Source organism: Paraburkholderia sp. BL25I1N1 (genome assembly GCF_003002025.1).
In the GTDB taxonomy this organism is placed as follows: Bacteria; Pseudomonadota; Gammaproteobacteria; order Burkholderiales; family Burkholderiaceae; genus Paraburkholderia.
The window spans coordinates 1-42,152 of the sequence record NZ_PVZB01000043.1; the positions used below are offsets into that span (position 1 = coordinate 1).

Below are 42,152 nucleotides of genomic sequence, written 5' to 3' on the forward strand. Positions count from 1 at the left end.
ACGTCGAGGTTCTTCTTCTCGTTCCAGCCGCCGATGTTGTACGTCTCACCCGGCGTGCCGCGCGCGAGTACTTCGCGGATCGCGCTGCAATGGTCACCGACATACAGCCAGTCGCGCACGTTCTGACCGTCGCCATACACCGGCAGCGGCTTGCCGCCGAGCGCGTTGGCGATCATCAGCGGAATCAGTTTTTCGGGAAACTGGTAGGGACCGTAGTTGTTCGAGCAGTTCGTAGTGAGCACCGGCAGGCCATACGTATGATGGTAGGCGCGCACCAGATGATCGGAACCTGCCTTCGTAGCCGAGTAGGGACTGTTCGGCGCGTACGGCGTGGTCTCGGAGAATTGCGGATCGGTCGCGGAGAGCGAGCCGAATACTTCATCGGTCGAGACGTGCAGGAAGCGGAACGCGGCCTTGTCGGCCTCGCCGAGCGCAGTCCAGTACTGACGGGCCGCTTCCAGCAGCGTAAAGGTACCCACCACGTTCGTTTGCACGAAATCAGCCGGGCCATGAATCGAACGGTCCACGTGGCTCTCGGCGGCAAAGTGCAATACGGCACGTGGCTTGTGCTCGGTGAAGAGCGCGTCGAGCGCGGCGCGATCGCAGATATCCGCGCGCACGAAAATGTGCTTCGGATTGTTTTGTTGCGACTTGAGCGTACCCAGATTGCCGGCGTACGTCAGCTTGTCCACGTTCAGTACCGCTTCGTCCGACGCATTGAGCCAGTCGAGCACGAAATTGGCGCCGATAAAACCGGCGCCGCCCGTTACCAGAATCATGAAATTCCCTTCCAGATGATGGTGGCAGGTCAAAGTAAATGGACCAACCTGCTACCACGCGTTGTGGTGTCGTAATCTTGTCGACGCCCGCCGCCGCCCGCGCTCTGCGGACGGACGCTCAAACGCCAATCTTATGAAGCCCCGATTATAAAGCCGCCCAAGGCAAAAACTAGAACCCTAACAACTTGAAACAGCTTGACAAGTTTGGTTTCCATCAGCTAATTCGGCCGTCACTTTCATGTCGCATGTCGCTGTGAGCGGTCGCAAGCATGATGGAACGCCGCGCGGATGAAACGGCTAGCGGTCTGATTCAGCGTCATGCACTCGGAAAAACGGTAGCAAACGCCGCATACGTCTGATCAAATCAGCCTGCAATGCGGCGCATTGTGATTGTTTATACGCGAACGAAAAGTCGCGCGTCACCATGCCCCAAATAGATGGCGGATCGCCGCGTAAATGCGGCCGATTATGCCGCCAGCATCCAGCGCAGCGTATCCATGAACGGAATCGCCTCGACTTTCGGCACGAGCGTGCGCAGTTTGGCGGGCGAACCGGCCAGCATCTTCACATCGGTTTGCCGCACGAAGGCGGGATTGATCTGAATCTCGAGTTCATGCCCGGTCAGATCACTCGCCGCAGAAAGGATTTCGCGCAATGTAAAGGGCGTGCCGGTGCAGACATTCACCGTTTCCGAGGCGGCCTCGGAGTCGAGCAAGGCTTCATAAGCGCTTGCCACGTAGCGCACGTCGGAGAAATCGCGCGCTACGTCGATATTGCCGAGTTCGATCGACGGTTCGCGGCGCGCAAAGTGCTCGACGATCTTGGGCACGAGGAAGTTGGATGCCTGGCCGCGGCCGGTATAGTTGAACGGCCGCACGATCAGAATCGGCAGGCGGTCGAACCAGGTCCGCACCATCGTTTCCATCGCTGCCTTGCTGGCCGCGTAGTGATTGACCGGCGTGACCGGAAAGCTCTCGTCGATCGCTGCGCTCGTCACGTTGCCGTACACGTTCGCGCTGCTCGCGATCAGCAGCTTGCGCGGCGTATGACCGACGGCGGCGCACGCCTCCAACAGGTTCAGCGTGCCGATCACGTTGACGCGGTAAAAGTCGAGCGGATCGTTATGGCCTACGAAGCTGATCGCAGCGAGGTGGACGATGTAGTCGGGCCGCGCGATTTCGATCACGCGCCGGCAGGCGTCCGGCGACGTGATGTCGAGCCGCAGGCGCGTCGGCGTTTCCGCCTCATCGCGCCCCGCGACCGTTTCGATCACGGTGTGGCCGCGTCCGAGCAGGTTGTCGACCAGATAGCGGCCAGTGAAGCCGCTCGCCCCGGTGACGAGCGTACGAATAGGTTGCTCTGCATGAAAAGACGACATGCTTTCTCCGTTCATGAAAGTCATCCTGTTGTGTCGCAATATCTTGGGCGCCCTGCGCCGGGCCGCTTGCCAGCGGCGCCTTGGCCCGATACCAAGCCTTCAAACGGGCTATTATGTCACGCTAATATGTTGCATTGCCCAACGCGGCACGCCGCGTGCGTAACAGCGTGTATCAAACCGCACTCATTTCCTCGATGACACCCGCCACTACGTCTCCCGCGCTTTCCGATCCGCCCCTACTCCCGCTCGCCTTCGGCGATCTGCAAGGCTGCCGCACGCCGTTCCAGCAACTGCTGGCCAAGGCCGCGCCGCCAGCCGGCACGCCGCTGTGGTTCGCGGGCGACCTGATCAACCGCGGCACCGAGTCGCTGGCCACGTTGCGCGACGTCATCGCGCTCGGCGAGCAGGCAGTGCCGGTGCTGGGCAATCACGATCTGCATCTGCTGTCGGTGTCGGCGGGGATTCGCAAGTCGAAGAAAGGCGACACGATCGACGAGATTCTCGCCGCGCCGGATTCCGCCGACCTGCTCGAGTGGATCCGCCACCGTCCCATCGCGCACTTCGACAACGGCATGCTGATGGTCCACGCGGGCGTGCTGCCGCAGTGGGACGTGAATCTGACGCTCGAACTCGCCGACGAATTGCAGCGCGCCCTGCGTGCGCCGAACTGGAAGGAGACGCTCGCCGGTTTGTACGGCAACGAGCCGAACCGCTGGAAACCGGGACTGAAAGGCATCGAGCGGCTGCGTTTGACGTGCAGCGCGTTGACGCGCATCCGCTTCTGCACCGCCGAAGGCACCATGGATTTCAGCAGCAGCGGCGGCCTGAATGCGGCGCCGCCGGGTTGCATGCCGTGGTTCGATGTCCCAGCGCGCAAGACCGCCGATGTGACCGTGGTGTTCGGTCATTGGGCCGCGCTCGGGCTGATTCTGCGTGACAACCTGATAGGCCTCGATTCAGGCTGCGTGTGGGGCGAACAACTGTCCGCCGTGCGTCTCGCGCAACAGCCCGCGGAGCGTACGCTGACACAGGTCGAGTGCGAGAACTGCCGCGCTGCGGCCGGCGGCAATTAAGCCGCCACGGCGACCCGGTCACATGTCGGGATCGACCATAGGTCGAAATTCAGGCCGAACGCCCTGACCGGTCGACCTGATCGACCGGTTCTTCAACCGGTTCTTCAATCAGCTTTGCCGCTGCGGCAGACGTAGCGGGCCGCTCCGCCATCACCGCGCCCGTCATCGCGGCGCCGCTTTGCATCTCCCGCAATGCGGCGGCGATCACGCCTTCCGCTTCCGCCGCCAATGTGCGCCGGTCGGCGCCCGGCGCGAGCGGTGCGCAGACATAGATATGCGCGGTGAGCGGTCCGCCGCCCAGCAGCAGATTCAGCGAATCGGCGAGCGACAGATCGTCGATATAGGCGGGCGCCGTGGATTGCCGGCCCTGCGCGTCCTCATACATTATGCACAGCGGCTGCACCGGCGCCGACGCCGACACGGCCGCCTGAAACATGTTCGCGTGAAACGGCAGCAGCCCAAGCCCATTGGAGGTGGTGCCTTCGGGAAACACGCACATCAGTTCGCCCGCGCTTAGGCGGTCGGACAGTTCATGCATGATCCGCCTGGCGTCGCTGCGCTTTTCGCGCTGAATGAACACCGTGTCCAGTTGCTGCGCGAGCCAGCCGACCACCGGCCATTGCCGGATCTCGGCCTTCGAGACAAACGGCGTGGGCCGCCACGCGTTGATCACGTAGATGTCGATCCACGAAATGTGGTTGGCGACCACCAGCGCGCCGCGATCGAGCCGCGCGCTGTCGTTATGCACGACGAGCCGCATACCGCACAGGCGCAGCATCTTCAGCGACCATTCGCGATTGAGCGTGTGACGCACCTCGGCGCTGGCTTTGGGAAAGCGCGTCGCCACGATCCACATGCCGTGCAGCAGATGAACGACGAGACGGGCCTTGCGTAACGCGAGCTTCATGGTCGGAGCGTTCCTGATTGGGCCAGCGAGCCGGCCTATGAGCGGGACAATGAACGTGGCAGCATCGCGGCTATCAACGCTGTTCGAATGCGACATGCCCGGACACGATGGTCGCACGCACGCGCGCCGGCAGTTCGTAACCGAGGAACGGCGTGTTATGCCCTTGGCTCTTCAGCGCACGCGGCTCGACGCGCCAATGCGCGTTGCGGTCGAACACGCAGAGATCGGCCACGCCGCCCACGGCGATACGGCCGGCCGCGTCCAGTTTGAGCACGTTGGCCGGCGCCGTGGTGATGCGGTTCAGCGCCTTCGCGAGCGGCACGCGTGCTTCGTCGGCCCACTTCACCGTCAGCGACAGGAACAGCTCCAGCCCGGTCGCACCGGGGGTAGCCTCGGCGAACGGCAGCAGCTTTTCGTCGTCGTCGACCGGCGTGTGGTCGGAGCAGATCGCGTCGATCGTGCCGTCGACCAGGCCCGCGCGAATCGCTTCACGATCGCGCTGTTGACGCAGCGGCGGATCGAGGCGGAACTGCGCGTCGAAATAGCCGATGTCGAGGTCGATCAGATGCACGTGATTCACGGTGACGTCGCACGACACCGGCAAGCCTTCAGCCTTCGCCGCGCGCATCAACGCAATGCCCGCCGCCGCCGACACGTGCGACAGATGCACCCTCGCGCCGGTCACGCGCACCAGTTCGAAGATGGTGTGCAGCGCGATGGTTTCCGCCGACACCGGCACGCCCGAGAGCCCCAGCCGCGACGCCAGCGCGCCGCTCGCGGCCACGCCGCCTTTGCCGAGATAGGCGTCCACGGGACGCAGCCACACGGTATAGCCGTAGGTGTTCGCGTATTGCAGCGCGCGCATCAGCACCTGCGTATCGACCACCGGCACGTCGGCCTGCGAAAAGCCGATGCAGCCCGCTTCGGTCAACTCGACCATCTCCGTGATGACCTGCCCCTTGAGGCCGACCGTCAGCGCGCCGAGCGGATAGACATGCGCCTGGTCCAGATTGCGCGCGCGGAACTTGAGCATCTCGACGAGGCCCGGTTCATCGAGCGTCGGATCGGTGTCCGGCGGGCAGACGAGGCTCGTCACGCCGCCCGCGAGCGCGGCGGCCATTTCGGATTCGAGCGTCGCCTTGTGTTCGTAGCCCGGCTCGCGCAACCGCGCCGATAGGTCGACCAGACCGGGCGCGACGCAGAGACCTTGGGCGTCGATCGTCTTCTCCGGGTGGAAATCCGCGGGCGCGTGGCCGATGGCGGCGATCTTGCCCGCAGCGATAAAAATGTCCTGCTGCTGTTCGGTGCCCGCTACCGGATCGATCAGCGTGCCGCCTTGAATATGAATCTTCATGCGCTGCCTTATATTCAGCTGAGTTCAGCTAATTCCGCGTTACGTGTCGCGGGTTCGTACTGTGCGTGAGTGACGCGGCTCCGCATCTGCGGAATCAATCGTGATTGCCCGCGACAATTCCCATCACCGCCATGCGCACCGCGATACCGAAAGTCACCTGATTCAGAATCACCGATTGCGGACCGTCGGCCACTTGCGAATCGATTTCGACGCCGCGATTCATCGGGCCGGGGTGCATCACGATCGCGTCGGGCGCGGCGAGCGCGAGACGCTCGGGCGTCAAGCCCCAGCTCTTGAAATACTCCTGCGCCGACGGCAGCAACGCGCCGCTCATCCGTTCGTTCTGCAGACGCAGCATGATGATCACGTCGACGTCCTTCAGGCCTTCGTCGAGGTTGTGAAACACGCGTACGCCCATTTGTTCAAGGCCGCCCGGCAACAGCGTGCGCGGACCGATCGCGCGCACTTCCGGCACGCCGAGCGTGGTCAGCGCGTGAATGTCCGAGCGCGCGACGCGCGAATGCAGAATGTCGCCGACAATCGCCACGCGCAACTTCGTGAAGTCCTTCTTGTAGTGGCGGATGGTGTACATGTCGAGCAGCCCCTGCGTGGGGTGCGCATGACGGCCGTCGCCGGCATTGATCACGTGCACGTGCGGCGCGCAATGCTGGGCGATCAGGTACGGCGCGCCGCTCGATGCATGGCGCACGACGAACATATCGGCATGCATCGCCGAGAGGTTGTTGATCGTGTCGAGCAGCGACTCGCCCTTGCTGGTCGACGACGCGTTGATATTCAAATTCAGCACGTCAGCCGACAGACGCGTCGCGGCGATCTCGAAGGTGGTGCGGGTGCGCGTCGAGTTCTCGAAGAACAGGTTGAACACCGACTTGCCGCGCAACAGCGGCACCTTCTTCACTTCGCGATCGGTCACGCTGACGAACTGATCGGCGGTGTCGAGAATGTGATTGACGATCGCCTTCGGCAAGCCCTCGATCGACAACAGATGTTTGAGCTCGCCGTTTTTCGTGAGCTGTGGGTTGCCCTTGAGGAAGCCGTAACGGAAGCGCTCGGTGGCGCTGTCGGCGGAATCCTTGGGGGCCTGGGTGGCGGTGGTCATGATGTACCTGCTTCAAATACGGACTTCAACGTGATCGGTGTCGATGCGGACCGCGTGTGACGATGCCGGGCCGGCTTTCGCGCGTTTAGCTGCGGCGAACGGCTCGATAAATCTCTCTTGCGTGGCCTGTGATGGCTCGATGCCATGCGCCGATTGCGACGGAACCGCTGCGCGCCTCGCACATCGCGCCCTGTTCAATCGACGCGTGCTTCAGTGTGAAAAGTGAAACGCTGCGCGGATGCGCCGCCTGCTTCGTCGCGCTCCGTGCGGGCCAGCACGAGCGTGGCGTCGGCGGGAATGTCCACCACGCCGCCGACAAAGCGTGCCGCAACCGGCAATTCACGTCCACCGCGATCGGCCAGCACCGCCAGTTCGACTGATGCCGGGCGGCCGTAGTCGTACAGTTCGTTGAGCGCCGCGCGAATCGTGCGGCCGGTGTAGAGAACGTCGTCGACCAGCACGATACGGCGGCCGTCGACCGAAAACGGCAGCGAGGTCGGGCTTGCCTGCGAGTGCAGCCCTTTTTTTGCGTAATCGTCGCGATGCAGCGCGACGTTCACCACGCCGAAACTCGGCAGGTTCAGGTCGCGCGCCAGCCGTTCGGCAAGCCACGCGCCGCCGCTGTAGATGCCGGCCAGCACGGCGCCCTCGGCGCCGTCTTTTCCGGCGCCGAGCTGGTCGCCATACACCGCGCGAATCTGCTCGAGCAACGCGCGATAAAGCGCTTCGGCGTCAATGGAACTCATGATCGTCGGAAAGTCCGTCTAGATATTGCTGGAGGATGATGCTGGCGGCTTCGGCGTCGAGCATGTCGGCGCGGCCGTTGCCTGCGCGGATTTCCGCCTTCGCCTCGACCGACGAATAGCGTTCGTCGACCCACGTGACGGGCAGATTGAAGCGGCCATTCAGCTGATTGCCGAAGCGCTTCGCGAGTTGCGTCATTTCGTGCGGCGTGCCGTCCGGATGCAATGGCAAACCGACCACGAGCGCGTTCGGTTTCCATTCGGCGATCAGCTTGCCGACTGCCTCGAACCGATATTCGCGGCTGCGGTTCTGCACGATCACGAGCGGCCGCGCGCGACGCGTCAGCGAATTGCCGACCGCCACGCCGATGCGTTTTTCACCGTAGTCGAACGCAAGCAGCGTCGCCTCACGTCCGGCCGGCAGACTCATGCGTGACCCGCCTCGCCAGACAGCATCGACAGGTTGATGCCGAGAAGAGCCAACGCGGCTTCGAGACGTTCTTCGGCAGGTACGTCGAAGATGATTTTCGGGTCGGCTTCGACCGTCAGCCAACCGTTTTTCGAAATCTCTTCTTCGAGCTGACCCGCGCCCCAGCCGGCATGGCCGAGCGTGAGGAGGAAACGCTCGGGACCCGTGCCGCTCGCCACGGCTTCGAGCACGTCTTTCGACGTGGTCATCTCGAGACCGCCCGGCACCGACATGGACGACGTGTACGCGTTACCGTCTTTCGGATCGTGCAGCACGAAGCCGCGCTCGGTTTGCACCGGGCCGCCGAAATAAACGGGCACATGGAGAAGGGGTTCGATCTCGAGCTTGAGATCGATGCGACTGAAGAGCGCTTGCAGGTCGATATCGGTCGGCCGGTTGATCACGAGGCCGAGCGCACCGCGCTCGCTGTGATCGCAAAGGTAGACCACCGTTCCCGAAAACGTCGGATCCGCCATGTTCGGCATGGCGATCAGGAACTGGTTGGTCAGATTGATGCGATCGGTACTCTTGGACATAGTTCGGATTTTAGCAAAGACGATGCAGGATGGCGGGGCTTTGAGCGTGGGACCGCGATGTGTGCCATGAAGCGTGCCGCGAGCCATCGACGGCGGATCAAGTTGCACTCTATCACGCACGCGGGCGCTCGCCACCGTGCAGGTTCCCGCTGTGTCGCGGCACGCGTGTTGCGTGGCGTGCGGCCACGTCGCTTCACCGCGGCCAGTGACGACCCGGTGACAGACGGACCGGCGCGCCCCACGACCCGGTGCGCCGATGACTCACGCGCCGCCCTGCTCGATGGAGCGCGTCAAGGCGGCCAGCGCGGTGCCGCCGCCGGGTGGCGCAACGCCCGCGGCAACTTTGTGCAGCGTGGCGCGCAAGGCTTCGGCGGCCTGCTCGAGTGTGCTCGCCGCCGGGGCGCCGACGATCACGTGCGCGCGTACCGCGGGCGTCGAGACGCCGGCATGCGCGCGACGGCGCCACGCGAGCCCCAGCGCATCGGCTAGCAGCGCCACGTGGCCGAGGCCCAGCGCGCACGCGGCGGAGCCGAGCCGGTAGGCGGCGTCGCCCGCCTGCAGCGCTTCGCTCGGATCGGCTTTCTCCGGCTGGTCCGCTGCACGGGCATGCTCGGTCAGCGCGGAGATCGATGCGTCCGCCGTTTGCAGAAAATCTTCGTAGGCGTTCACATTCACCGCCAGCACGCCCAATTCGCGCGTCAAGGCGCTACGGCTGGCGCTGATCGCCTGGGCCTGCACGGCGCCCGCTTCCCAAAGCATTTCGGACGCCTGGGTGCCCGCGACGTGCCAGTCGACCGTCAAGCCGTAGTCGTGCAGCACTTCCACCTGGTCGGCGTCTTCCGCGGCGGCGCCGAACAACGCGTAGTCGCGCCACAGCAGCGCAAGCGTTGCGCGCACGAGTGAGCGCGGCGCAAGCTCGATGCCGCGCGCGTGATCGGCGAGCGCAAGGTTGCAACGCGCGTAAAAACGCCGCGCGTCGGTTTCGCCCGTGGCGCGGCCGCTGACCCGCAACGCCTTGGCGCAAGCCTTGGCGAGTCGCCAGAAATCGTAGGGGTCCGGGCCGGCGAGTTCGCCGAAGACGGCGTCCAGTTCGTCGAGCGCCGCGTTGGTGACGGCCAGCGCCGTCGCACTGCCGGTGTTGGCCTGCGAGCGCAGCACCGGCAGCAGCGCGCGTTCGTAACGCGCGCGCAGATGCGCCAGTTGATCGGCGGGCTGCGTGTGCAGCGAGACCGGCGGCACCGGCCGCGCGGTCAACGCGAGATCTTCGAAGGCGATGGTGGAACCCGGTGTGTGCTCCGACAGATGCGTGCCGAGCGCCCGGTAATGATCGAACAGGACCGGCGAGCAGGACAGCTCGCGCAAGTTGTGACGCTCGAGCGCGGCGCGGAAGTCGCGCAACGCCGCGCCGAACACGGGGCGCGCGCTCAACGCGTCGACCGGGTCGCCCTCGACCAGCGGCGAAACCCGCACCAATGCGTCAGCGAAACGCTGAGCGCTCAGCCAGCCGGCCCCGCGCAGTGCGTGCGACGCACGCAGCAGCGCCGACGTGCTCTCGCTATGCTGTTCGAACGCCAGCAGCGCCTCGGCCAGCGCAAGCTCGGCGGGGCGCACGGCGCCGCCGCGCGGATTCGGCAAGGCATCGAAGGAAACGGGTGCAGCGGATTGAGGAGTCATGGGCAGGCGACACGAAGCTGACGGGCCGTCGCCTCTCCGCACGCAGACTGATCGGCTAACGCGCGAACCGGCGACAGGACAATGACAGACTAACGTTGCGACACGGCGCGGCCGAGGACGTTCCGCGTCGACGCGTTGGGGCAAACTTCAGAACGTACCGTGTGCGTTCGATCCGGCGCGGCACGCCGGCCGCGAAACATCACGCCAGCGCCGCGCCGCGGGCATGCGGCACGGCCCGCAGCCGGCCTGCCGGCTGCTCCCGGACTTCAGATCTGGACCATCTCGAAGTCTTCCTTACGCGCGCCGCACTCCGGGCAGGTCCAGTTAATGGGGACGTCTTCCCAGCGCGTGCCCGGCGCAATGCCTTCGTCCGGCAAACCGGCTTCTTCGTCGTAAATCCAGCCGCAAATCAGGCACATCCAGCTTTGATATTCCATTCTTGTGTCGCGTCGTAGAGTCCGGGGAAACGGGAGCCATGATGGTACCGTGTTGCCGCCCCAATGCCTAGCAATCAGACACGCGCGATCGTAGGGTGCGACGGCCTTTGGTTACGCAGTTGCGTCGCCCCGCGCAGTGGTTGCGACGTCGTGCCGCGCGCCGGCCCCACGCTTGCCGGCTGCGACGCATCGCGAGATGCGAAAAAACGCCCTCGGGACGGTTTAGGCCGCATAATTGAGTCGATTGCGCACTCTCTGCGCCTAAATTTAGCTCCTTTCCGCAAATCTTCATGCCCAGCGACACGCCTCCGATCGTTCTCACCTTCGGCCTTTCCGATCCCACCGGCGGCTCCGGCCTGCAAGCCGACCTGATGACTCTTGCCAGCATGGGTTGCCATGGCGTCTCTGTGCTCACGGGCTACACCGTGCGCGACTCGGCGAGCTGCGACGAAGTCACCGGGCTCGACCCCGAAGTGGTCGCGACCCAAGCGCGGATGCTGCTGGAAGACATGCCGATCGCCGCGTTCAAGGTCGGCGCCTGCACCCGCGCGGAAGTGGTGAGCGCGATTGCCGAAGTCGTCGCCGATTACGACGACATTCCACTGATTCTCGCCCCCGATTTCACGCTCGACGACGAGCACGTGCTGTCCGCCGACGAACTGCGCGAAGCGATCGCCGACCTGCTCGCGCCGCAAACCACGTTGCTGGTCGCCGATTCGGCAACACTGCTCGCGCTCGCCCAACCGGACGGCGACGCCGAAGCGCCCAGTCTCGACGCCGCCATCTCGCATCTGCTGTCGCAAGGCTGCGAATACATTCTGTCGACGGAAACCGGCACGCACCGGCACGTCAATACGCTCTTCAGCGAAGACGGCCAGTTGCGTCAGGACATGTGGGACCGTGGCAGCCATCGGATCATGGGCTTGACGGATACGTTGGGCGCGGCGATCGCCGCGTTGCTCGCCAACGGCCAGGATCCCGCCGAGGCGGTGCGCGAGGCGCAGGAGTATTTGTACCAGGCCGTGCGCAATGCGTTCCGGCCGGGCATGGGCGCGTATATGCCGGACCGGTTCTTCTGGGCGCGCAGTGCCGACGACGAAACGCCGCCGGCAGCCGGCAAGGACGCGGCGCCGGGCGAAGCGCGGCACTGATAGCCGGCGCGGAGCGTCGGCAGCCCTCTGATCCGGGCGCTTCTGCCCGCGGCGAGCGCCCATAAAAAAACCCGCATTTCTGCGGGTTTTTTCGTTTGGGAAGCACGCCTTGCGGCGCGCTTCCCCATGTGCTTCCAACTGAGCCTCCAGACGAGGCCCAATCGAAATTACATGTCCATGCCCATGCCGCCCATGCCGCCGGGCATACCGCCGCCCATCGGAGCATCTTCCTTCGGCAGTTCGCAAACAGCTGCGTCGGTCGTCAACAGCAGGCCGGCGACCGAAGCTGCGTTTTGCAGCGCCGTGCGCGTCACCTTCGTCGGGTCGACAACACCAGCGTCGACCAGGTCGACGTACTCGCCGGTTGCCGCGTTGTAGCCATAGTTGCCTTGGCCAGCAGCAACAGCTGCCACCACGACGCTGGCTTCTTCGCCACCGTTCGTGACGATCTGGCGCAGCGGCTCTTCCATCGCGCGCAGCACGATCTTGATACCTGCGTCCTGATCGGCGTTAGCGCCCTTCAGGCCGGCGATTGCCGTACGTGCACGGATCAGCGCGACGCCGCCGCCAGCCACGATGCCTTCTTCCACAGCTGCGCGCGTTGCGTGCAGTGCGTCTTCGACACGTGCCTTCTTTTCCTTCATTTCGACTTCGGTCGCAGCGCCGACCTTGATCACCGCAACACCGCCTGCCAGCTTGGCAACGCGCTCTTGCAGCTTTTCACGGTCGTAGTCCGACGTTGCTTCTTCGATTTGCGTGCGAACCTGCTTCACACGTGCTTCGATGGTGGCTGCTTCGCCAGCGCCGTCGATGATCGTGGTGTTTTCCTTGCCCACTTCGATACGCTTCGCTTGACCCAGTTCAGCCAGCGTTGCCTTTTCGAGCGTCAGGCCGGTTTCTTCAGCGATGACTTGACCGCCGGTCAGGATCGCGATGTCTTCCAGCATGGCCTTACGACGATCGCCGAAGCCCGGAGCCTTGACAGCAACGGTCTTCAGGATGCCGCGGATGTTGTTCACCACCAGCGTAGCCAGCGCTTCGCCTTCGACGTCTTCCGCGATGATCAGCAGCGGACGGCCAGCCTTGGCGACCTGTTCCAGTACCGGCAGCAGATCACGGATGTTCGACACCTTCTTGTCGTGCAGCAGCACGAACGGGTTTTCGAGCACGGCGACTTGCTTGTCCGGGTTGTTGATGAAGTACGGCGACAGGTAGCCGCGGTCGAATTGCATACCTTCGACCACGTCCAGCTCGTCTTGCAGCGACTTGCCGTCTTCAACCGTGATGACGCCTTCCTTGCCGACCTTGTCCATTGCTTCAGCGATACGATCGCCGATCGACGAGTCGCTGTTTGCCGAAATTGCGCCGACTTGTGCGATTTCCTTGTTGGTCGTGCACGGCTTGCTGATCTTGCGCAGCTCTTCGATCGCGGCCGTCACAGCCTTGTCGATACCGCGCTTCAGGTCCATCGGGTTCATGCCCGATGCAACGTACTTCATGCCTTCGCGGACGATCGACTGAGCCAGGACCGTTGCGGTCGTGGTGCCGTCACCTGCGTTGTCGCTGGTCTTGGAAGCCACTTCCTTGACCATTTGCGCGCCCATGTTCTGGAGCTTGTCTTTCAGTTCGATCTCTTTCGCGACCGACACACCGTCCTTCGTGACCGTCGGGCCGCCGAAGCTGCGTTCCAGGACAACGTTGCGACCCTTCGGGCCCAGCGTGACCTTCACAGCGTTCGCGAGGATATTCACGCCTTCAACCATCTTGGCACGGGCGGAATCACCGAATACGACGTCTTTAGCTGCCATCTTCTAACTCCTTGAATTCTTTAAGATACGACCGGGAAAAGCAGCGACTTGTCGCTTACTTCTGCACCACGGCCATGATGTCTTCTTCGCGCATCACGAGCAGTTCGTTGCCGTCGACCTTAACGGTCTGGCCTGCGTACTTGCCGAACAGAACGCGGTCACCCACCTTCACGTCGAGCGCGATTGCCGCGCCCTTGTCGTCACGCTTGCCCGGGCCGACTGCCAGAATTTCGCCTTGATCCGGCTTTTCTGCTGCGGCTTCGGGGATCACGATGCCCGACGCGGTCTTGGTTTCTTGATCCAGACGTTTGACGATCACGCGATCATGCAAAGGACGAAGGTTCATACATACTCCTCTCTTGATTGAGACTGAAGAACGCTGAGAAAACCCGACTGGCGGAGCCAACCGGCGATGTTGTTAGCACTCTCGTGCAGCGAGTGCTAATTATATGGACGGGTGGTGACAAATTCAAGAAGGGATGGTGCGGTTGTCGAGATTCGTGTCGAGATTCGCTTAACCTTGAACTTTGTTCGCTTATGTTTGGACTCGCGACTTGCGCGCGAACACCGCCACGGCTCGCACTTTCCATAAGAAACAATGAGTTAGAACCGGGGCCGCCGTGGTGTACGGGTTGTGCACGCTGCTAGGAAACCCAGTCGTTCCTGACGAAGTCGCCTCGCAAAACGCGGTGATGAACATTCGATCAAGGGTAAACCCCATAAACGATCGCGCTCTTCGGCCATGGTCGGGAATTCGAAAAACATCATGCAGCCCGCGACCGCAACCCTATCGCCCTCGTCGTGCGGATGCTCTGGATTCAGATTCTCGATCGTTAATTCATCACTTGGCGATGCGATAACGACGGCGTAAGGAGTCGCTGTACAAGCCCCCTCAGTACCTCTTCCATAGCGGCTTCAAACGATTCACCAGCATCACGCTTCCTCGTTGAGCTGGGCAAACTCACTATTGCCACAAGTTCAGACAGCTGGGATAGGTTGTGGCCGCGCCTTTCATCCATGTGCGTCACCAGTTCGTCATCGCTCGATGGCAAAATTTCTGGGTCGGAAATTGAGAGGTCGGTCGAGAGCAAAACGCGTGGCGGATCCGGAGACCGTCAATGACTGATCGCTTGAAGAGTCAATCCGTGAGTCGGCTTCGTATATCGCGGCCGTCGACAGACAGCGCTCTTGGCTTTTCCCAGAGCGGACATTGAATCACGTGTCGCCAGCCAAATTGTTGACGAAGAATTTCTGGCTAAACATACTCTCCCGCGTTTTCAACGGAGAGCCCCAGTGACGAGTGTTCACATCGACATACTACCGCGGGAAATTTCAACGGCACGCCTGAAACTTGTGCCGGCATGTGAGCAGTTCACGCATGAGTTGCGGGAATACTCCATTGAAAATCGCGCTCACCTACAGCCTTGGGAACCGCTTCGAGACGAAAGCTTCTTCGACACTGAATCCGTTTGCCAACGGCTGTCGACAATGGCGCATAACAACAGCTCGGGAGTCGCAGTGCATCTCCTTCTCATTTCGTCGGGAACCGGCGAAATAGTCGGTGATTGCAACTTCACGAACATCGTGCGCGGGCCCTTTCAGGCATGTCATCTTGGATTTTCGCTTGCAAAGCGGTTTGAAGGACAAGGTCTCATGCGCGAAGCATTGACGTCTGCCATTACTTATATCTTTGACGAAATTGGGTTGCACAGAATAATGGCGAATTTTAGGCCCGAAAATTTTCGTAGCGAACGACTATTAAAACGGCTAGGGTTCGAGCGTGAAGGCTTGGCTCGGTCCTATCTAAGGATCAATGGGGTATGGGCCGACCACGTGCTCACATCGCGAATCAATCAAGGTCCAGAACGTTAAACAGTCTTGCAGCCTTCTCCGACCTTTCGATTTCCGCAGGCTTAGAGCACACGGTGCCGTCAGGCGCCGCCGGTCGTCGGCTCACGCGTTCGGAACATCCACCAAGGTCCGAATCCGCTTTCCCATCTCGAACGCGCGAATTTCGTAGCCAAGTTCCTGGTACAGATTGACTGCCTGTTCGTTAAATTCCCAAACGGCTAGTCTGATGTCCGTGGCACCTTGGTTCCGCGCCCACTCTTCTGCGAGTTTAATAAGAGAACTGCCGACCCCGCGTCCTCTGATTTGTTCTGAGACTGCGACGGAGCCGATGCGACCAGCGATGGTCGGCTGCAATAACGGGCTTATCGGCTTCACCACCTGAATCGTAATGAAGCCGACGGCTTTGCTGCCAAGCTCAGCAAGGAACGTTGCTCGATCTTCTCCTTGCAGGCTGGAGAGCCAGTGCGGTTTGTCCCGGCCAAATTCTGTGGTGGCATCTGCGTAGATGTCGGGGCGTGCCAAGTGGTGGCCCGCATTCAAGATTTGACCCAATTCGCAGATTGTCAAAACATCTTCGATGGTCGCGCGTCGATAGCTTATCGGGAGGGTCATCGTCAGCTCTTAGAGGAGAAATAAAAAAGGCGCCTTAGGCGCCTTGGTCGTTGCACATGGAGTTTGACCGATGAGGTCGAATTCGATGCTCAGGACGTAACGAACCGCGGCGCAAAAGTTTGCGACCGTGACAATGACGAGACCGAATCGATACGTTACGGAGTTCCATGTGGCCGATATTGGCATATTAAATTCAATTTGTGAACTGACCGATGTGGTTCGGCGGCCGGGCCGACTTCCAGGGGGCGGCGAAACGAGCGCCGCACGCTATTGCGAATTGTCGATGATCGACACACGGTAGCCGACCGACTTTTCCTGGCCGAACTCTCCCCGATCCCGACGCGTGCGAGAACTCTCAAACCGCATATCGCGCGGAGCACCGCAACCAACCCAATCCCGCCAGTCGAATCACGAAAGGAACGGCAGTTAGCAGGCTCGAAAGAGACGCCCGACGCTTCCCATTTCCGCGATGGTGTCTATTCAAAGCCATGGATAGTTCATTTCGTTGGTACAGCTTATGAACGGATGGCGGCCTGCAGTCACTCAGATTAATCATCAGACAAAAATCCACCCGCTTACTGTCGCCTGCGAGCCTAACAAGATGCTTCCTTCATTAAAAAAAACAATAGCGCGAGAACGTTTGCGAGTCGCTCCCTGGGGAACCCCGCCCTTCAGGATCTTTGCCTTATAGCCGTAGTACCTGATGCGGGTGACTGATCCATCCGTTGAACAAGAACACCCCGCACTCCGGCATCTTCCAGGGCGTTAGCGCGGCAGCGATCCGCCATCGTCCTTGTTTACTACGCTTTCAGTGGAATCGAGACATGAACTTTAATCAGCTGTCAGTGAAAGCCAGACTCACGTGGGCGTTCGGCGTACTAGCCGCGCTTGTTCTTGTGGTCTCAGGCATTTCGTTAAAGGCATTGAGCGATTCCAATGACCAGTTCTCAGGTTACATATCGGGCGTCAACGCCCGCGGAGACATGGTCGTGGGCGTTCGAACCGCGGTTGATCAACGCGCTATCGCCGCTCGCAATCTGGTGCTGGTGACGAAACCGGAGGATCTGGCGATTGAAAAAGCTGCGGTGACGCAGGCCCACGAAACCGTCGCCAGCCGCCTTCGAAAGCTTAACGAGATGGTCGCCAATGCCAACGACGTGACCGCTCAGGCGCGCGAGCTTGTGGCAGAGATCAATCGTGTCGAATCGCTTTACGGACCGGTTGCGTCGGCTATCGTCGACCTTGCTTTGAACGGCAAGCATGACGCAGCCATCACGAAGATGAATGACGAATGCCGGCCACTGCTCGCTGCATTGGTCAAGGCGACGCAGGCTTACGCGGACTACGCCAATAGCGTTGAGTCGCAGTTGGTGCAGGAAGCGGCCGGGCACTACGTCAGCCAAAGGAATGTGCTGATCGCCATTTGCCTGGCGGCGGCCTTGGCCGGGGCGCTGGCCGGTGTGCTGATTACCCGCAGTTTGACACGTGCTCTCGGCGCGGAGCCGGCCGCACTGGGTGAAGTCACCCAGCGCGTGGCTGGTGGGGATCTGAGCCCCGTGCCGGGGGCGAACAATGCGCCTGCCGGGAGCGTACTGGCTTCGATGGGCGAGATGCAGGCAAGCCTCGTGCGCCTGATCGGCCAGGTTCGCGCCTCTGCGGACAGCATTGCCACCGGTTCGAGCCAGATCGCATCTGGCAACGTCGATCTTTCTTCCCGCACGGAACAGCAGGCGGCTTCACTGCAGGAAACCGCTGCGAGCATGGAAGAGCTGACATCAACAGTGAAGCAGAATGCCGAAAACGCGCAGCAGGCGAGTTCACTCTCGGCCAATGCGTCCGAAGTGGCGGGACGGGGGAATGAGGTTGTCAGTCAGGTGGTCGATACGATGGGCGAGATCAGCACGAGTTCCACCAAGATCGCGGATATCACGGGAATCATTGAAGGGATTGCTTTCCAGACCAACATCCTCGCGCTGAATGCGGCAGTGGAAGCAGCCCGTGCGGGCGAGCAGGGACGCGGGTTCGCGGTGGTCGCAAGCGAAGTGCGCAGCCTCGCCCAGCGCTCGTCCAGCGCGGCAAAGGAAATCAAGGACCTGATTAACGCCTCCGTGCAGAAGATCCAGAATGGCTCGTCGCTTGCGAATGAGGCGGGGAAGACGATGTCCGAGGTCACGCAGGCCGTGGCGCGTGTGACTGACATCATGGGCGAAATCGCCGCTGCGTCGACCGAACAAAGCCGGGGCATTGAGCAGGTCAGCCAAGCGATCACGCAGATGGACGAGGTCACGCAGCAGAACGCCGCGCTGGTGGAGGAAGCGGCAGCCGCATCGAAATCACTCGAGGATCAGGGGCGGCAGTTGAACCAGGCGATTGCGTTCTTCCGTCTGGATTCCCAGGCCGCTGCGCATGCAACGGACGGATCCGCCAACCCGTCAACCCTTCCGGCAACCCGCGCAGCGCGGCCGGCGACGAGGAAGGCTGCAACGCCCGTCCGGCCGGCCGCAGTGCCTCGTCTGGCAGGCGCCAGCGCAACGGCTGTCAACAGCGAAGGCTGGGACTCGTTCTGAGTTGCTTGAACGACATAATCAACGGAGCCCACCATGGAAACGATGGAAAGGGCTCACGCCGCTATCCCCGCGAGATTCGCCGCCGCGCATGCGGCCGCGGCGAATCCCGATCAGGCGGAGGCTGCATCGCACCTGGCCGGAGGATTCCTGATTTTCCGCTTGGTGCGGAAGAGTACAGCGTAGACATTCTGCAGGTCCAGGAGATCCGCTCGTATGAAGCGCCTAACCCCTCTTCACCGCCGAGCTTTTTCGGCGACGGGAAGCGACGACAAAGAAGCGAACGCTCCTTAGAACGTGTGTCGAATGCCGACGGCAAATGTGTTGCCGATGGGATGATCGCTCAGCTTGTCAATGGAGTAAATCGCGTAAATGTCCGTCCGCTTGGACAACAGATGATCGTAACCGAGAGCGGCGGTGTTTCGAAGGGTGTTGGTCGTATGCGTGGGCCCTGACCGTTGTGTGCGTGCCCACTCCGCAAGCAGGAAGTCAGCGGGCGAGAACGGGATCGACAAACCGGCTTCGTAAGTGTGGCTGCCTGTAGGCGTACTCACGTCACTCGTCATCGCCCACGCTCCGTAGAGCGTCACGACCTTGAAATCGTACGCTGCGCCCGCGAGATAGGCATACTGCGCTCCAACCGGCCCTGCTGCGGTGTACCGCACGCGCTGGCCGGACAGCACTGCCGTGAGACCGTGACCTTGATAATTCAAGTGAACGCCGAGGTTACCAATGCCAGGCGAACCCGCAACGCCACCCAGCCCGTAGATTACCGTTGCGCCGAAACCTTTAAAGTCCGGGGTCGTGTACTTGGCAGTGTTATTCCACGCCGTATCTCCGATGATCGTGCCGCCATAATTGGCCACGAATGTCTGGACAACGAGTGGAGAAAAGACGACAGATGATCCGAATGGATTGACGAGGGACTCTGCCGTATAGGTCGGGTTTCTGTGCCGTCCCAAGGTTAATTGGCCGAAGTCGCCTTTAAATCCCACGTACGCATTGCGTGACCAGAATGGGTCCGTCGCATTGCGACCCTGCGCGCCGTTTTGGGGCTGGAAGAAGCTCTCGAGGGCGAAGATGGCACTGACGCCGCCGCCTAGGTCTTCGTTGCCGCGGATTCCCCAGAAGGAAGTGGTAAGTCCGCCGCTCCCCATCAGTACCGCAGATTGCGGCGTGTCGCTGCGTTTGACACTCCCGACATAGGTGCCGATGAGGCCATAAAGCTGGACCTGCGAGCCGCTATCTGCGCGGGCGCCGACAGAAGTCAATGCTAAAACTGAGCAGAAAAGCGCTGTAAGTCCAAGCGTACCAACAATTCTCCGCGCGGGAGAGCTGGCCATTGCCCGTTGTGCCTTTTTCATTTCGGTTGTCTCCATTCATATTTTTTCGAATGATTTTTTTCGTGCGTCAACACTGAGTACTACTGATAGGGCGGCCTGGGGCGCTGGCGCGTGTCGCAAGCATGTCGGCAAAGCTAACGGTATTACGCGCCAGCGTGCTCCTTCCCTGGTGTCATATCCGGAGAAGGAGTCACAGCGATTCAGAGGCTACGGGGATATCTCTTCGAGAGCGCGATTGGTCGTCTCCACCATTCGCGCGGCGACGAAAAAGCCCACTGCACTGACCACGGCAAACATGACGAATACCGCAGCGATGCCCTTCCCTGTCAATACGACACCGACGATCGCTGGCGCTGCAGCAGAGGCTGCTCGCAACCAGGAAGTCGCGAGACCAGTACCGATGGCGCGCATCCGGGTCGGATAGATTTCAGGGGTGTAAAGGTACAGAAGTACAGTCGTGGTTGCTATCACGGCGTAGGCCGACGATCCCAGGAGCATCACTGACCATGCGCTGCCAGCTCCATGAATGCCCAGAGCGGCGAGCAGTATTGCGCTGATGATGAAACAGGCCATTGCCCAGCGACGGCGCCCTACCCGGTCTATCAGTAACGCGCAGGCAAGCACTCCGCACGTGCTAAGGACATTCGAGATTGACGCCATGTGAAGCGACTCTTGCAGCGGCAGATGGTAGACCGTCCTGTAGAGACTGGGCAGCCAGTTGTTAATGCCATTGGCCACAAAATAAGAGCTCGCCCAGAGCAACCACACGACAACGGTGCGTCCTCTGTAGAACGGGGAGAAGAGTTCTTTCCAGGTTCCTTTCTTCTTCGACTGGAGTCCGTTCAGAAGGCTCACAACGCGCTCGTCGACTTCGGCCCTCTGCGTTTGTGTGTCGAGGCTGCGCTTCGCCGTGCTTGCCTCCAGACGCTCGATGATTCGTTCCGCCTTATCGAAACGCCCCCTTGCAATGAGCCAGCGCGGCGATTCCGGAAGGCGTGCGATCAGGATCGCCACGGCGATGCCCGGAATCCCGCCGATGAGGAACATATACTCCCAGCCGAAGCGGGGGACGATGAAGGCACCAAGCTGCGCGGCCGCAAGGAGACCCAGCGGAAAAATGAGTTCGTACAGGATGAAGAAACGTCCTCGGCCATGGGCTTGAGAAAGTTCGTTAATGTAAGTGGCCGCCACGGGCACTTCTCCGCCTACTCCAATACCTTGCAGGAAGCGCATCAAGAAGAGCATAGGCAAGTTGCCGGTGAAGGCGCATGCGATGCTCATTGCGGACATGGCACCGACCGTTATCGTGGCGCTCGGCACCCGGCCAATGCGCTCGGCAAGCCAACCGAACACCAACGCTCCTACGACCTGTCCGAGATAGCCGGCGGCAATCAGCGCGCCGATCTGGCCGGGAGAAAGATGCCAGAGGCCGACGAGCACCGGAAGCACAAAAGCAAGCGAGAGGGCGTCAAACGCATCAAAGAGGGTCGCGCTGCCCATGACGATGCGTGCCTTGGTGTGCCATCGGCAGAACGGTACGTTCTCGATGCGGAACAGCAGGTTCGCCGCACGCAGTTGCTCGCTGACCGCGCGTGTTTCGCTCTGTGGTTGACCAATGCCCACACCGTAGGCGGTCGAAGGGGTGTTCATGCTGTCTCCTGTAAAGCTGCATTTTATGGACCCTCGGTCTTTTTCTTGTTTTGAAGCACCGATCGCTTTTCTCTCTTATTCTGTCGCGGCGTCGGAGCTTTTTTGGTCGTTTCCCGATCCTGTTATGGGCGACTCGCGGAACGAGGTTTCGCGAGTCACCGTTACTTCTCAACGCTTATAGCGAAGCGAAGCATCGCTTCGCTATCGTCATGCGGCTAAGGTGCGCCGCTCCCCCGTCAGTCGACGAGGCCGGCCGAACGAAGCGCGTCAGCGATTTCAACGTCCGCGCCTTCCGCGAGCGGCAGCAACGGCGAGCGCACCGTCGCGTGCTCGAGAATGCCGCGTGCCACGAGGCCGTGCTTGAGTGCAACGGTGCCTTCCATGTGCGAGCCACGGTGGTACACATTGCGCGTCACGGGCAGCAGGCGATCATGGATCGCGCGAGCCGCCTTGTAGTCTTTCGCCTTGCCCGCTTTGATCAGTTCGATGAGCGGCTCGGGGGCCAGGCCGCCATAGCCGACGAGTGCGCCATCAACATCAAACATCGTGTGCAGCAGATATTCGTCGTGGCAGGTGAGGATTTGCAGTTCCGGACGCTCGCGGCGAATGATGGGAATCTCCACGTCCCAGCGGCGCATGTTGCGCACGCCGTTCTTCATCGCAAAGACGCCAGGCTGCGCGGCGATTTCCAGTTGTGTTTCGAGGTTGTAGGTTGCCTTGGTGGCATCCGGGTACTGGAACAGGATGAGCGGCAGGCCGCTGCCTTCGTAGATCGCGCGATAGCGGTCTTGCGGTGCGCCCTTCTGATAACCGAAGCGCAGCCAGCCGTGCGACGGATACACCAGACCGGCCGAAGCGCCGGCTTCCACGGCACGCTTCGCTTCTTCGACCGCCACTTCGGTGCCTTCCAGCGTGATGCCGGCGATGACCGGGATCTTGCCGTCAACGGACTTCACGAAGCTTTGGATAACTTCAGCCTGTTCTTTCTGTGTGAGGAACGTACCTTCGCCAGCGTGGCCAAGAACCGTCAGACCTTTAACTCCCTCGATGCCGCCGAGCCAGGAACCCAGCCGTTGAATTGCTGCGTGGTCCACCGCTCCGTCGCGGGTGAAGGGTGTAACGGGTGCCGGGACCAAACCGCGCAGATCGATCGCTTTCATGACGTCTCCATCCAAATTGAGCTTTTTCGGCTCCTCTTTCTGCAGAGGAGAGCCCGCTGCTCGTTTCGCTTCAAGCCGGAACAACGGTGCATGCGTTGCAGTGTAGGGATGGACGGCTCATGCGAGAACTGTCTAACTGCACATTTCAGCTATACTGATTTGACATATCTCATCGAGGGGCCAAGCGGTGGACTACGCTGCCTGGAAGCTGTTTATCGACGCCGCGGAACTCGGGAGCCTGAGCAAGGCCGCGGTTGCTTATGGGACAAGTCAGCCGCATATCAGCCGCCAGATTGTTGAGCTTGAGCAGTACTGCGGTGGCCGTCTGTTTCAGCGCACCGGAAGAGGCGTGGTTTTGACCGAGTTGGGGGCGCGTATCGCCCCGCGCGTGAGGGTATGGCTGGCCAGTACGGAACAGTTGTCAAACGACATCCGCAGTACGGCGGGAGAGCCGATCGGTGTAGTCAGAATTGGGATTCTGCCCTCGACCGCGCATCCGCTTGTCAGCACCCTTTACCATCGCCTTCGAGAACGTTATCCCCTAGTGCAACTACAGGTTCGCGAAGGTCAAGGTGCGTTGCTGGAAACGTGGTTGGAAAACGGCAGTGTCGACATCGCAATCCTTTTTCGAAACAGTCCGACGCCGAAAAACGGTGACGAGTATCTGGTTGAGGCCGCAACTTACCTGGTCGGCGCAGAGGGCGATCCTCTGTTAAAGCAGCCTACGATTGCTTTTTCAAAGCTCGATGGGATTCCGCTGGTCTCTTTCTGCCGCCCCAACAGCTGGCGCGACCGACTCGAGCAAGTTGCCGGTGAACACCGGATCTCCCTGAACTTTGCGGCGGAAGCGGACTCGTTGAGTCTGCAGGCGCATATCGTTGCCGATGGCGGCGTCTATGCGTTGCTCGGACCTTACGCGATTGCCAACCTTGAAAAGGAGTGCCGGCTGCAGGCGTCGATGGTAGTCGAACCTACAGTGTCTCGCTTCATTGCGCTTGCCATGTCGCCCCACGGCGAACTGACACTTGCTTGCCGAACGGTCATGCAACTCACCAAGGAAATAGCGCGTTCGCGGAACCTTTCATCCGACCTCCAGCGGGGCGTGTCCGCAGCGTTTTTACGCTCCATTTAAAGGGCTGAAATCCGGCGCGCAGAAATCGTGTTTCGCAATTCACTTTTGTTTTTTCAAGGGTAACTAACTATATTTCGGCAGCTATACTCCTTCGGGTCCTTGCCGTAACGGCCGAACACTGCCCTCATAGGTGTGCGATGAAAAAGATTGTCCTTGCGACCGCGCTCACGTTGCTCGCCTCTTCTCCAATAGCTTCGTTTGCCCAAACCGACGCTCCGGTAACCCGAGCACAAGTACGCGCGGAACTTGCTGACCTCGAACGCGTTGGATACAACCCTATCCCTGACGATGTGGATTACCCGACCAGGCTGAACAACGCTGAAGCTCGATTGCAAGCTGACCGGATGGCGTCGCAACGTCAGGCTGCGAATCAGTCGGCCACGCAGCAACGGTAAACCTTTTACGCTTTTACGGCCCAGGCGGGCACCCATCGTTGCGCTCGGATGCCCTGTCGGCCGCCGTCGGTTTGCAAAACGGCGGCTCGTCGAGATAGGCGGCCTGTCGAGGACTGCACGGTGGGCGCATAACTATCTCCTGCCGCCTTCGAGCCTACCGCCGCGACCCAATGGAATACAGCAGCGTCGTTCTCTAGCGAATATTTCGGCGCCCAGCCGCTCGCCGGCGTTACGCAATGGATTTCGCCAGTCGCGGGTTCCGCTGCAACGAAGGTGAGCGTTCGTTGATCCGCGGACCGGTGTCTGTTTCGGCGATATCGCCAGCCGCGAACTGCTTGCGGTAAGCAGCGGGTGTGAGTTCTTTCAACGCCTTGAACTGTCGGTTGAAGTTGGCGACGTTCGGAAATCCAGACCGGGCTGCAACGACGGAAACAGGCGTGGAGGTATGTGCGAGCATCCGGCACGCATGTCCAATCCTGACCCGCGCGATATATCGGCCGACGCTCTCTCCAATGTGCTGCTCGAAGTAGCGCGCCAGAGAACGCTCCGACACGTTCGCAGCCTCGCAAAGTTCGGATAAACGCAGCGGCTCGGCGAAGCGTGAATCGATCATCGAAAGCACGCGATTGATACGCTCCGGTTCGTGGCCCGAAGGACCCTCTTTCCGATCGCTGAACGCGGCAGGCGAAGCGAGCGGCTCGCCGGGTGCTTCCGCTAGCGCGCACAAAACGTTCAGCACGACCGCAAGGCGTTGTCGCGGCGCGCTGGACAGCAGATTGTCGAGCTGGCCGTGCATGGCGAGGCCGACCTCCGGACCGAATGCCAGTCCGCACGCCGCCCGCCGTAGCAGGTTACGCAAAGGCGCATATTCCGGGCAGACATCCGCCAGCCGCCGCGCCCAGTCGCCGCCGAACCAGATCACGATCGCAACCTGAGGGGACGCCGCGTCAATCGAGCGGTTCGACGCCCACGTATGAGGAAGATTCGGCGGCACGAGAACCAGGTCTTCCTCTACATAGTCTGCAATCGAATCCCCGATATATCGCTTGCCCTGACTGTTCAACGTCAAGGTCAGTTCGTATTCGGGATGATGGTGCCATTCGAACGGAATGCGCGGCAGACGCCGATGGTAAACCCGGACCGAGCAGTCGTCGCCAAACTCGACATGTTCGTACGCTGGTTTCATGGCAGAAGGCGCAAAGAAATTGTCTGAATGGTATCACTTTTGTGGATGCGGTCGGCCTATCCTGCGGACATAGCAGAACCCACAAGGAGACGACATGGCACTCATCATCGACGATCTGCCGACAGCCATCCGGCAGGCCAAGCAGGAGCTTCGCGCACGACTTCCGAACTATCGTGATGTTTTCGCCGAGGTGGATGAAACAATCCGCGCCGAAGCCAGCAGAATTGCCGCGCAACGCAAGCGCGGCGAAAACGTGATCCCCGAAATCCAGTTCTCCGACATCGCGGCGCAGCGCGTGAGCGCCGAGCAGATCGAGCTCGTCAAAACGCGTGGCGCGTGTGTGATCCGCAATGTATTCGACCGCACTTTGGTGGAAGGGTGGGACCGCGACATCGCGGACTACGTCGAACGCAACGACCTGGATACGCGTCTGCAGAACCGCGCCGAGGACAAATACTTTGGCCAGCTCGCGTCGAGCAAACCACAGATTTACGGCGTGTACTGGTCAAAGCCGCAGGTCCTCGCACGCCAGGCGCCGTCGCTGACTGCGGCCCGTGTCTTTCTGAACCGGTTATGGCGCAATGAGAGTGAAGGCCGGGTCCATTTCGATCCAGAGCGGGTGCCGGTTTACGCGGACCGGATGCGTCGACGGCCGCCTGGTTCCGAGTCATTGGGCTTATCCGCGCACTGCGACGGCGGCTCGGTCGAGCGGTGGATCGAGGCGAATTTCCGCAAGGTGTACCGGCATGTGTTCGACGGCAACTGGCGTCGATATGATCCGTTCGACGCTGCGTTCCGGCCGGACGTAGAGGAGATTGCGTCGCCCGCCGTATGTTCGATGTTCCGCACGTTTCAGGGCTGGACCGCACTGACGCCGCAAGGTCCTGGGGACGGCACGTTGCAACTCGTCCCGATTGCGAATTCGATGGCCTATATCCTGTTGCGCGCCCTTCAGGACGATGTCGCCGACGACGACCTGTGCGGCGCGATGCCAGGCCGCGCGCTTTCCATCAAGCCGGAATTTCATGCGCCGCTTTTCGACGCGCTTTCATCGATTCCCCACATGCAGGCGGGCGACACCGTGTTCTGGCATAGCGACGTGATCCACGCAGTGGAAGACGCGCACCGCGGCGCAGGCTACAGCAACGTGATGTATATCGCGTCGGCGCCTGCGTGCGCCAAGAACGACGAATACCTCAAGCGCCAGTTGCCTAGCTTCCTTGAGGGCAAGAGTCCGCCTGACTTCCCCACTGACCATTTCGAAGTCGACTTCGTGGGACGCGCAACCGTCGAAGATCTGACACCGCTCGGTAAAGCCCAACTCGGTTTCGATCTGTAAGCGCTACCCTGGCGCACGCCTTCGCGGCGTGCGCCTGTCTGGTGATTCATAAAGAAAATTAACGGAGACAGCAATGAACAGAACACTCATGTCAGCTGCAATTGTCGCAGCGGCGCTCGCCACAAGCGCACAGGTCGCAAGTGCTGCCGAGTCGCTTTCGGTATTGCATTGGTGGACCTCGGGCGGTGAATCGAAGGCGATCAGAGTGCTTAAGAACGACATGAATAAACAGGGTTACGAGTGGAAAGACTTCGCCGTAGCCGGAGGAGCCGGGGCGGCTGCCATGACGGCGTTGAAAACGCAGGTCATGTCCGGCAACGCGCCGTCGGCTGCGCAGATCAAGGGGCCCTTGATACAGGACTGGGCTGATCAAGGCGTGCTGGTCGATATAGACAAGTCCGCGACCGACTGGAAAGCGCAGCTTCCAGCGCAGATCAACAAGACCATGATGTCGAAAGGCCACTACGTGGCCGCGCCATTCTCGGTCCACCGAATCAACTGGCTGTGGATCAACAAAGCCGCCCTCGACAAAGTGGGCGGCAAGGCGCCGACGACATGGCCGGAGTTCTTCGCGCTGGCCGACAGGTTCCGGGCTGCGGGCATTACGCCCGTCGCGCGTGGCGGCCAGCCGTGGCAAGACATGACCATCTGGGAGACGGTCGTACTTTCTCAGGGTGCGGATTTTTATCGAAAGGCCATGATCGATCTCGACCAGAAAACACTCACTTCGCCCCAGATGTTGCAGGTGTTCCAGACTGTCCGGAAGATTCAGGGTTACTTCGACAAAGGCTCGACTGGTCGCGACTGGAATCTCGCGACCGCCATGGTCATCAACGGATCGGGCGGGATGCAATTCATGGGGGACTGGGCGAAAGGTGAGTTCGCCAATGCGAACAAGAAGGCCGACGTTGACTATATCTGCGGGGCTGCGCCCGGTACGTCGAACGCTTTCACCTACACAGTAGATTCGTTCGTGTTTTTCCAGCAGAACGGCAAGAAAGAAGCGACGCCTGGACAGCTTGCGTTGGCCAGGACAATCATGTCCCCCGCCTTCCAGGAGCAATTCAGTCTTTACAAGGGTTCCATTCCGGTGAGGCAGGATGTTGCAATGGACAAATTCGACGCCTGCGCCAGGAAGTCGTACGCAGACGAGCAAACCACAATCAAATCCAACACGTTCTTTCCGTCGTTCGCGTTTGGTGATGTTCAGTCCTCAGCGACCGAAGGCGCGATTACCGATGTCGTGACGGGTTTCATGAACTCGAATGAAGACCCGCAAGAGGCGGTGCGCAAAGTCGCCGCTGCAGCGAAGATCAAATAGATACGAGCTTCCGGGCCGCCTCGAGAAAATCAAGTGGTCATGCAAGGTCATTCGAGGATATGGGGTGACCTTTATGAACGTCTCCTCCATGTCTCCATGATGTGGATTTAGCCCGCCCGCGCGGGCTTCTTTTCTTTGGCGATCCTCTCAGCCACCGCACTGTTGTGTAGCCTGACACGTATTTAGCGCCAGATGAAATAGCCGGAGCGGCTGGAGACGTATAGCGCGGCGCTGCATTCAGCGGTGACATAAAAAGATGCTACTGCGACCCGCAAATCAACGAAAAGAGGCCAGAAAAAAGCCCTATTCGTAACGCAAACGCACGCACATGACCGATAGAATTTCTTCCGATGCGCACGTTACGCAATGCCACGCGCCCGATACCTGTCGGATCGTTTTCTCACATCGGATTCTCGCTTAATTCAGCATGACACGGCTTGCACGGCACTACGTCCCAGACCAACCACAGCACGTTATCCTGCAGGGGCTCACAGGGCCTGCATTCCTGGACGAAGGCGACTACCGGTACTTCCTCGCCTGCCTGGCAGACGCGGCGCGCGTCGCCGATCTGGCAGTCCACGCGTGGGTACTCATGCCTGACGCGGTACAGCTGCTCGTCACGCCTTCGTACGAGTCGAGCGTAGCCATGGCGATGCAGGCGATCGGCCGCCGCTATATCGACACCTTCAACCGACGCCATGGACGCCGCGGCACGGTGTGGCGCGGCGAGTACCGCGCAACCGTGATCGAGCCCGATCGGTATTTCCTGCTCGCGAGCCAGGTCATCGATCATGCGCCGGTGCGCAACCGCGTCGTGGGCGAGCCGGGAAACTACCGGTGGTCGAGCTACGCGCACCACGTCGGGCTGCGTGTCGATAGCTTCATCAAGGATCATCCGCTCTACCGGGCGCTCGGCCATACGCCGTCCGAGCGCCAGCAGGCTTACCGCGATCTCGGCGCACAGGCCCTCGACGAACGCGATGTCGATAACCTGATGCAGTCGACGCTCAAGGGCTGGGTGCTCGGCAGCGCCACATATTGCGAGTGGGCGGCGCAGACAGCCAATCGACGTTTGATGCCCCTTCTGCTGCGTGACCGGCCGCGCAAAGTTCAGACGACGCGCGCCCTCGAACACGTGGGTTAATCGATAGATCGTCGTGGGTAGGAAGGCTCATGGCAGTGTGGGCATTCCTGCATGCCCACATTTGCTGATGCGATAACGCCACAATAGTTGCGCCTCCAACCTCACGCTCGCTGGACTTTATAAACGCGCATCTCGCGCCAGATGATCGAGCGGAGGTGCGTCGTCAGCCGCCTCCGCGTGCCCGACTGCCAGCTGCGCACCGAATTCAATCGTCATCCTCTCCTCCGCTAAATCCGACGTCCCGCGAATTAACTTGCATCCCGGCCAAATACTGTATAAATTTACAGTACTGTTTTTATATACAGGATCGGCCATGAATCAACTCATCCGCATCTTGAACGACGGTGACCGCGAAACGCTCGCGTCGTTACGCAAGCATGTCGGAGACGTGCGCGTGGCCGCTGCGGCGCGGCATCTGGGGAGTAACGGCAAACCGTACGTGTCCGCCGTGTGCCGCTATCTCGGCGTGCGTCCGCCAACGCCTCATCAACATAGCCGGCCTGTTGAAGACTGCATGGTCGGCGATAACTATCTAGCCCAGATCCGCGAGTTGTTGGCACAGCGAAACCGGGCGTTGTTGAAGCATCGACTTTAATGCTGCGAGTTACTGCGAGTCCTCAGGGAAATAACAACATGGTTAACGACGCTGCTCCCGATATGGAAGTCCACGACATCAACCCTGCCGCCCTCGAACGCGCACTCCGCAGCGCGTCGCTCGATCTGCAGCAGATCATTGCCACGGTCGCAGGTCGTCACCTCGATACTGGTCGTCGCCGTTACTCAAACAGCGCGCGATTGCCCACCTGGCGCACGCTGCTCGTAATCGACGAACAGGTCTTCGAGAATCGGGGCTTCGTGGCGAGACACAACGAGATCGTACGTTCGACGTTTGTCCGGTTTGAGGACAGCCGGTTGTGCGGGATGGATCTCGACGAACCCGTGGACTGGCGGCGTGACGACGACAACCTGCCAGCCGTGTACCTGCTTGTGCGCGCACTGGTGCAGGCCGACGGTGCTGACGGGGCCGCCCAGGACTGAAGTGTGAATATCGGCCCTTATAGGGTTGAATGCGCTTCAGAAGATTCAAAGTTAAATGAGCCAAATTCCAAATAGTTCAGACTTAAACGAACCACGAGTTCAGGGTGGCTGAGCGGTGCGCCCCGAAAGCTTCATCCCAGCGGCATGACTAGTTCAAGTCCAAACTCCGCATTTGCGCCGGGCCGCCACCACGACAGGAAATACTGCTTTTAAACAAAAAGTTACCCTGTGCCCAGTTGTCCCACAACGGTGCGCGCGCAGTCCCGCCCCCACGCCATCCCCGCACAGATCAAAAAAACAAAATGCGCGGGTGGAGCGACGTTGCACTCGTCGTTTCGACACGATCAACTTGTCTTGCAATACCTTGGAAGTGGCTGGTATCGACTCAAGTTTTCCACACGGTGTGCGCTATATGCCGCGAATCGCGGCCAGTAACAAATCAAATACGCGAGCGGAATGAAGGAAGTGACAGTAGTCACGCTGACAGTCGCGCTTATAAACAGGAATATCATCATGACGAAACCATCGCTCGCGGTAAACGCGATGACGGCGAAAACGACTAGTGCACCGAAGAGCCCCAATTCCGCAATTGTGGCGGGAAGGCCGCCAAACAGCGCACCGAGCGCCATGTCTTCCTGGATCAAGCGGATGTATGGAAGGTATTTGTAGTGGGCCATGATTTCTGCTGCAGTGACGCCCTTAACGATATCCTCGAGCCGCGCGTCGAACATGAACGCGTAGCCGGCCAACCGGTGGCCAAATGTGTCCGATCCGAAAAAGTCGTTGGATGCAAGGTACACCGAGATCACTGACATCACCACGTAATAGGCGCCCATTATCACCAGCGGATGGAGCGAGCGCAACTTGTCCCGAAATGGATAGACCGCTGCAAAGAGGAAAAGCACCATCGACGACTTCGAGAAGCTGATGAAAAGACCGAAGAGATAAAGAGCGATGAGTTTTTTATTGGGCGAATCGCTGTAAAGATGCAGGATAAGCGACACCGCAAGCAGCGAAGAGAAGAACCCCGCCTCGCGTGAGAATCCCGAGACGCGGGTAAAGAAGAAGACCTCATAGAAGTTCGTGTACGTCATTGTCGCGTTGTCGCCCCAGATCAGCTGCGAGAGATTCGTTGGGCCGAGCTGGTACGAGAAGTCACGATCGATGTAGTACATCGCAAACTGCACGGTTGCGAACAGAATGTTGACGACCATCCACGGATGAAGGTAACTAATGCGGCGCTCTGCCGTGTACATCAGGTAACCGATGCAGATGCCGATCGACAGAACCCGCACGGCTGCGGAAGGAGAAGTTAGCGCGCATGCCAAAGCCGCAATCAGCAATGGGCCGACCCAGCGGCGTGCCGTACTGGCGAGAAAACGGGAAAAATCCGGATCGAGAAACGGAATCACGATATAGAAGTAAAGCGTGGTCCCGTCCACCTGTGGATTGAGAATCACGCAGGTAAAAAACATATAGAACAACACGGATACTAGTCTGGAGTACATTGCTTTCTCAATGCAAGACGCGCAACAACCGTCAGGTCGCGATCACGAAGCGCCATGCTCTGCAGGTGGCGGAGTACTTGCCGCGGAGTAGGCCGCCGCATAGCTGTAGCTGCGTTTTTCACTGCGCCGTCGTGGCATCGCGTTGAATATCATGCCGATCAGACGCGCGCCCGCACGCTCGAGACCTTGCGCGGTGTCCTCCAGCTCTCGTTCGCTCTGGGCGTTCGGCCGTACCACGAGCACTGTCGATCCCGCGAGAGAAGCGATCAGGTTTGCATCACTAACTGCCAGCACTGGCGGTGTGTCTATGATGACCACGTCATACAGTCCGCCAAGACGGTCAAGTAGTTGTTGCATGCGAGGTGTCGAGAGCAACCGGGACGGATTGGACGGATACCGGCCCGCAGCGATGAACGAAAGTCCATGAACGTCGGTGCTTTGAATGACGGCACCGGCATCGACCTCACCACTCAGAATTTCAGCGAGGCCACCTCTGTTGGTCCGCTTCATGATGGCGGCCAAATGGCCTCGGCGCATATCGCCGTCGATCAGCAACACCCGCTTGCCGGCTTCCGCGCTCAGGACAGCCAGATTTGACGAGATAAAGCTTTTTCCAGTACCGGGCGTTGCGCCCGTCACGACAAGCACGTTGTTCGGGGCGTCCTGAATCTGCCGTTGCAATGACGCACGTATGCTTCGCAAAGCTTCGAGCGGCATGTCGTCATACCCGTCGGTGGCGAGCAGGAAGCGACCGCCGGCCAATACGGGGTCTTGCGGAGCAGAGCCCCCGTAGGTCAATCTGGGTGGCGATCCGGTTACCCTCTCGTCCCCTGTTTGCTGTGCTCGACCGGAAAGCCCTTTCTTCGCCGGCGGCAGGTTCAAATTCTGCGCACGGTCTAAGCGGGCCTGCTCGTCACTGAACAGCACGTGACCAAAAACAGGCAGGTTCAGATGTCGCTCGGCCACCAGCGAATTCTCGAGCGAGGAAGACCATAGGCGCCGGACAAAGATGTACAGGAACGCCGCGATCAGACCGCCGGCGGCGCCCACGCCGATCACCAGCGGGCGCTTGGGTTTCACAGGGTCAACGGGCAACAACGCGGTATCGATGATGTGCACGTTCCCAAGCGTCCCGGCCTGCGTCACCGCGAGTTCGTTGGATTTGTTGACCATTGCGACATAGATGTCCTCGGCCACCTTGACGTTACGCGTGAGGTCGGCCGAGCGACGCTCCGATGCGGGTAACTGGTCGAAGCGCGCTTCGAACGCACTCTTGGCATTTTGAAGTAGTGCAAGCTGGCTAACGATAGTCTGGACATCACGCGAGTTCGGCGCAAAGTGACTTTCCAACGCTGCTTTCTGTACCTTGAGTGTCGCGATCTGGCGATCGAACTCAATGCTTCCCTGGAGGTAGGAGGCGGCTTCGGTACCCGCCTGCATCGAGCTCGATGCAGTTCTGTACTGGCTCAGTTCGGCCTCTGCCTGCGTCAGGTTGGCGCGAAGCTGCGGCAGTTCTCCAATGATAAAGTCCCGGGTGGTAAGGGCCTCGGCGCGGTGCTGCGCGATATGAGACGCGATATAGCCTTGCGCGATGCCGTTGGCGATCGCCCGGGCCAATTCCGGATCGGTGTTCTCGTAGACGATCTGCACGACGCCGGTGTCCTTACCCGACTCGCTGACCTTCAACTGATGCTGGAAACGTTCGATTGCCTTGGCCTCACTTAAGCGCACTAGCGTGAATTCGGTTCCGGGGCGTGCAACGAGCCGATCCATCGTGAGAGCGACGCCATTGGCTTGAGACGGTACGCCGGGCGTGCCCACAAGCAAGGTCCGCCCGTTCTGATCGGCGAGACGGTAGCGGCCGTCAGCAAGCGCGGTCAACGTCAATGATTGGTCTTCGAGGCGGGCCGGCACGGTCAGCGAACCGACGGACGCCTCCTCTCCGCCCCATGCATAGGAACTCAAGCCGATGGGAGCCGGCATTGGCGAGCCCGGTGTGGCGAATTGCCGAATCATCGCCCCGATAACAGCGACGCTCTTCGGTGTTATTAAGGTATCCTGTTTGAATTTCCTGATCACCGGCGCAATCACGCTCCGGCTTTGGATAATCTGAATCTCGGCCTCGGTGGGTAGCGTGGGCGGAATGACCCGCTCCTGCGCCTTTGACGCTTCACCGAGCGCATTGGGCTGAGGGAAATCAACTTTGACCAACGCGTCGGCGGAATAGATTGGGGTCGCCGCGAATGCATAAAGCGCGGCCAGTCCCGTGACCAGCGCGACAATGCCGGCGATCAACCAGACGTTATCTACGATCTGCCGTGCCAGTTCGCGGGTTGACAACGCATCAGCGTTATTTTGTAGCACGATTGGCGGAGTACGGGAAACACTCGGATTCATACGACGAACTCCTTGTTTGTTGGAACCGGAGTGAACCACTGACCGGCAAATCCTCTCCCCGAACGCGCCTCGCCGATCGAACGGCGCATCAGATTGAATCAGGCATTCATCACGCTTTGGTGGGGATCAGGGGGCTCGTTGGCGGCAGGGGTCGTGCAGTCCGGTCTCACCTGATAGATTGCGGCGCCGCAGCGATAGCGTCTGTGCTTTACCGCACAAGACTCCCAAATCGCGTTATCCGAGATGTTGCCCACCAAATAGAAACAGCCCGCGGCTTGCAGGAAGCGCGCGGGCTGCGGGAGCGGGGGGTGCTACCCCAACACAGTAGTGTAATGGCTCAGGTCAGACCGGATTGGCGGCGACGAATTTCTTGAACGCCGAGTAGGACGGGTTTTTCGTGACGCCGTCCGCCTGTATGAGGCCGAAGTCAGGATCGATCAGGCAGTACATCTGGACCGACTGAATGTTGTACTGATCCTTGAGCGACCGGTACTCCGTCAGTGCCTCGGTTATGTAGCTAGCTTGCTGCGTCGGCGTAACCTGGCTTCCCTGCCAACCCCATTCCGTCAACCAGATTGGCAAGTTAAAGGAGTCCTTCAGAATCTGCAGCACATTCACGCAGGCGTTGTTTCGCCAACCGCAGGTGATATCGCCTGAACTCTGATACCAATGGAAAGTCGTGTAGTCCCAACGGACCGGGGCTGCACCCGAAACACCGTTGACGGAGCCATCAGGCGTGATACCGCTCCAAAGCATCTGCAGGGCACGATAGGCAAGCGGGATACCAACGTTGACACCGCACTGGATCGTCGGATCGATTGCCTTCACACCGTCGATCATGCCTCGAATGACGCCGCGGAACGCCGGCCAGATCGCGGGACTATAGTTATTTGTATTGCTTCCGTCACCGTTCGCAACCAGACCGTCCGCATCGAGTTCGTTGCCACACTCGATGTACTTAACAAGGCCTTTCAGCGGCTTGGCGATCGAGGCGCCAAGGTTGTAGCCTAACGTGTAGGCGGCCGATTCCGAACTGTTCTGGTTATAGGCGGTCGACCACACGTTAATACAGGGCATGATGGTCACGCCGCTGCCGGCGAACGCGCCGGTCAGTGCGTTGGCCACTGTTTGAGCCATGCCGGCATCCGCCACGTCCACGCGATAGTTCGTGACGCCGAGATCTTTGAGCAGTGCCAGTTGCGCAGCTGCCGACATGGTGTGGTAGATGCCGTCGGGCCACGCAAGGTGGCCATTCATGCCGTAGAACAGATTGCCCGAAGTCGACCCGGAACTTGCCCGGGTGACGTTGACGGTGATGGTCTGTGTGGTCTTAGTGCCGCCGGCCTGGCCAGCCGCGACCGAAAATGCGACCACGTCGATCTGGTGCGACCCCACGGACAATTTCGTCGTGTCAACCTGGACGGAAAATTTGCCGCTGCTCGGTGTGGTGTCGGGGCCGATCTTGGCAACCGTGGCGTGGTCATAAACGGCGACGTTGCGCCAGGTGGTGCCGGCCGTGCCGCTCACCGTGATGGTGCCGGACACAGTCGCGTTCGCCGCAGGCGTGGTCACCGTGAAGCCGTTTGAGCCGGCCCTGTTGGCCACGGTGGCGTCGTTGGCCACCGCCGCAGGCGAATCGCCGCTTCCGCCGCCGCCGCACGCGGAAAGCGCAATCGACCCGGCGCCCGCGATGAGACCGGCGAGGAACTTCCTTCGAGGGACGGATTCATTAGGAATCAGGGAAGGGACGGACAGTGGAAGATGTTGCTGATTTTTCGGTCGGTTGGGTAAGGTCATGAGTACAACTTACGCAGTTCGGTTGGGGATCGCAGTATATGTGCCCGACTTTTTCGTATGTTGTAACTGGATGTAAAAGCGCAGCAATAAGGCGAACTATCTCCAGACCAATGCGGAAAAGCAAATATCCGCATTACGCGTATCGAAAAAGAGAACATATGTGCGCCACCGAACATACGAAGTGTTGCCCACGCGCACGGATAAAAAAATTATTTACCTATTAATTGGGGGTTCTCAAATCTTAATTTTTGTGCTCAATCCCTTTCTGCTACGGCTCCTGCGCCTCGTTTCCAGAGAAACGAATTGCAATAAAAAGATCAAATAGTGAGACCAATTATTCATACAAATACGTTAATCGATGCTTGATTTTGTATGACGAATAACGTTTTGAATTAATAATCTCAAAAAGATGCCGACCCTTAAATAATTGACGGGTTTTCCATTAGTCACCATAGAAAATCTTTTAACCACGCCCATTCTGAAGTCCATTGCGAATTCCGCTCGCAAACGTTCAAGTTCTCGTCAGACGTTTGATTGATTCTCCAGATGAAATACCGATCGCGGACGTGATCTGGCACGCGTGAGCAACACGCTGTGGTTCAAACGCACGCTCGGCGGTGAATGCTGCGAAAGTTCGATGTCGTACTGACGAGCGGCCCAGCGCACCCTATCTTGGGTCTGCCCGCCGCGAAAGATGCGGTGCCCCGCGTTCTCCCCAGGTGCCGCAGCACCCGCCTCTTCGCTCGTCAAACCGACCGGGCCATTTTTCATCAGCGATTCAACGAGGATTGATCCGATGCCGACGATTCATCGCCGCCGCAGCCTGTTCAGATCACGCATATCCTGGCGCACTGCGCTGGCCGCACTGGTGTTTCTGGCTTTCTCAGGCGGCTCATACGCGCAGGTGACGCTGCAACTGGTCAACCCGCCGGGCTCGCAAGTCAACCTGACAAGCGGAAAGAAGACCCTCCAGTTCAAGGTCCTGTCGCCGGCCCGTTTGCGCGCAGCGAAAATGACAGTCGGCGTTTATTCCTACGACAGCGACGGCAAGGCCGCGCCCGCGCCACTCGCCTCGTACGAGAAAAGCGTCGGCAGCATGGAGGGTGGCAAGACTATCGACATCGAGGTACTGATCCCGCGTTCCGGTCTATACCGTGTCGACGCAACCTTGAAATCACCGGATGGGGAAATCCTCGGCAAGACCACGAGCACGCTGGCTGTCGTCACGAAACGCGACGAGGTCGGCCCTTCCGACTTCGGGGTCGGCACGCACTTCGCTCAACGCGTCACACCACCTGCATCGGTGCTACTGCCGCTCGTCAAGCAGGCTGGGTTTTCGTGGATTCGGGACGACCTCTATTGGGCGGCAATCGAGAAAAAGCCCGGTGTGTTCAAATTTCCCAAGAGCTATGACGCCTACCTGGCGTTGAGCAAACGGCTCGGCATTTCGACTGTAATCGTACTTGGCGGCGGTAACGCTGATGCCTACCCTGCCCTGTTTCCGAAATCGGACTTTCCATTTTCACCTGATGCCCGTGCGCGCTTTGCAGCTTACGTCGATGCAGTGGTGGCGCGATACGGCGACGACACTGTGGCTGAACCCTACGGCGGAACAGTTAGCCATTGGGAAGTGTGGAATGAGCCTGACTTTAGCAAGATCAGCTACGCCGCCTATCTTGCCCTGCTGTGGGAAACGTTCGGCGCGATTAAAGATGTGGATCCCAACGCATCGGTGATTTCTTGCGGCGGCGGCGGCTCGGGCGGCGGCCCCGGCGGCGACTGTGTGGTCGGCCTGCTCAAGGAAGGAGGACTAAACGACCAGACGGGCTTTAGCGTCCATCCATATATGTCGCCGAATACGCCAGAAAAGGGTTACCGAACCGTAGACGCACCAATCGACGCGGTGAGCATCCCCACAGTGTGGCCCTATCTGAAGGACTTTATCGCCGACCGGGTGAAAACAGACGGCCGACCTCTGCAAGTTTGGGTGACGGAGATGGGCTGGCCCGTCAATCCCAAGGAACCGGGGCAGGACGAGGCCATGCAAGCGGCCAATCTGGTGCGCAGCTATTTGTTGTCACGACGCTATGGCACGGTTCGCGTCCTGTTCTGGTATGACTTTGTCGATGACGGCACCGACCCATACAACATCGAACATAACTTCGGGTTGCTGCATTACGACCTGACACCGAAACCGGCATTCGTCGCGGCATCCGTATTAAGCAGCACAGTTGGCAAGCGACCGTGGGTGAAGGCGTTCATCGACTCGGAGAACGTCAAGGCATATCAATACGGAACCGACGATCCGGTTATCGCCGGTTGGACCGTCGACGGCAAGCAACATGATGCGGTCGTGAGCCTGCCGCCGGGAAAATACATACTGCGCGATTGGCAAGGTGTCGATACGCCTGTGTCGATTAGTGCTCAAGTCTTTCATTGGCGAGTGGGCTCAATTCCCCGCTACCTCATACCAGAACGACGCTAGCGTCGGCGCGACGGGAGCGACTATTCACGTCGTGCTCCGCGGCTCCTGAATCATCTTCCACCCATTACCGGCGGGGTCGCGAAACCCAGCGTCGACGCTGCCATAGCGGTCCACCGGTTCCTGGGTGAATTCCACGCCACTTTCCTTTAGCCGGGCATAGCTCGCGCGGCAATCGGACACCAGCAGGACGAGTGGCGGCATGGCGCCCTTCGCGACCATCGCGCGCAGAGTCTGCGCGGTGGCATCGTCGTGAATGGGCGGACCGGGTCTGAATAGCCCGAGCTGGAACGAAGGCTGGTCCGGATGCTGGACTGTCAGCCACCGGTAGGCGCCGTTCACCACGTCCGTATGCACGCGGAATCCGAGTTTGCCGACGTAGAATTCCAGCGCTTCGTCCTGATCGTCGACGTACACGCCCACCACACTGATACCCTGGTTCATGACACCTCCTTGGTTGATGGCCGCAATGTACCTTTGGCGGCACGGCGGCGCTTCTCCAAAACTGCGATGGTGAGATCGGGACGTTGAGCGGCCTTCAGAACGCAAGCGGGTACGCGATCGATCTGCTGCATGGCGGCCTGCGCCTCCCGGCGCATGGCGCTCGGGCTCCGACCGTTAATGTCGCGGAAGATGCGGCCAAAGGTGCCGAGGCTCTCCCAGCCGGTGGCGAAGGCAATTTCCGTAATGCTGAGCGCAGTGTCGCGCAGCAGGGTATTGGCTTGCTCGATGCGCCGCGTCAGCAGGTAGCGATGCGGCGGGATGCCGAAGGCCTGCTTGAACGAGCGCGCGAAATGGGCCTCGGACACGCCACTGACCGCAGCCAATCGTTCGACAGGCCAGGCCTCGTGCGAAGCAGCGTCCATTCGGTCTTTGGCGCGCAGCAGGCGACGCAACAGCGCCGGTGCCTGCAACGTGTCGATACCCGACGGCGCCGGAGACGAGGTGTATGGTTGTTTAGGTTCGGCCATGAGCGTCATTCTGTCGCCATCCTTCGTTGCGAGCGCGGTGCACGGTCAATTTTAGCGCGCCGGACTCCCAGCAGCCGGCTTTCGGCGCGTGCGGCGGCCGTCGGCCTTTGCCAGGACACGCCTTTGCGCAGCTTCGGTCGTCATCGCATTCCGCGCGGGACCGACCGACCTCAAAATTACACACCGCTGCATTACTATGGATAGCTGAATGACAACGCGAGAACAATCCATGAACGCATCGGCTATCTCTGCCCTGGCTGCCCTTGTCGGTGCCGCGATCGGCGGCTTGACTTCGGTTCTCGCCTCCTGGCTGACCCAACGCACCCAGGTTCGCGCGGAGTGGCTAGCGCATGATCTCGCGTGGCGGCAGGAACTGTACAAAGCGTTCATCGAGCAAGCGACGAATTGCTATGTGCACGCGCTGCAACACAAGGAACCCGATCTCGCCGGCCTGGGCAACCTCTACGCGGAGATCAGCCGCATGCGCCTCCGGTCGTCCCTCGAAGTCGCGGACGAAGCCGACGTGATCGGACGCAAGATCGTGGACACCTATCTCGCGCCAGACAAGTCTTTCATCGAGATTCGCGAGATGCTCGCGGATGGCTCGATCGACATTCTCGGCAAGTTCGGCGACGTGTGCCGCGCGGAATTCGCATCGCTGCGATCACAACAGCTCTGAGCGGCATAGCCGCACCGTTCAGCGTGGCTTCAGTTCAACAGGCGGATCAGCGCGATACCCGCCGCCGAGCGCCTTCGTCAAAGCAATTTCCTGACTGAGCACTTGACCGTTGAGCGTAAGCAGGGCGACCTGTTCCGCGATCACCGGCTGGCGCGCTTCGAGCGCCGCGAGCCGGCTCGTGAGTCCGCGTTGATAGTAAGCCTCAACACTGTCCCTCGTGAATGTAACCGATTCGATCCGCTGCTTCTGCAAAGTCTTCTGCGCATCGAGAGACTGCAGACGACTACCCGTCTGCGCGACATCGCGTACGGCGTTGAGAACGGCCTGGTTGTACTGCTCGATCAGCAGGTTGCTCCCCTCGCGCGCGCCGCTCAGGTTCGCATTGAGCCGGCCGCCGTCGAAGATCGGCAGATACAGGCCCGGAATCAGGTTGATCTGCTGGCTTGCATGCGTGAAGAGATCGGCGAGGTGCAAAGCGTTGAAGCCGAAAAATGCCTTGATGTCGAAGCTCGGATAAAACGCCGCCTTTGCCGCATCGATCTTGTCGAACGACGCCTCGACATACCATCGCATTGCCTGCAGATCGGGCCGCCGGGCCAGCAGCTCGTACGACAGCGTCGCCGGCAAGGCCGCCTGCGAACGTGGCAGCGCGACGGGTTCGATCGTGGGCAGCCCAGCGGGTCCGGCGCCGACCAGTGCCCGCATCGATTCGCGAAGTTGCTTGATCTGCCCTTGTGCCGACACGATCTGCTGCTCGATGGCCAACTGCTGCGCGCGTGCTTCTTCGAGCAGGGTGCGGGCTTCGAGGCCGCGCGCCGCACGCGCTTCGTGTGCTTGCACCGCGAACGCCGCGACCTCATGCGAGTCGCTCAGCAGATCGATCAGCTGATAAGTCGTTTGAATACCGTAGTAAAGCTGCGCGACATCCGTCGAGATTTCGAGTTCGACAGCGGATGTCTCGGCGAGCCGCGCATTGCTCACACCCAGCGACGCGGCGACCTCCGCGCGTTGCTTGCCCCAGATGTCGATATCCATGCTTGCACCCAGTCCAACGACGCCCTCCGTGTACCACGGCCCGGTCAGCCCCGCAGCCGGTTCGTTCTTCGCGAACGGGCCGAGAAAACCGTTCGCGGAAATATGCTCGCGATCCAGCGACGCCAGCGCGGCCACCTGAAGGTTGGATCCTGCTTTGGTCAGTTCCACGTCCGACTTCGCCTGTGCGACGCGCGTGCGCGCGATCACCATCGTCGGCGCGTCGGCGAGCGCCTGATCGATCAGCGCGTCGAGTTGCGCGTCGTGATAGCGCGTCCACCAGCGCGCAGCGGGCCAGCCGTCGCGTGCGAGATGGATGTCGTCCGCGAGATTGATCTGCTCGGGCGCGATCTCGGAATGGGGCGTGCCGTTGTGATGAATCAGCGCGCAACCCGACAGCAGTGACGATAGCCACGCGAGGCATAACGCGCGGCGACGCCATCGCCGATCGCACAAAACCGGTCGCGCCTTCATGCTCGTACCGCCGCTGATGCGTGCGCCGCGACCGGCGCCTCGATGCGCCAGTCCGGCAAGCCCGTGATCTGCCGTAACAGTTCGTCCGCTGCGGTGATGATCGACTGATCGGCAGGCAGAGCCGGTTCGCCCGCTTGCGCAGCGATCTCGATACGGCGCGGTGCGCGCGCATCGGGTGGGTTGGCCGCTAGCTCATCCGCGTACCGGTTGAGTTCGGTGCCGGCTTGTTGCTGGGCTGCGCGCACTACGTCGATCGTGTGTGGGCTCGCCAAGTCCGCCTGCGCCACCAACGTGTTGCGCAGCGCGTCGGCCGCCAGCATGATCTCGCGCCCCTGCGCGAGGACCGTTTGCGCGCGCAGTGTCAGTTGCGACTGCTCACTTTCCTGCCAGCCCGGTTCGAGCGCGACACGCGAGAGCGTCGTCTCGCAATCGGTCAGCACGGCCCACGCCTGCAACTGCCGCTGAGCATAAGGCAACTCATCTGCCTGCTCTTCGCCGACCTGCGGCGGGCGCACCTGTGCGGCGATCGCGCGCAACAGGGTAGCGAGCTTCAGCCGCAGCACGTCGCCCTCGCCCTCGCGCCAGAACGACATCTGCACGAACGTCGCCACACCGACGCCCAGCAGAATGCCGACCAGCCGGTCGCGT

General features: G+C 60.4%; 37 protein-coding genes and 1 pseudogene. 13 read left to right on the top strand and 25 right to left on the bottom strand.

The genetic code is table 11. The annotated features are described in order from the left end of the window. Together rfbB and B0G73_RS37635 are read right to left on the bottom strand one after the other, a co-directional pair. The coding region (gene rfbB, locus B0G73_RS37630) for a dTDP-glucose 4,6-dehydratase (protein WP_106286110.1) at positions 1 to 779 on the bottom strand (779 nt) is incomplete at its 3' end. A gap of 466 nt (positions 780 to 1,245) precedes the next feature. Beyond that, on the bottom strand, positions 1,246 to 2,157 hold the full coding sequence (locus B0G73_RS37635; RefSeq protein WP_106286140.1) for a GDP-mannose 4,6-dehydratase: 912 nt from the start codon (positions 2,155 to 2,157) through the stop codon (positions 1,246 to 1,248). Between the two features lie 194 nt (positions 2,158 to 2,351). On the opposite strand from B0G73_RS37635, the gene B0G73_RS37640 reads away from it, so the two are divergent. Beyond that, the gene (locus B0G73_RS37640; protein WP_106286141.1) at positions 2,352 to 3,230 is read left to right on the top strand and encodes a symmetrical bis(5'-nucleosyl)-tetraphosphatase; all 879 of its coding nucleotides are present in this window, start codon (positions 2,352 to 2,354) and stop codon (positions 3,228 to 3,230) included. Between the two features lie 49 nt (positions 3,231 to 3,279). Here the strand turns inward: B0G73_RS37640 and B0G73_RS37645 are convergent, their stop codons facing one another. The 8 genes from B0G73_RS37645 to B0G73_RS37680 form a co-directional block, all read right to left on the bottom strand. Continuing rightward, a complete protein-coding gene (locus B0G73_RS37645) occupies positions 3,280 to 4,137 on the bottom strand; it encodes a 1-acyl-sn-glycerol-3-phosphate acyltransferase (protein ID WP_106286111.1) in 858 nt (285 codons plus the stop codon). Positions 4,138 to 4,210: 73 nt separating this feature from the next. Beyond that, positions 4,211 to 5,491, bottom strand: coding sequence for a dihydroorotase (locus B0G73_RS37650; RefSeq protein ID WP_106286112.1), 1,281 nt, complete (start codon positions 5,489 to 5,491; stop codon positions 4,211 to 4,213). A gap of 94 nt (positions 5,492 to 5,585) precedes the next feature. After that, the gene (locus tag B0G73_RS37655; RefSeq protein ID WP_106286113.1) at positions 5,586 to 6,611 is read right to left on the bottom strand and encodes an aspartate carbamoyltransferase catalytic subunit; all 1,026 of its coding nucleotides are present in this window, start codon (positions 6,609 to 6,611) and stop codon (positions 5,586 to 5,588) included. A gap of 194 nt (positions 6,612 to 6,805) precedes the next feature. After that, positions 6,806 to 7,357 carry a bifunctional pyr operon transcriptional regulator/uracil phosphoribosyltransferase PyrR gene (gene pyrR, locus B0G73_RS37660; RefSeq protein ID WP_106286114.1) on the bottom strand — a complete coding sequence of 184 codons (552 nt, stop codon included), beginning with the start codon at positions 7,355 to 7,357 and terminating at the stop codon, positions 6,806 to 6,808. Then, positions 7,344 to 7,784: a Holliday junction resolvase RuvX gene (gene ruvX, locus B0G73_RS37665; protein WP_106286115.1), complete on the bottom strand. Its 441-nt coding sequence runs from the start codon at positions 7,782 to 7,784 to the stop codon at positions 7,344 to 7,346. The genes pyrR and ruvX overlap by 14 nt, the downstream gene beginning before the upstream one ends. After that, the gene (locus B0G73_RS37670) at positions 7,781 to 8,359 is read right to left on the bottom strand and encodes a YqgE/AlgH family protein (RefSeq protein ID WP_106286116.1); all 579 of its coding nucleotides are present in this window, start codon (positions 8,357 to 8,359) and stop codon (positions 7,781 to 7,783) included. The genes ruvX and B0G73_RS37670 overlap by 4 nt, the downstream gene beginning before the upstream one ends. 261 nt (positions 8,360 to 8,620) lie before the next feature. Then, the gene (locus B0G73_RS37675; RefSeq protein ID WP_106286117.1) at positions 8,621 to 10,033 is read right to left on the bottom strand and encodes a hypothetical protein; all 1,413 of its coding nucleotides are present in this window, start codon (positions 10,031 to 10,033) and stop codon (positions 8,621 to 8,623) included. 266 nt (positions 10,034 to 10,299) lie between these two features. Then, the gene (locus tag B0G73_RS37680) at positions 10,300 to 10,470 is read right to left on the bottom strand and encodes a rubredoxin (RefSeq protein WP_006047743.1); all 171 of its coding nucleotides are present in this window, start codon (positions 10,468 to 10,470) and stop codon (positions 10,300 to 10,302) included. A gap of 290 nt (positions 10,471 to 10,760) precedes the next feature. Between B0G73_RS37680 and B0G73_RS37685 the strand changes: the two genes are divergently transcribed. Continuing rightward, entirely contained in the window at positions 10,761 to 11,621 is an 861-nt protein-coding gene (locus B0G73_RS37685; RefSeq protein ID WP_106286118.1) for a hydroxymethylpyrimidine/phosphomethylpyrimidine kinase, read from the top strand. Positions 11,622 to 11,788: 167 nt separating this feature from the next. Here B0G73_RS37685 and groL read toward each other — a convergent pair whose 3' ends face one another. Both groL and groES read right to left on the bottom strand, forming a co-directional pair. Next, positions 11,789 to 13,429 (bottom strand): chaperonin GroEL, encoded by a 1,641-nt coding sequence (gene groL / locus B0G73_RS37690; protein ID WP_106286119.1) that lies wholly within the window; start codon positions 13,427 to 13,429, stop codon positions 11,789 to 11,791. A 55-nt stretch (positions 13,430 to 13,484) separates the two neighbouring features. Beyond that, entirely contained in the window at positions 13,485 to 13,775 is a 291-nt protein-coding gene (gene groES, locus B0G73_RS37695; protein ID WP_008923887.1) for a co-chaperone GroES, read from the bottom strand. A 947-nt stretch (positions 13,776 to 14,722) separates the two neighbouring features. Here groES and B0G73_RS37700 point away from each other — a divergent pair. Continuing rightward, positions 14,723 to 15,301 (top strand): GNAT family N-acetyltransferase, encoded by a 579-nt coding sequence (locus tag B0G73_RS37700; protein WP_106286120.1) that lies wholly within the window; start codon positions 14,723 to 14,725, stop codon positions 15,299 to 15,301. 81 nt (positions 15,302 to 15,382) lie between these two features. Here B0G73_RS37700 and B0G73_RS37705 read toward each other — a convergent pair whose 3' ends face one another. Continuing rightward, positions 15,383 to 15,892 (bottom strand): GNAT family N-acetyltransferase, encoded by a 510-nt coding sequence (locus B0G73_RS37705; protein WP_106286121.1) that lies wholly within the window; start codon positions 15,890 to 15,892, stop codon positions 15,383 to 15,385. An 824-nt stretch (positions 15,893 to 16,716) separates the two neighbouring features. Between B0G73_RS37705 and B0G73_RS37710 the strand changes: the two genes are divergently transcribed. Beyond that, a complete protein-coding gene (locus B0G73_RS37710) occupies positions 16,717 to 18,459 on the top strand; it encodes a methyl-accepting chemotaxis protein (protein WP_106286122.1) in 1,743 nt (580 codons plus the stop codon). Between the two features lie 287 nt (positions 18,460 to 18,746). Here B0G73_RS37710 and B0G73_RS37720 read toward each other — a convergent pair whose 3' ends face one another. The 3 genes from B0G73_RS37720 to B0G73_RS37730 all read right to left on the bottom strand — a co-directional run bounded on the left by B0G73_RS37720 (position 18,747) and on the right by B0G73_RS37730 (position 22,609). Next, positions 18,747 to 19,820: a porin gene (locus tag B0G73_RS37720; protein WP_106286142.1), complete on the bottom strand. Its 1,074-nt coding sequence runs from the start codon at positions 19,818 to 19,820 to the stop codon at positions 18,747 to 18,749. A gap of 186 nt (positions 19,821 to 20,006) precedes the next feature. Next, entirely contained in the window at positions 20,007 to 21,449 is a 1,443-nt protein-coding gene (locus B0G73_RS37725; RefSeq protein WP_106286123.1) for an MFS transporter, read from the bottom strand. Positions 21,450 to 21,685: 236 nt separating this feature from the next. Then, on the bottom strand, positions 21,686 to 22,609 hold the full coding sequence (locus tag B0G73_RS37730; protein ID WP_106286124.1) for a dihydrodipicolinate synthase family protein: 924 nt from the start codon (positions 22,607 to 22,609) through the stop codon (positions 21,686 to 21,688). A gap of 187 nt (positions 22,610 to 22,796) precedes the next feature. Here B0G73_RS37730 and B0G73_RS37735 point away from each other — a divergent pair, with 187 nt between their 5' ends. Both B0G73_RS37735 and B0G73_RS37740 read left to right on the top strand, forming a co-directional pair. After that, on the top strand, positions 22,797 to 23,741 hold the full coding sequence (locus B0G73_RS37735; protein ID WP_106286125.1) for a LysR family transcriptional regulator: 945 nt from the start codon (positions 22,797 to 22,799) through the stop codon (positions 23,739 to 23,741). Positions 23,742 to 23,878: 137 nt separating this feature from the next. After that, positions 23,879 to 24,136 (top strand): DUF4148 domain-containing protein, encoded by a 258-nt coding sequence (locus B0G73_RS37740; protein WP_106286126.1) that lies wholly within the window; start codon positions 23,879 to 23,881, stop codon positions 24,134 to 24,136. Between the two features lie 229 nt (positions 24,137 to 24,365). Here B0G73_RS37740 and B0G73_RS37745 read toward each other — a convergent pair whose 3' ends face one another. Further along, a complete protein-coding gene (locus B0G73_RS37745; RefSeq protein ID WP_106286127.1) occupies positions 24,366 to 25,322 on the bottom strand; it encodes an AraC family transcriptional regulator in 957 nt (318 codons plus the stop codon). 94 nt (positions 25,323 to 25,416) lie between these two features. Here B0G73_RS37745 and B0G73_RS37750 point away from each other — a divergent pair, with 94 nt between their 5' ends. The 3 genes from B0G73_RS37750 (at position 25,417) to B0G73_RS37760 (ending at position 29,126) form a co-directional block, all read left to right on the top strand. Next, positions 25,417 to 26,661: a DUF1479 domain-containing protein gene (locus B0G73_RS37750; protein WP_106286128.1), complete on the top strand. Its 1,245-nt coding sequence runs from the start codon at positions 25,417 to 25,419 to the stop codon at positions 26,659 to 26,661. 73 nt (positions 26,662 to 26,734) lie between these two features. After that, the gene (locus B0G73_RS37755; protein ID WP_106286129.1) at positions 26,735 to 27,982 is read left to right on the top strand and encodes an ABC transporter substrate-binding protein; all 1,248 of its coding nucleotides are present in this window, start codon (positions 26,735 to 26,737) and stop codon (positions 27,980 to 27,982) included. Between the two features lie 427 nt (positions 27,983 to 28,409). After that, positions 28,410 to 29,126 carry a transposase gene (locus B0G73_RS37760; protein WP_106286130.1) on the top strand — a complete coding sequence of 239 codons (717 nt, stop codon included), beginning with the start codon at positions 28,410 to 28,412 and terminating at the stop codon, positions 29,124 to 29,126. A 117-nt stretch (positions 29,127 to 29,243) separates the two neighbouring features. Here B0G73_RS37760 and B0G73_RS41005 read toward each other — a convergent pair whose 3' ends face one another. Continuing rightward, positions 29,244 to 29,441 carry a hypothetical protein gene (locus B0G73_RS41005; RefSeq protein WP_219907327.1) on the bottom strand — a complete coding sequence of 66 codons (198 nt, stop codon included), beginning with the start codon at positions 29,439 to 29,441 and terminating at the stop codon, positions 29,244 to 29,246. On the opposite strand from B0G73_RS41005, the gene B0G73_RS37765 reads away from it, so the two are divergent. Both B0G73_RS37765 and B0G73_RS37770 read left to right on the top strand, forming a co-directional pair. Continuing rightward, positions 29,440 to 29,721 carry a hypothetical protein gene (locus B0G73_RS37765; protein WP_106286131.1) on the top strand — a complete coding sequence of 94 codons (282 nt, stop codon included), beginning with the start codon at positions 29,440 to 29,442 and terminating at the stop codon, positions 29,719 to 29,721. The two genes, B0G73_RS41005 and B0G73_RS37765, sit on opposite strands and share 2 nt — an antisense overlap. A 38-nt stretch (positions 29,722 to 29,759) precedes the next feature. Next, positions 29,760 to 30,164: a DUF2471 domain-containing protein gene (locus B0G73_RS37770; protein ID WP_106286132.1), complete on the top strand. Its 405-nt coding sequence runs from the start codon at positions 29,760 to 29,762 to the stop codon at positions 30,162 to 30,164. Between the two features lie 344 nt (positions 30,165 to 30,508). On the opposite strand, the gene B0G73_RS37775 is transcribed toward B0G73_RS37770, so the two are convergent. The 3 genes from B0G73_RS37775 to B0G73_RS37785 form a co-directional block, all read right to left on the bottom strand. Continuing rightward, positions 30,509 to 31,672, bottom strand: a complete 1,164-nt coding sequence (locus B0G73_RS37775; RefSeq protein WP_106286133.1) for a hypothetical protein — start codon at positions 31,670 to 31,672, stop codon at positions 30,509 to 30,511. A 42-nt stretch (positions 31,673 to 31,714) separates the two neighbouring features. Continuing rightward, positions 31,715 to 34,069, bottom strand: coding sequence for a polysaccharide biosynthesis tyrosine autokinase (locus tag B0G73_RS37780; protein ID WP_106286134.1), 2,355 nt, complete (start codon positions 34,067 to 34,069; stop codon positions 31,715 to 31,717). A gap of 342 nt (positions 34,070 to 34,411) precedes the next feature. Then, entirely contained in the window at positions 34,412 to 35,866 is a 1,455-nt protein-coding gene (locus B0G73_RS37785; RefSeq protein ID WP_106286135.1) for a glycosyl hydrolase, read from the bottom strand. 796 nt (positions 35,867 to 36,662) lie between these two features. On the opposite strand from B0G73_RS37785, the gene B0G73_RS37790 reads away from it, so the two are divergent. After that, entirely contained in the window at positions 36,663 to 38,351 is a 1,689-nt protein-coding gene (locus B0G73_RS37790; RefSeq protein WP_106286136.1) for a beta-glucosidase, read from the top strand. 24 nt (positions 38,352 to 38,375) lie between these two features. Here B0G73_RS37790 and B0G73_RS37795 read toward each other — a convergent pair whose 3' ends face one another. Next, positions 38,376 to 38,792, bottom strand: coding sequence for a VOC family protein (locus tag B0G73_RS37795; protein WP_106286137.1), 417 nt, complete (start codon positions 38,790 to 38,792; stop codon positions 38,376 to 38,378). Next, a complete protein-coding gene (locus B0G73_RS37800; protein WP_106286143.1) occupies positions 38,789 to 39,319 on the bottom strand; it encodes a helix-turn-helix domain-containing protein in 531 nt (176 codons plus the stop codon). The genes B0G73_RS37795 and B0G73_RS37800 overlap by 4 nt, the downstream gene beginning before the upstream one ends. Positions 39,320 to 39,527: 208 nt before the next feature. Between B0G73_RS37800 and B0G73_RS37805 the strand changes: the two genes are divergently transcribed. After that, complete coding sequence (locus B0G73_RS37805; RefSeq protein ID WP_243856613.1) at positions 39,528 to 39,998, top strand: hypothetical protein; 471 nt, start codon at positions 39,528 to 39,530, stop codon at positions 39,996 to 39,998. Between the two features lie 18 nt (positions 39,999 to 40,016). Here B0G73_RS37805 and B0G73_RS37810 read toward each other — a convergent pair whose 3' ends face one another. Both B0G73_RS37810 and B0G73_RS37815 read right to left on the bottom strand, forming a co-directional pair. Next, positions 40,017 to 41,504, bottom strand: a complete 1,488-nt coding sequence (locus B0G73_RS37810; RefSeq protein ID WP_106286139.1) for an MdtP family multidrug efflux transporter outer membrane subunit — start codon at positions 41,502 to 41,504, stop codon at positions 40,017 to 40,019. Next, positions 41,501 to 42,152: pseudogene (locus B0G73_RS37815) on the bottom strand (FUSC family protein); the annotation flags it as partial. The pseudogene B0G73_RS37815 and the gene B0G73_RS37810, both read right to left, overlap by 4 nt.

Coding starts and splice junctions, on each gene's coding strand:
- groL (WP_106286119.1), bottom strand. CDS start 13,429: ATGGCAGCTAAAGACGTCGTATTCGGTGATTCCGCCCGTGCCAAGATG.
- B0G73_RS37795 (WP_106286137.1), bottom strand. CDS start 38,792: ATGAACCAGGGTATCAGTGTGGTGGGCGTGTACGTCGACGATCAGGAC.
- B0G73_RS37655 (WP_106286113.1), bottom strand. CDS start 6,611: ATGACCACCGCCACCCAGGCCCCCAAGGATTCCGCCGACAGCGCCACC.
- B0G73_RS37675 (WP_106286117.1), bottom strand. CDS start 10,033: ATGACTCCTCAATCCGCTGCACCCGTTTCCTTCGATGCCTTGCCGAAT.
- B0G73_RS37775 (WP_106286133.1), bottom strand. CDS start 31,672: ATGTACTCCAGACTAGTATCCGTGTTGTTCTATATGTTTTTTACCTGC.
- B0G73_RS37710 (WP_106286122.1), top strand. CDS start 16,717: ATGAACTTTAATCAGCTGTCAGTGAAAGCCAGACTCACGTGGGCGTTC.
- B0G73_RS37790 (WP_106286136.1), top strand. CDS start 36,663: ATGCCGACGATTCATCGCCGCCGCAGCCTGTTCAGATCACGCATATCC.
- B0G73_RS37640 (WP_106286141.1), top strand. CDS start 2,352: ATGACACCCGCCACTACGTCTCCCGCGCTTTCCGATCCGCCCCTACTC.
- B0G73_RS37685 (WP_106286118.1), top strand. CDS start 10,761: ATGCCCAGCGACACGCCTCCGATCGTTCTCACCTTCGGCCTTTCCGAT.
- B0G73_RS37670 (WP_106286116.1), bottom strand. CDS start 8,359: ATGTCCAAGAGTACCGATCGCATCAATCTGACCAACCAGTTCCTGATC.
- B0G73_RS37750 (WP_106286128.1), top strand. CDS start 25,417: ATGGCACTCATCATCGACGATCTGCCGACAGCCATCCGGCAGGCCAAG.
- B0G73_RS37650 (WP_106286112.1), bottom strand. CDS start 5,491: ATGAAGATTCATATTCAAGGCGGCACGCTGATCGATCCGGTAGCGGGC.
- B0G73_RS37755 (WP_106286129.1), top strand. CDS start 26,735: ATGAACAGAACACTCATGTCAGCTGCAATTGTCGCAGCGGCGCTCGCC.
- ruvX (WP_106286115.1), bottom strand. CDS start 7,784: ATGAGTCTGCCGGCCGGACGTGAGGCGACGCTGCTTGCGTTCGACTAC.
- B0G73_RS37730 (WP_106286124.1), bottom strand. CDS start 22,609: ATGAAAGCGATCGATCTGCGCGGTTTGGTCCCGGCACCCGTTACACCC.
- B0G73_RS37800 (WP_106286143.1), bottom strand. CDS start 39,319: ATGGCCGAACCTAAACAACCATACACCTCGTCTCCGGCGCCGTCGGGT.
- B0G73_RS37635 (WP_106286140.1), bottom strand. CDS start 2,157: ATGTCGTCTTTTCATGCAGAGCAACCTATTCGTACGCTCGTCACCGGG.
- groES (WP_008923887.1), bottom strand. CDS start 13,775: ATGAACCTTCGTCCTTTGCATGATCGCGTGATCGTCAAACGTCTGGAT.
- B0G73_RS37785 (WP_106286135.1), bottom strand. CDS start 35,866: ATGACCTTACCCAACCGACCGAAAAATCAGCAACATCTTCCACTGTCC.
- B0G73_RS37725 (WP_106286123.1), bottom strand. CDS start 21,449: ATGAACACCCCTTCGACCGCCTACGGTGTGGGCATTGGTCAACCACAG.
- B0G73_RS37705 (WP_106286121.1), bottom strand. CDS start 15,892: ATGACCCTCCCGATAAGCTATCGACGCGCGACCATCGAAGATGTTTTG.
- B0G73_RS37740 (WP_106286126.1), top strand. CDS start 23,879: ATGAAAAAGATTGTCCTTGCGACCGCGCTCACGTTGCTCGCCTCTTCT.
- B0G73_RS41005 (WP_219907327.1), bottom strand. CDS start 29,441: ATGGCCGATCCTGTATATAAAAACAGTACTGTAAATTTATACAGTATT.
- B0G73_RS37680 (WP_006047743.1), bottom strand. CDS start 10,470: ATGGAATATCAAAGCTGGATGTGCCTGATTTGCGGCTGGATTTACGAC.
- B0G73_RS37765 (WP_106286131.1), top strand. CDS start 29,440: ATGAATCAACTCATCCGCATCTTGAACGACGGTGACCGCGAAACGCTC.
- pyrR (WP_106286114.1), bottom strand. CDS start 7,357: ATGAGTTCCATTGACGCCGAAGCGCTTTATCGCGCGTTGCTCGAGCAG.
- B0G73_RS37770 (WP_106286132.1), top strand. CDS start 29,760: ATGGTTAACGACGCTGCTCCCGATATGGAAGTCCACGACATCAACCCT.
- B0G73_RS37645 (WP_106286111.1), bottom strand. CDS start 4,137: ATGAAGCTCGCGTTACGCAAGGCCCGTCTCGTCGTTCATCTGCTGCAC.
- B0G73_RS37720 (WP_106286142.1), bottom strand. CDS start 19,820: ATGAAAAAGGCACAACGGGCAATGGCCAGCTCTCCCGCGCGGAGAATT.
- B0G73_RS37780 (WP_106286134.1), bottom strand. CDS start 34,069: ATGAATCCGAGTGTTTCCCGTACTCCGCCAATCGTGCTACAAAATAAC.
- B0G73_RS37810 (WP_106286139.1), bottom strand. CDS start 41,504: ATGAAGGCGCGACCGGTTTTGTGCGATCGGCGATGGCGTCGCCGCGCG.
- B0G73_RS37805 (WP_243856613.1), top strand. CDS start 39,528: ATGACAACGCGAGAACAATCCATGAACGCATCGGCTATCTCTGCCCTG.
- B0G73_RS37745 (WP_106286127.1), bottom strand. CDS start 25,322: ATGAAACCAGCGTACGAACATGTCGAGTTTGGCGACGACTGCTCGGTC.
- B0G73_RS37760 (WP_106286130.1), top strand. CDS start 28,410: ATGACACGGCTTGCACGGCACTACGTCCCAGACCAACCACAGCACGTT.